A 56,027-nucleotide genomic window follows, 5' to 3' on the forward strand; every position below is an offset into this window, starting at 1 on the left:
GTCGGGATCGATATAGGCGCAGTTACCGACCACCTGCTCAACGGGCAAATTGGTGTATTTTGCGATGATCTCCAGCAGCGGCTTGGTCTTGTCGTTGATCGGCGCGACGCCGTCCTTCATCGCGGCGAGGATGACGTCGTGATATTCGCGATCCGCTTTGGCGAGCGCGCCGAGCAGTTTTGTCACCAGCGCCTTGTTGGTCAGCGTCTTGGGCGAGGCGAACACCGCGCCCAATTGCCAGGGCGTCTCGTCGCCGACCCAGCCCAGGAACTTCGCGCCGCCCTCATCCATCAGCTTTCGCGCCGTGGAAATGGGAAGCAGCGCCGCATCGACGGTCTCGCCCTTCAGCGCAGCCGCCGCATTCGACAGTGATTGCAGCGGCACGATCTTCACCTCCGCAAGCTTGAAGCCGTATTTGTCGGCGAGCAGGCCGAGCGAATAGTGGAAGCTCGATCCGACCTGCGTCATCGCCACGCGCTTTCCGGCGATATCCTTGGGCGTCTTCAGCCCGGCCGCGTAGGCGTTGTTGCTGGCGAAATAGCCGATCAGGGGATAGCCGGCCTTCTCGCGGCTCATGCCGCCGATCACCTTCAGCGTGCCCTTGCCGGCGAGATTGTAAAGACCGGCGGTGAAGGCGGTGATGCCGAAATCAACGTCGCCCGAGGTGGTGGCGACAGCAATCGGCTGCGCCGCATCGAAGAATTTCAGCTCGACCTCCAGGCCGACTTCGCGGAAATAGCCCTTGTCCTGCGCGATGAAGACGGGCGCGGAGGAGGACAGGCGCAGCACGCCGATCCTGGCCTTGAGCGCATCCTCGGCCCGGGCCGTGCCCATTGCCATGACCGCCAAAAGACTGGCTGCCGCGAGCCGCGCAATCCCGATCATCCCGTGTCCTCCCTCGTCGTTTCTCAGCGGTCCGTTACAGGCCCTCAGGGACGGGTTGATCCCGCCCGATGAAGGCGCCCTGTTGTTTCAACGTTTCCTGCAATTTTTCAACGCGGATGTCACGCGGGATCCTGTTTCCGGACAGCGCCAGCGCGGCGGCGGAACCGGCGGCCTCCCCCATCACGAAACAGGCACCGGAAACCCGTGCCGCTGACTGGCCCTCATGGGTCATCGAGGCGCAGCGCCCGGCGACCAGGAGATTGTCGACGCCTTCGGGCACCAGCATCCGGTACGGCAGCTCGTTATAGCCGCGCGAGTCCGGGATCGGCGGAAAGGTGAAGACGACGTCGCCGGGCACATGGGCCTCGATCGGCCAGCCATTGACGCCGATGGAATCCGTAAACGAGGCGCAGCCGAGCACGTCCTCGCCGCTGAGCTGATAGCCGCCCTTGATGCGGCGGGTCTCGCGGATGCCGAGCTGCGGCGGCAGATCGACGATGTAGGACTTTTCGAAGCCCGGCACGGTGCTGCGCAGGAACTCGAACGCGGCGAGCGCCTGCTTGCGGCCCTCGATCTCGCCGCGGGTGAGATCGTCCGGCTCGACGCCGTTGATGGCGTGGCCGTCCTCGCGCGCCACCTGCGTGAAGTTCACCCGCCATTCGATGCCGGATTTTTGCGGTCGCACGATCGCGCTTTTCCGCGGAAATTTGTGAGTGCCGGCCGCGATGGCCTTCTCCATCAGTTGGGGAATGGTCCGCCAGGCATCGCCGGCTTTCTCGGGATCGATGCCGTTGAGGCGGAGCATCATCGAGGGATACAGCGGATGGCCGTGTTCGTCGCCGATCTCGAACGGCGCACCGGCCCAGACCGCGAGGTCACCGTCGCCGGAGCAGTCGATGAAGATCTCCGATCGCACCGCCTGCCGTCCGGCCTTGGTCTCGACCATCAGCGCGTCGATGCGGCTGTCATCGCTCATCACGACACCGGCACCGAGCGCGTGGAAGAGAATGTGCACCTTATGGCTGGCGAGAAGCTCGTCGGCCGCGATCTTGTAGGCGGCGGTGTCATAGGCCTGGGCGAAGACCTTGCCGAGGATCAGATGCGGCGTGTTGAGGCCGTTCAGCCGATCGATCCGCGCCAGGAGCTCCGACGCCATGCCCTGCACCAGCCGACGATGCTCGCCGTAGACATTGCCATGCAGGCCGCAGAAATTGGTGACGCCGGCCGCGGTGCCCATGCCGCCGAGAAAGCCGTAGCGCTCGATCAAGAGCGTCTTCCGCCCGGCGCGCGCGCTTGAAGCCGCCGCAACGATGCCGGCCGGACCGCCGCCGAGCACGACGACTTCGTATTCGCCATAGAGCGGCACCTGTCGTGCCGGTTCTTCGATCATTGTGGCCCGCATGGCGCGTCCGCTCCCGAAAATCTCTTGCTTGGGGCCGACTATGAATTAACGCGCACCAAGCTACAATCCACCAAAATACGCGATCAGCTTTCGCGAATCGAGAAAGGTCGACATGGACATCCTGGTGAACCTGCAGGCCTTCCTCGCCACCGCGGATGCGGCTGGTTTCTCCGCCGCTGCGCGAAAACTCGATGTCTCGACGTCGGTCGTGGCCAAGCGCGTCACCCAATTGGAGGCGCGGATTGGCACGCCGCTGTTTCATCGCTCGACCCGGCAATTGCGCCTGACCGAAGCCGGACAGCGTTACGTGCACCGCGCCCGCAGCGTCGTCACCGATGCCACCGACCTGCTCTCGCGCATGGGCGAGAAAGGTCACGATCTCGTCGATCACCTTCGCATCAAGGCGCCGACCTCGCTGACGGTGGCACGCCTCGCCGATGCCTTCAGCGCGTTCCAGACCGAGAACCCCAGGCTCAAGCTCGATATCGTGCTGATCGATCGCCCGGTCGATCCTGTGACCGAAGGCTTCGACATCGCCATCGGCGCTTTCCCGCATTCGTTCGGCGGCGTCGTCGACGAGCCGCTCTGCGCGCTGAAGCGGCTGCTCTGCGCCTCGCCGGCATACTTGAAAAAACATGGCACGCCAAAACATCCGCGCGATCTGGTCGAGCATCGCTGCCTCAGCTTCCTGCCGACCGGCCCGGAATGGGTCTTCGACGGACCGCGCGGGCGCATCAGCATTCAGGTCACCCCACTGCTCTCCTCCAACGAGGGACACGTGCTGGCGCGCAGCGCCATCGCCGGCAACGGCATCGCGCTGCTCTCGCACTATCTCGTGGCGGATGCGCTGCGAGACGGCACGCTCAAACCGGTGCTGCGCGACTTTCCGATTCCGGAATTGTGGGTGAAGGCCGCAATCCCCGAACGGCGACGCAATGCCGCCGCGGTGCAGGCGCTGCTGACACTGCTGAAAACGTCACTGGCACCGTCGTTGTAGGCCGCGCGCCCGTAGCCCGCATGAGCGAAGCGATATGCGGGAACGCTCGCGGAATCCCGGATATCACTTCGCTCATCCGGGCTACAGGCTATCACAGGATGGCAGTTGCTCTCGGACGATGGACCTGAGAGAAGGACCGCCAAGCTCCGCTGTCGTCGCCCGGCTTGACCGGGCGACGACAAGCAACTTCGTTCAACGAATGGATACGACACTCTTGAAGTTCTCTCTCCCCGCCCTGCTCGCCCTCGCGATCTCCACCGCTCCCGCCGCAGCCGTGGAGCAAAACTGCCGCTTCATCCAGGCCAAGCCCGAGCGCGAATCCTGCTACAGGCACCAGGAGGACGAGCTTGCGGCAAAGCGCAAGCCTGCGCCGCCACGCGAGAGCACGACGCTCGAATCGCTCAAGCAGATGCGGCAGGACGACGACGCGGTCTATCGCAGCATCAACAACATCTGCCGCGGCTGCTGACGCTCAGCCTTTCCCGCCGCCCCACTTCGCCGCCCGCTTCTCCGCGAACGAGGCCAACCCTTCCGCGGCCTCCGCGCTCTGGCGCTTGAGCGAATGCAGGTGCACCAGCCGCGTGTAGGCGGCATCGTCCACCGCCATGCCGCCGAACGAGCTCTCCAGCGCGAGGCGCTTGGTCTCGGCCATCGCATCGGGTCCGTTGGCGAGCAATTGCTCGACCAACTTGCTGCCTGCGGCCTCGAGTTCGGCGAGCGGCACCACCTCGTGGACGAGACCGATGCGGCGGGCGTCCTCGGCGCCGAAGCGTTCGCCGGTCAGCGCGTAGCGGCGGACCTGCCGCACGCCGATGGCGTCGCAAAGCTGCGGGATGATGATCGCCGCCGTCAGGCCCCAACGCACCTCGGTGATGGAGAACAGCGCATTGTCCGCGGCAATCACGACATCGCAGGCCGCGATCACGCCGGTGCCGCCGCCAAAGCAGCCGCCCTGCACCAAGGCGACCGTCGGGATCGGCAGCGTGTTGAGCCGCTGCACGGCCTCGAAGGTCGCGCGCGAGGCGGCTTCGTTCGCCTCAGCCGATTGCGGGCGCACGCCGTTGATCCATTTCAGGTCTGCGCCGGCCTGAAAGTGCTTGCCGTTGCCCCGGAGCACGACGACGCGAAGATTCGGCTTTTTGCCGAGATCGTCCATGGCCGCGAGCACGCCCGCGATCAGCGCGCCGTCATAGGCATTGTTGACCTCCGGCCGGTTCAACGTGACGGTCGCAACCCCACGCTCATCGAGGGTCCACAGGACGGGGCTGGCAGTCATCGGCGATCCTCCGGTCAGTTGCTTGGCACGCACTATGGCCGAGGCAACGCATCCCGATCCATATCTTTCCAGCGTGGGGCGGTCGCGCCCATCGCATGGCGGCTTGTGTCATGCTGCCGCCCGACGGCACCCAGGGACAGGACGGAATCATCATGCGCATCTGCATTTTCGGCGCGGGCGCCGTCGGCAGCCACATCGCGGTCCGGCTGGCGCGTGCCGGCCATGAAGTCTCGTGCGTCATGCGCGGGGCGCATCTCGAGGCAGTGCGCGCCAATGGCCTGAAGCTCCGCGTCGGCGATTCCGAGGTCAGTGCCAAGGTGAACGCCTCAGGCGATCCAGCCCAGCTCGGTCCGCAGGACGTGGTCATCAGCACGCTGAAGGCCACGGCACTCACCGGGCTTGTTTCCAGCATCAAACCGCTGCTTCAGGACGACACCGCGATCATATTCGCGCAGAACGGCATCCCCTGGTGGTACGGGATCGGCCTGCCGCCGCGGCACCCGACGCCGCCGGACATTTCCTTCCTCGACCCCGGCGGACGCCTGCGCGCCTGCATTCCGAAGGAGCGGATCATCGGCGGCGTCGTCTTCTCCTCCAACGAGGTGACCGGGCCCGGCGTGGTGCACAACCTCACCCCGGACCGCAACCGTCTGCTGATCGGCGAATGCGACGACCGCAATTGCGAGCGGATCACCAAGCTGCGCGGCGTCTTCAACGATGCCCGGCTGGAATCGCCGCCGGTGGCCGAGATCCGCGAGGCGATCTGGTCAAAGCTGCTGACCAACATGTCGCTCTCGGTGCTGTGCCTGCTTACCGGCCAGACCGCGCGCGGCGTGCGCGACGACCCCGCCTTCGCTGAGGTCATTCCGCGCATGCTGAACGAGGCCAACGATATCGCCCAGCACTTCATTCCCGAGGTCAAGCGCGTCACGCGCAGCGGCCCCGCCCCCAACCACAAGCCCTCATTGCTGCAGGACTACGAGCTTGGCCGCGCCATGGAGATCGACGTGCTGGTCAGGGCGCCCGCCGCCTTCGCGCGCACCGCCGGCCTGTCGACGCCGACGCTCGACCTGATCGCCGCGCTGGCGATCCAGAAGGCGCGCGACAAGGGGCTGTATTCCGCGTGAAGCGCGATGCGCTTCACGTTATTTTTTGAGCATGATCTTCTCGTAAAACCGCTGCACACTTTTCCGGATCATGCTCCCGCCTCAGGCGAGCCCGTCGATCCAGGCCGCGAGCGTGTCGAGGACTTCGGTCAGTGCTTCTTCATTCGTCCGGCCGGACTTCTTCAGCACCGCGAAGGAGTGATCGCCGCCTTCGACCTTGTGCAGCGTCGCCTTCGGCCCGAGCGCTGCGATGACGGGTTTGAGATAGCTGAGGTCAGCAAGCCCATCGCGCGTTCCCTGCAGGAACAGCATGGGGATGGTGATGCCGGAGAGATGCTCGGCGCGCTCGGACGAGGGCTTCTTGTCAACATGCAGGGGAAAGCCGAGGAAGGCGAGCCCCTTCACGCCGGGCAACGGCGCCTTCGACTGCGCCTGCGAGGTCATGCGGCCGCCGAACGATTTTCCACCGGCGATGAGCTTCACACCGGGGCAAAGCCGCGCCGCCTCCTCGACTGCCGCGCCGATGGCGGCGTGCGCTACGGCCGGCTGGTCGGGACGCCCCTGCTTGTTCTCCATGTAAGGGAAATTGAAGCGAAACGTCGCAATGCCGCGGTCGGCGAGGCCGGCTGCGACCTTGTCCATGAACGCATGCCGCATGTCGGCGCCGGCGCCGTGCGCCAGCACATAGCAGGCGCGCGCGTTGTCGGGCTGCGTCAGGATCGCGGAGACCGCGCCGATACGCGCGATGTCGAGCTTGAGCTCTGTTGTTTTGCCAGCCACAATCAACCATCCCGACAGAAGCTGTTACGGCCGCCTTGGTAGCGTCCCCGGCGCAGCCTGAAAACACAATAATTGCCGCGGCTAGCTGGCCTACCAAGCCGGAACGCCGCATCAACCGAGGTGACCATGTCCTACCGCTCCTCCTGGATGACCGAAGAGCTCGATGTCTTCCGCGACCAGTTCCGGAAATATCTTGCCAAGGATCTGGCGCCGCATGCCGAAAAATGGCGCGAGCAGAAGATGGTCGACCGCTTCGCCTGGCGTGGGCTCGGCGAGATGGGCGCGCTGCTGGCGAGCGTGCCGGAGGAGTATGGCGGCCTGGGCGCCACCTTCGCCTATGACGCCGCCGTGCTGGACGACCTCGAAAGCACGGTGCCGGAGCTGACGACCGGCGTCTCCGTGCACAGCGCCATCGTCGCGCATTACATCCTCAATTACGGCTCGGAGGAGCAGAAGAAGCGCTGGCTGCCGAAAATGGCCTCGGGCGAGATGGTCGGCGCCATCGCCATGACCGAGCCCGGCACCGGCTCGGATCTGCAAGCCGTGAAGACCACGGCGAAGAAGCAGGGCAATTCCTACGTCATCAACGGCCAGAAGACGTTCATCACCAACGGCCAGGCCGCCGATCTCGTCATCGTGGTCGCGCGCACCGGCGATGCCGGCGCAAAAGGCATCTCGCTGATCGTGGTCGAGACTTCAGGCGCGGACGGCTACAAGCGCGGGCGCAACCTCGACAAGATCGGCCTGCACGCCTCCGACACGTCAGAGCTGTTCTTCGATAACGTGACCGTGCCGCCGGAAAACCTGCTCGGCAAGGAGGAAGGCCAGGGCTTTGTCCAGCTGATGCAGCAACTGCCACAAGAACGCCTCGCGCTCGCGGTCGGTGCCGTCGCCGCGATGGAGCGCGCGATCAAGCTCACCACCGACTACACCAAGGAACGCAAGGCGTTCGGCAAGCCGCTGATGGATTTCCAGAACACCGCCTTCAAGCTCGCCGAGCGCAAGACCGAAGCGATGATCGCGCGCGTCTTCGTGGACTGGTGCATCGAGCAGCTGGTCGCCGGGGATCTCGACACCGTCACGGCGTCGATGGCGAAATATTGGTGCTCGGAGAAACAGGTCGAGACCGCCGACGAATGCCTCCAGCTGTTCGGCGGCTACGGCTACATGCAGGAATATCCGATCTCGCGCATCTTCATCGATTCCCGCATCCAGAAGATCTATGGCGGCACCAACGAGATCATGAAGCTGTTGATCGCGAGGTCGCTGTAATCAGGTCGCTGTAACAAGGATTACTTCATCCGCCTGTCGGCGGCGATGAAGTCGATGAAGGTCCTCACCTTCGCGGAGAGATATTTGCGGCTCGGATAGACCGCGAACAGCTTGCCCTCGAAGATGACATGCCCGGACATGACGTGCTCGAGGCGACCGGCGGCGATATCTTCGGCGACCAGCCATTTCGGCAGGAAGGCGAGGCCCATGCCTTCCAGTGCAGCCATGTGCAGCAGCGTCTCGTTGGCGCTGCGCAGCACCGGGTTGAGCTTGATGGTCTCGGGGCCGTGCTCGCCCTCGAACGAGAAGCTCTCGCCGGGATAAAGCGCGTAATGCAACAGCGCGTGACCGGCGATATCGGCGAGTCCTGCCGGGCGTCCTGCGCGTTCGAGGTAGGCCGGCGCGGCGACCATGTAGAACGGAACGTTGGTGATCGGACGCGCGATCAGCGCTTCGTCGGGCGCTGCGGTGGCGCGCAGGCCGAGATCGAATCCCTCTTCCACGAGGTTGACCAGCCGTCCGCTGAGATCGACGTCGAGGCGCACCTCCGGATAGCGGGCCTGATAGTCCGCCAGCACGCCGGCAAAAATCGTGTTGGCCATCCACACCGGCGCTGTCAGCCGCAGCGTGCCGCGCGGAACGACCGTTGCGTTGCTGACGGCGGCTTCGACCTCGTCCAGTGAATCCAGCATCTGGCGCGCCTGCTCGAAATAGAGCGCGCCGCTTTCGCTCAGGCTGACGCGCCGGCTGGTCCGGTTGAGCAGCCGCGTGCCGAGCCGTTTTTCGAGCTGCATCACGTGCTTGCTCACCATGGCGGGCGAAATGCGCAGGCGCTGTGCCGCGGTCGCAAAGCTCTTCAGCTCGGCGACCAGGCAAAACACCCTCATGCTGACCAAAGAATCCATGAGATCATCAACATCCAGGAAATGAACTAATCCCAAAGCGGATAATGATCAAAAACGGAGAAACTATCAAATGGTGGCAACCCTCACATTCCGGAGAACCACCATGTCCACCACCACCTTCGAGACCGCCGCCCCGGGCCGGGCCCTCCGCATCGGCCTTTGGACCGCGCAGGTCCTGCTCGCCTTCGTCTTCATCTCGGCAGGACTGGTCAAGCTGACCACGCCCATTCCCGAGCTTGCGGCGATGATGCCCTGGGCCGGCCAGTATTCCGAAACCTTCGTTCGCTCGATTGCCTTGGTCGACCTCGCCGGCGGGATCGGCATCCTGCTGCCGGCCCTGACGCGGATCCTGCCGCGGCTGACCGTGCTCGCTGCACTTGGCTGCGCGGTGTTGCAGGTCATTGCGCTCTTCTTTCATCTCTCGCGCGGCGAAGCCGCGGTGACGCCGCTCAACGTCGTCCTGCTGGCGCTCAGCCTGTTCGTGCTGTGGGGACGCAACGGCAAGGCGCCGATCGCGCCGCGTCAATTCTGACCGACGGGAACGCCGCACCATGATCTCTATCAACGGATGGTCCCGCAGAGGCCTGCTGGCGGGCGCGTCGATCCTCACGGCCGCCGGCACCGCCGCGGCCAAGGAGGATCGTCTTGCCGACGGCGTCGTGATCCTGGTCGACAGCAACGAGCCCTATGTCATGGGGCACGCGATCAGCTATTCGGCCAACCTCGCCAAGCATTTTGCCGACAGGGGTGCGAAATTGCTGATCGAAGTCGTCGCCAACGGCAAGGGCATCGACGTCTTCCGCGCCGACAAGACTCCGCTGGCCGAGCCGCTGGCGACGCTGCGGCAGTCGCTGCCCAACCTCAGCTACAGCATGTGCGCCTCGTCCAAGGCGATCGCGGAAGCCAAGGAGCAGGTCTCAATTCCGCTGATATCAGGCGCGAGCCTCGTCCCGTTCGGCATCGGGCGCGTCGTCGATCTGCAACTGAAGGGCTGGGCCTATATTCATGCCTGACGAGCGGCGCAAAGACGTCGTGACCTTGTCGCGGCGATCGATCCTGATGGCCGCGCCCGCATTTCTTGCTTCCTTGCGCGCAGGCCACGCGCAGGAAAGCTGGCCGCCGGTGTTCGAGGCCGGCCGCAGCCAATTCACAATGGTGCGGCCGCACGCGCCGATGCCGCAGCTCAGACTCCAGGACCTGCATGGCCGCGATGCCGTCATCACGGCGAAGCCGGGCCGCATCACATTGGTGAACTTCTGGGCGACCTGGTGCGCAGCCTGCCGGCTCGATCTGCCCATGCTGGCAAGCCTTGCGGGATCGCGGCCCGACCGGCTCGACATTGTCGCGATCTGCACCGACACCAAAGACCTGCGCAAGGCCCGCGCGTTTCTCGGCAGCCTCACCGTGCAGAACCTCGCTTGTTATGTCGATGCCTACGGCGCAGCGGCCGAAGCATCCAAAGCGATGTTTTCCATCCTCGGCATGCCCATCACCTATCTCGTCGGCACCAGCGGTCGCGTCGAAGGCTACATCACCGGTGCGCCCGACTGGCTCTCACCGGCCGGCGCGCGCCTGCTGCAATTCTATCGCGAGCAGGGCTAGCGCTGCTCAATTCGGATGCCACCAGCGGCCGCCGATGACGACGCCCTCCGAGACGATCTTGCGGTCGCCGATGAGATGCTCGCCGACTGGGTCGCTATGGTCGATGCGGACCTTTGCAAACGTCCGGGAGCCGCCCCCCGCTTGCACCCAAAGGTTACTTTGTGTACACAACTCGCGCATCCATAACATTTTTGATGCCAAACAGAATTTTTGACGACACGATCATCGACACAAAGGATTTCATCGATGGCGAATGCAAGTGACTTGGAGATTTCCACCCTCAAGCAATGCGGCCCGTTGATAAAATTTGCCGCCCAAACCATAACGGATAACGAAAAGAAGAAGGCTTTGGCCGACGTTATAACTACTGCTCAGGAAAGTCTGGATGCGCACGCGGCTAACGGTTGGACGCCAGCAATAGCTGCAAAGTTCTGGATCAGCTTCAATTCGCTTTGCTCGCTTATAAGTCCGGTCAACACCGACACGCTCATTACCAGCACCGACCAAATTCCGTCGAGATTTTGGCTGGCCCCTGCTGGGACGATGACGACGGCACCGCAGCGCGCGGCATTTTGGTATATGTCGCTTCTCTTCGTGCTGTTGATCGTTTCGGCAACGCTAATGTTTCTCACGTCAAACACCACAACCATAAACGACGACGTGAAAAACCTGGTGAAGATTACCGATCCGATAGCAGACGACGTCGGGAAGCAGCTTTCCATTTTGAGGAGTAAAGGCCTTACCAAAGACGATGACTTTGTTGCTCCAGCGAAGGCAGAAATGCAGAAGGATGCCGAGTATCGAGCCGCTGCTGATAAACTGGCGAGCGCATTGCCGACATTGTATTCCAACGCGGACACACTTTATTCCAAAACGGACTCAGTCGCGTACTTGAACTGGAAGCGTTATCCCGTTTGCGAAAGAGACAAGGAATTCTCCAAAAATTCGTTCTGCTACGAAAAAGGTGACGGCGGCATTCCGACAAAACTGGGTGTCGTGCAAGACACGGTTGACAATTATCGCTTGTTGTCGCGCCGAGCCCAACCCATAACGCAGCGCGCGCAAGACGTTGGAAGCATGATCAGGGCAACCATCTTGCCCATACTATTGGGGCTGACCGGCTCCTGTGCCTATGTCGTCCGGATGCTATCAGAACAGATTAGAACCAGCTCATATTCCAGCACATCTGGAATTCGCAATTTGGTTCGCGTGACGCTGGGAGCCCTGGCAGGCGTTGCCATCGGCTTCGGCGGCGTCTTGTCCCAGAGTTCGGTGTCTGCTTTTGCCCTGTCATTTCTCGCCGGGTACGCTATCGAGCCTGTATTCGCAACGTTCGACAGCATTGCGAACAAGCTCAAATAGCGCTCCGAGGACGAAAAGGCATACCTCGATCGCCATGATATCCTGGCTAGTTCGTTGCATTGCACGGTGCGCTGACCGAAGAGGCAAGCATTCGATTTAGGCGCGCGCGCCGCTTAATTCGGATGCCACCAGCGGCCGCCGATGACGACGCCTTCCGAGACGATCTTGCGGTCGCCAATGAGATGCTCGCCGACCACGTCCTCGTAGTCGAACTGGCCCCGGCTCACCGAGATCAGCGTGGCGTCGCCGACGCTGCCGGGCTTGAGGCTGCCGAGTTCGGGGCGCCGCAGCGCCATCGCCGCATTCACCGTCGAGGCCGCAATCACATCGGACAGCTCCATGCCCATGCACAGGAATTTCGACATGGTCGTGACCTGGTCGAAGGCGGGGCCGTCGATGCAGAGCTGGTGGATGTCCGAGGAAATCGTGTCGGGATAGAAGCCGTTCGCGAGCATCGCACGCGCGGTCTTGAACGCGAACGAGCCCTTGCCGTGGCCGATGTCGAACAGCACGCCGCGCTCGCGCGCATCCAGCACCGCCTTCTTCACCGTGCCTTGCGCGGTCGCCGGCGTGTTGGGGAACGGGCGAAACGCGTGGGTCAGCACGTCGCCGGGACGCAGACGTGCCAGCACCTCCTCATAGCTCGGCGGCGGATGGTCGATATGCGCCATCAGGGGCATGCCGACCTCGTCGGCAACCTGCAGCGCGATGTCGAGCGGCACCGTTCCCGACGTCCCTGAAGAGTGCAAGCCGACGCGCACCTTGATGCCGACGATGAGATCGCGGTTGGCATCGGCCACCTTGGCCGCCTCGATCGGATTCATCAGCCGCAGCTCCTCGCTCTCGCCGACCATGATCCGGTGCGAGAAGCCGAAGATGCCGGCATGCGAGACGTGCAGATAGGCGAGGATGCGGACCTGGCTCGGCTCGATCACATGCTTGCGGAAGCCGGCGAAATTGCCTGGCCCGGCGCTGCCAGTGTCGACCGCCGTGGTAACGCCGGAGAGACGGCAGAACTCCTCGGCGTCGATGCCGAGCGAGGTGCCGCCCCAATAGACATGGGTGTGCAGATCGATCAGCCCCGGCGTCACGATGTATTTCGAAACATCGCGCACATCCGTGCCGAGATCGGCCTTGAGCCCGGTGCCGATGGCGGCGACCTTGCCGCCGGCGAAGGCAACGTCGGTCACGGCATCGAGCTTCTGCGAGGGGTCAACCACGCGGCCCCCGCGCAGGATCAGGTCGAAAGGCATTGTCGTCTCCGGGTGGGAACAGTGAGATGTGGCGGGCACGCCGGCCTGGCCAGCAAGGAAGGATCCGTTCACCTGTAGCAATTTTTGCGCCGATCGGCGTGGCGAACCGTAACGGCGGCCCACGAAAAATGGCGATCCCGGGAAGACTCGAACTTCCGACCTACGGTTTAGGAAACCGTCGCTCTATCCGGCTGAGCTACGGGACCGCGGAACCCGGCGCGGCAGGTTCGGCCCCCTCATAGCAGAGCAGAATGCCGTTCGCCAGCCGCAAGGCGGGTCGTCGTGAACCCGAGCGAGGAGGCTGTACAATGGCTTCCGGATTTCCCTCGCGGAGCAGCTCACATGATCGACAGCATCAGCGCCATCACGCTCGGCACCCATGACATGGCGCGCGCCGTGCGCTTCTACAACTCGCTCGGGTTCGAGCTGCTGTATGGCGGCGAAGCCGCAGCGTTCACGAGCTTTCGCGCCGGCAGCGGCTTTCTCAACCTGACGGCGCAGCCAGATGACAAGCGCTGGTCCTGGTGGGGCCGCGTCATCTTCCATGTCGTCGACGTGGACGCGACCTTTGCGCAGGCGCGCGCAGCCGGCTGGCGGCCATCGACCATCCCGCGCGATGCGGAATGGGGCGAACGGTATTTCCATCTCACCGATCCCGACGGCCATGAGCTCAGCTTTGCGCGGCCGCTGCGGACATCATGAAACGGCGGCCGGCTACGCCCTGATATTATTGTCCTTCACCACCTTGCCCCAATAGGCGACCTGTTTGTCGAAGAAGGACTTGAAGGCGGCGCCGTCCTGGAGCAGCAGCGTCATGTGCTGCGTTTCCTTTAGCTGGGTGGCGGTCGCGGGCTCGCTCAGGATCTCTTTGGACGCCGTCGCGAAGGCCGCGACGATGTCCGGCGGCGTGCCTGCGGGGGCGAAGATACCCCACCAGGCCAGCGTCTCGAAATCGGGAAAGCCCGCCTCGATCGCGGTCTGAGTATCAGGCAGGGCCGGCAGCCGCTCGCGGCCGAGCTGCAGGATCGGACGCAGCATGTTGGTGCCGAGCTGGGCGGCGACCAACGCCGCCGAGCCCGCGATGAGATCGACATGACCGCCGAGCACGTCATTCATCGCCGGCCCGCCGCCGCGATAGGGCACGTGCATGATCTCGACGCCGGCCTTGCTGCCGAGCACGGTCATGGCGAGATGGCCGAGCGTGCCGATGCCGACCGAGGCATATTTCACCGCGCCGGGCGTCGCCTTGCAGGCCGCCACGACGTCGGCAAAGCTCTTATAGGGACGGTCGGCACCCGCCGCGATCACGTAAGGCGCGGTGCCGATCAGCAACACCGGCATCAGCTCGCGCTCGACGTCCACCGGCGGCTTGTCGAGGATCGACGGAATCACCGCGTGCGAATCGAAGGTGACCAGGAAGGTCGAGCCGTCCGCCGGGCTCTTGGCGACCTGCGCCGCACCGAGAGCGCCGGCGGCGCCCGATTTGTTCTCGACCACGACGATGCGGCCGAGCTTCGTTTGCAGATTGCTCTGCAGCAACCGCGCCATCGCATCGGTCGAGCCGCCGGGCGGAAACGGCACCACCAGCGTGATCTTGCCGGCCTGCGCCGCCGCCGGCGTCATTGCGAGAATGGCCGGTGCGGCCAAGAGCGTGCGTCGTGTGATCGTCATGGTCCCCTCCCTTTTTGTTCTCAGCGCCTGGCTTTTTGCTCTTTGGCGCCAAAGCATGATCTGGAAAAGTGTGCAGCGGTTTTCCGAAAAGATCGTGCTCAAAAACACAGCCTAAGCGCGAAGCGCTTAGGTCGTCCCGAAACCCGACCCGGCTTTTTTGTATTCTGGCCGAGGCGGGCTGAAGATGTCCAGCACCCGGGCGCCGTCAGGGCCGGCGCGCATGGTGTGCGGCACGTTGCCGGGGGTGCGCCAGAAATCGCCCTTCTTCACCGGGATTTCCTCGTCGCCCTGGACGCGAATGGCGGAGCCGTCGAGCAGCACGCCCCATTGCTCCTCGGGATGATGATGCAGCGTGCCTTGCGCATGCGGCGCCAGCGTCACCACCGACAGCATCGCCTGCTCGCCGGAAAAGATGCGCGTGGTCACCCCGGCCGCGAGCTCGCGGAACAGCCCGTCGTCGGGATTGTCGATATTGTGGAATTCTTCTTTTTGGCTCACGCCATCCTCCCCTTCGCTCTCGCCCGATCAGGATTTGCCGTAGGAGCCCTGATAGCGGCCCTCGCGGATCGCCTTCAATGTCTCCTCCTCGCGCGCGACCTGGGCGCGGACGGCGTCCAGCAGCGCGGCGGCACCCGCGGCAGGAAACGACACCACACCGTCCTCGTCGCCGACGACGATGTCGCCGGGCGAGATGACGCTCCCGCCGATCGTCACCGGCACGTTGATCTCGCCGGGACCGTTCTTGTAGGGGCCGCGATGGATCACCGCGCGGGCATAGCAGGGAAAGTCGTCGGCCGCGAAGGCCGCGACATCGCGGATCGCGCCGTCGATGACGTAACCTTCCGCTTTGCGCCATTGCGCGATGTTCTTCATGATCTCGCCGACCAGCGCGCGCGTCTCGTCGCCGCCGCCATCGACCACGATGACGTCGCCGGGACCGACCAGCTCGAGCGCGCGGTGGATCGCGAGATTGTCGCCGGGACGGGTGCGCACGGTGAAGGCCGTGCCAACCAGCTTGCCACCGCGATGGTAGGGTTTCAGGCCCACCGCGCCCGGCAGCCGGGCAAGATTGTCTGAAATGACCGAGGTCGGCGCATTCCGAAAGCCCTGGATGATCTCGGCCGGCGGCTTCGGCACGCTGTTCGCTGCGATGGTAATCGTCATGTCAGTCCTTCCGGGTTTACTCGGCGTGCGCCCGCGCCTTCGCCGGCCAAATCCGGAAGGCGCGCCCTTCCTTCAACCACGCTGCGCGCTCATCGCGCAACAGCGTGCGGCGGACTTTGCCGGACTCATCGCGCGGCGGGGCGCTGACGATCTCGAAGCATCGCAACCAACTCGCCGGGCTTGGCGCCCTTGGCCGCAGGCGTTTCCACTTCGTTGTCTCAGGCTCGCCTCGGATGAGGCGCTCGCGCGGCGAAGTGCAGCAGCCGGCGAGCGCGACGCTGTGACTCCTGCGCAACGTCAAGCAAAAAATGTCAGCATTGCAGCCATGAATTTCCCGGGTTCCATGGGTGACAAGCCGGCGATAAAGAGGCAAAAATCTGGCTCGACTCAGTTCGGGTTGAGTTTTGCAAGGAATGCTCTCGTAGAATGTCGTCCGTGATTGCATGGCGTCGTGCGGCGCTGCTTCTCGTTGCCGCAGCAGGATGTCTTCTGCTGACGCTGCCGCATGCCCGGGCGCAATGGTGGAAACGCGCGCCGGTCGACTTCGAGCAATGCGCCGACGCCGCCGAGAAGGCCGCGACCAAGGCCGAGAAGACATCGGCGCTTGCCGATTGCAACGCCAAGTTTGCCGGCCGCCGCAAGGCAGGCGGCGGTTATTCCTATTACGACTTCCTGCAGGATCGCAGCTTCGACATCGCCGGGCCCAACCCGACACCGGAGGAGCAGAAGAAGATCGACGAAGCCTATACCGCCTATCTCGCCAAAGAGCGACGCAGCAACGAAGCCGCCCAAGCAACCGCGCGCCAACAGCGCGAGCAGCAGGAGCAACAGGCGCGGCAACTCCAGCAGGTCGCATTGCGAACCGACGTCGAGCGCGTGCCTATCCCCGCCGAGCGGCCGAAGGTGCAGCAGACCGCCGGCCAGCGGCCGAAGGGCGCACCGTGCACCAAGGGCTCGTTCTCCTGCGAATGGCCACGGCTATCGGAAAGCTTGAACGATCTGAAGAAGCTATTCAACCCGGCGCCGAGCAAGCCGGCGAAGAAGAGCTGAAGTAGCGGCTGTCGTTGCGAGATGACCGTAGGGTGGGCAAAGGCGCAAAGCGCCGTGCCCACCATTCATTTATGATTGAGAGAGATGGTGGGCACGCTTCGCTTTGCCCACCCTACGAGAGCGTCGCACCTCACTTCGTGCGCTTCTTCTTACCGTGCTTCGGTTTGGCCACCGGCACATCCGCCGGCGACGTTACCGTCGGCGAACTCCCCAACTGCGACCGGCTCTCCTGCAATCGCCTGTCATAGCCCGGCGAGTTCACGACCGTCGGCGGCCTGGCGTCGGCGAGCGTCGAGGCGCCGCAGAACGCGGCCAGCGCGAGCCCGATCACAAAACCACGCTTCATCGCGTTCCTCCTTCGCACTCAAGCACTACCGGCGGATCTGCGGCGGCGTCAGACGCGGCGGTCCGTTGCCGGCCGCCTCGGCTTGCTTGATCAGCGCAACAATGCGGCGCATCAGCGGCACGTCGAGATGGTTTTGCTCGGCGAGCGCGATGACTGCGCCCTGAAGATAGTCGATCTCGGTCTTGCGGCCCTGTTTCAGGTCCTGCCACATCGAAGAGCGCGCCTCGGGATCGATCTTCATGGTTCGTCCCAGGATCGCGTTGAAGATCACGTCGGGCAGCCGCAGCAAGGCCGGCGTCCAGTTCATCGGGATCGGCGTCGCCGAGACCGGCGCGATGCCGGCGGCCTTCAGCGCGGCGAGCCCCTCGGCCATCTGGTCCGCGAACAGCCTGCGCCAGTCGCGGTTGGCCAATTGTGCCGCAAGCGGCATGTCGGACAGCGCGCTCAGCGCATTGTTCAGATTGATGATCAGCTTGCCCCATTGCACGCCGGTGATGTCACCGCTTGCGCGCATGGCAAGGCCAGGCACCGAGAGCGCCGCCGCCGTATTCTCGGCGTCCTCGCCGATATGGATGTCGCCGGAGGTCGAGCGATGGAAGCGCCCCTCGCCCATCGCAATCACGTTGAACGGCACCATGCCGGCGAGCACGCGGCGGCCACCGAGCCGCTCGCGCAGCACCGCGACATTGCCGATGCCGTTCTGAAGCGAGACGATGACGGCATCCTCAGGGGCGTGCTGCGCGATCTGATCCGCGACATCGGCGGTGTCGGCGCTTTTCACCGTGACCAGCACGATGCCGGCACTGTGGAAGATCGAAGGATCCTCCGACAGCGCAAGCTGGCCCGCGCCTAGCTTTTTCTCGGAGCCGTCGAAATCGGTCAGCCGTAGGCCGAACCGCTCGATCTCGGTCTTCACCCGCGGCCGCACCAGCAGCGCGACGCGGCGGCCCGCCGCCGCCAGCATGCCGCCGACGAAGCAGCCGATGGCACCCGCGCCGGCCAACACGATCGGTCGATCCGTCATCACCTCGCCTTGCTCCCTGAACGGCCCGCCCTCGATAGCAGAGGCGAGGCCGGCGACCAATCGCGGTGCATCCGACTTGTAACCGTCATGAGGGCCCCATATGTTTTCGCCCGGGGGTTGTCAGCGGCGAGCGCTCGCCGAACGAGACGCCAAAGGAGAGCACCATGGGTCTACTCGACGTCCTCAACGGCATGCAGAACGGCCCCCGCGGTCCCTCTACGCCAAGCTCCGAGAAATCCTCCGGCGGCATGTCGCCGATGACCATGGCGCTGCTCGGCCTGCTCGCCTGGAAGGCGTTCAAGCACATGACCGCAAACCAATCCGGCACCGCACCGCAACCGTCGCCGACGCCCGCCCCTTCGCCGGTGAACGTGAACACCGCGGACAGCGGCGGTCTTGGCGGTCTCGGAGGCCTGCTCAAGGGCGGGCTCGGCGGCTTGCTCGCCGGCGGTGCGGCCGGAACCGTGCTCAGCGGCGGCCTCGGCGATCTCCTCAACCAGCTCCAGCAGGGCGGCCACAGCGATGCTGCGAATTCCTGGGTCGGCAAGGGCGAGAACAAGCCGATCGCGCCCGGCGATCTCGCGAGCGCACTCGGCGCCGATCAGATCGAGAGCCTGTCAGCCCAGAGCGGCCTGTCGCGCGACGAATTGCTCAACGGCCTCAGCCAGTATCTGCCGCAGGTGATCGACCATTTGACGCCGGACGGACGGCTGCCGACCGAGAACGAGATCTCGGGCAGACTTTGATCGACGCGCATTCGGGAAGGGGAGCACACTCATGAGCATGGGCGGCCTGTTGTGGATCATCGTCGTCGGCTTCGTCGCCGGCCTCATCGCGCGCTGGCTGGCGCCGGGACCGAACAACCCGAGCGGCTTCATCCTCACCACCATCCTCGGCATCGCCGGCGCATTCCTCGCGACCTTCATCGGCCAGGCGATCGGTCACTACAGTCCCGACCAGGGCGCCGGCTTCATCATGGCCACAATTGGCGCAGTGGTGGTGCTGTTCATCTGGCACCGGCTGGTGGCGAGCGGCGTGATCAAGGGGTAGCCACTGTCATTCCGGGGCGCGCAAAGCGCGAACCCGGAATGACGTCGTGTAACATCACGTAATCAAATGCATCCCCGCATCCATGCGCACGACCTCGCCGGTCATGTTGCTGGAGGCCGGCATCGCCAGGAAGCAGACGAGCTGCGCGATGTCCTCCGCTGTCGATGCGACCTTCAGCGGCACCTTCGCCACCACGCTATCGCGCACCTGCTTGGCGCCGGCTTCGCCGCGGCCCTTGGTGAACCAGGGCGTGTCGATATAGCCGGGGCATACCGTATTGACGCGGATCAGCGGCGCCAGCGCGCGCGACAGCGACAACGTCATGGTGTTGAGCGCGCCCTTGCTCGCAGCGTAGGCGATCGACGAGCCGACGCCGCTGATGCCGGCGACCGAGGACACGTTGACCACGGCGGAGGGGCGACCCGAAGCCTTCGCGCCGGCCTCCAGCAAGTTGCGCGCCGCGCGCACCATCTGGAACGGGCCGATGGTGTTGACGCCATAGACGCGCTGGAAATCTTCAGCCGACAAGCCGTCGAGATCGGCGTGAGCGACATGCTTGGTGGTGCCGGCATTGTTGACGAGGATATCGAGCCGGCCCCAGCCGCTGGCGACCGCGACGATCTTGCGGCAATCCTCGTCCTTGGAAACGTCGCCCTGCGCGACGAGGACTTCCGCAGCGCCGGCCTTGCGGCAGAGCTCTGCCGTGGCCTCGGCCTCCTTCTGGCTCGACGAATAGTTGATGACGAGCCGCGCCCCGCTGCGCGCAAGAATTTCCGCGGTCGCAGCGCCAAGGCCGGAGGCAGACCCCGTCACGATTGCACACAAGCTGTCTTTGGCCATCCGGATTTCCTTCCCCTGGTTCTGATGCAAGCCTTGAAATAGCCGGCCTTGTTTAGCGAGTTTGCCGCGCCCTGCAAATCGAGCAAACTCCGCTAAGCGGAATTAGCCCCTGTCGGCTCTTCGCCCATGCCTGCGCCGCAGGTTGACCTGCGATCAACGCTTGTCAGGGCCATGGCTTTTTCGGATCATCGGGCGCAAGAAGACCTGCGCGCCCGCTCAACGAGGCGGGAGGCGCCAACGGCAAAACACGGGGAACGCTGTGGCGGAGAGTGACAACATCGTCGTCGAGACCGCGGAGAAGATCTTCGCCGATCTTGCCGATCCGCAAGAGGTCAACAACGACAAGAAGAACTCCTGGCAGGGGCCGCTGTGGCAGGCGCTGAGCGAAGCCGGCCTGCCGTTGTCCTGGGTGCCCGATGATCTCGGCGGCTCCGGCGCGAGCCTTGCCGACGGCTTTGCGCTGCTGAACGCCGCCGGCCGTTTCGCCGTCGCGGTTCCGCTGGCTGAGACCATGCTGGCGGGCTGGCTGCTGGCGCAGGCGAAGATCGCCTCGCCCGAAGGCGAGATGACGGTGCTGCCGGCGAGCCCGAAAGATCGCATCACCCTCGATGCCGACGGTTCACTCTCAGGCCGCGCCCGCGGCGTGCCCTTTGCGAAGGCGGCCAAGCATTTTGCGGTGCTCGCACATGGCAAGGATGGCGTCTCGATCGCGCTGGTCGATGCGGCCAAGGCGCGCATCGAATCCGGGCTCAATGTCGGCTACGACCACAGCGACACCGTGACGCTCGACAAGGTCCAGCCCGTCACACTCAAGGCCGCGTCGAAGGGCTTTGACCAGACCACGATGATGCTGATGGGCGGCGTTGCGCGCAGCCTGCAGATCGCGGGCGCGCTGGAATCGATGCTCGACATCTCCGTGCGCTATTCCAACGAACGCGTCGCCTTCGAGAAGAAGATCTCGAAATTTCAGGCGGTGCAGCACAATCTGGCGCGCCTCGCCGGTGAATCCGCCGCGGCCCTTGCGGCTGCGACGTCCGCGGCCGACGCCATCGCGAATGCGACGCGTTTTGACGACGAGGTCTATCTCGAAGCCGCCTCGGCAAAGATCCGCTGCGCGGAAGCCGCGGAAAAGGGCGGCGCCATCGCGCATCAGGTCCACGGCGCGATCGGCTTCACCCTTGAGCACATCCTGCACCGCTATTCGCTGCGGGCGCTGGCCTGGCGCGACGATTTCGGTTCGGAGAGCCATTGGGCCGTCGAGCTCGGCAAGCTGGTCGCAAATCGCGGCGCCGACGAATTGTGGCCGCTCGTGGCGTCGCGCTGATCAGGGAGAGAAACACATGACCGCTGCGCTCCGTTTCGATCCGATCCGCCTGCCCGAAAAGTGCGAGCAATTGCGCAAGGAAGTGCGCGCCTTTCTCGCCGAGGAAATCGCCGCCGGCACTTTCGATCCGCACAAGCCCAACCGCGAAGACACCGACGCGCCGGAATTCTCACGCCGGGTCGGCGCCAAGGGCTGGCTGGGGATGACCTGGCCGAAGAAATATGGCGGCCAGGAACGCTCCTTCCTCGAACGCTACGTGGTGACCGAGGAGATGCGCGTCGCCAACGCGCCGACGCGGCGCTTCTTCGTCGCCGACCGCCAGAGCGGGCCGGTGCTGATCAAATACGCGCCTGAAAACATCAAGATGGAGATCCTGCCCCGGATCTGCCGCGGCGAGATCTGCTTTGCGATCGGCATGAGCGAGCCGAATTCCGGCTCGGACCTGTTCGCCGCGAAGACGCGCGCAACCAAGACCGACGGCGGCTATCTCATCAACGGCACCAAGATCTGGACCTCGTCGGCGCACATTGCCGACTACATGATCGCGATCTTCCGGACGTCGGCGCCGACCAAGGAAAACCGCCGTCACGGCCTGACGCAGTTTCTGGTCAAGATGAAGCAGCCGGGCATCCAGGTGAACCCGATCGGCCAGATCACCGGCCAGTACGAGTTCAACGAGGTCGTCTTCACCGACTTCTTCGTCCCTGACGATCACGTGCTCGGCGAGGTCGACGGTGCCTGGAAGCAGGCGACGAGCGAGCTCGCCTATGAGCGTTCGGGTCCCGAGCGTTTCCTCGAGACCTATTATGTGCTGACCGAGCTGGTCCGTGCGGTCGGACCCAATCCGGATACGCGCAGCGCCGAAGGCATCGGACGACTGGTCGCGCAGCTCCACACCATGCGGCGCATGTCGGTCTCGGTCGCCGGCATGCTGGAAGCCGGCAAGGAGCCGGTGGTCGAGGCGTCCATCGTCAAGGACATCGGCACAGTCTGGGAGCAGCAGCTTCCGCACCGCGTCCGCGATCTCGCCGCCTTCGTCGAGGAGACTGCGACCAACCGCGAGACGCTGGAGCGGCAACTCGACTTCGCCATCAAGACCGCGCCGAAACTCACCATCCAGGGCGGCACCACCGAGGTGCTGCGCGGCATCATCGCCCGCGGACTTGGGCTCCGCTAAACCTTCGAGGACATCATGAGCACCTATAAAGATATCGGCGTCGAGAAGGTCGGGCACGTCGGCACCATCGAGATCCGCCGCCCGCCGCTGAACTTCTTCGACATTTCGCTGATCAACCAGATCGCGGATGCGCTCGACGAATTCGATCGCGACATCGAGATCCGCGCCTCCGTTCTCTCGGCACAGGGCAAGGCGTTCTGCGCCGGCGCCAATTTCCAGGATCCGGCGCGGCAGGCGCAGGAGGCACGCGAGGCCGACAAGAAGGGCGACCCCGCCGACAGCCTCGGGGCGATCAACCATCTCTACATCCAGGCCGTGCGCATCTTCCGCGCCAAGAAGCCGATCGTCGCCGCGGTGCAAGGCGCCGCCATCGGCGGCGGATTGGGCCTCGCAGTGTCCGCCGATTTCCGCGTCACCTGCCCCGAGGCGCGCTTCTCCGCGAATTTTACAAAACTCGGCTTTCATCCCGGCTTCGGCCTGACAACGACGCTGCCCGAGCTGATCGGCAAGAACAACGCCGAGCTGATGTTCTACACCAGCCGCCGCGTCACCGGCGAGGAAGCGGTGAAGTGGGGCCTCGCCAACGAGCTGGTGCCGCAGGATCAGGTCAAGGCGGCCGCGATGAAGCTCGCCGGCGAGATCGCCGAATGCTCCCCGCTCGGCCTGCTCTCCACCCGCGCCACGATGCGCGCCGGCCTCGCCGATCGCGTCATGGCCGCGACCAATCACGAGCTCGCCGAGCAGACAAGGTTGCGGGCGACGGAAGATTTTAGGGAAGGCGTGAAGGCCACGGAAGAGCGGCGCGCGGCGAACTTTAAGGGAAGGTAGCTTCTTCCTTCCTTCTCCCCTTGTGGGAGAGGCGCGAAGCGCCGGATGAAACTCTGCTGGACTGTTCGTGAGGATAGAGACCCCTCACCCGTCTCGCCGCTACGCGGCGAGCCACCCTCTCCCACAAGGGGAGATGGGTTAACCGCGCCCCACCACCAGCGAATCCACGATCGTCACGCCCTGCCCCTCCGGGTGCACCAGCACCGGATTGAGCTCGATCTCCGCGATCTCATTTGCATGCCGCGCGGCGAGCATGGAGATATCGGCGATCAACTCTGATAAAGCCGAAACATCCGCCTTCGCCGCTCCGCGAAAACCGTTCAACAGCGGCGCAGCCTTGAGGCCCGCGAGCATCGCGCCCGCCTCCTCCGCGCTCACCGGCGCCGGGCGATAGACGACGTCGCGGAACAGTTCTGTGGTGATGCCGCCGAGACCCACCATCACCATGGGACCGAACGTCTCGTCGGTCATCGTGCCGACGATGATCTCGACACCCCGCGTCGCCATCGGGCCGACGAGCACGCCTTGAATGGTCGCCTCAGGCCGGTGCTTGCGCGCATTGTCCAGCAGCGCCTCAAATGCCAGAAACACCTCGCCCTTGGTGGTGATGTTGACGCGCACGCCGCCGACTTCGCTCTTGTGAGCGATCTCGGGCGACTGGATCTTCATCACCAGCGGGAAGCCGACGCGAGCGACCGCCTCGTCGAGCTCGCTCTTGTCCCTCACCAGCACCTCACCCGGCAGCGCAACGCCGGCGGCGCGGAGCAACAACTTGCTGTCGGCCTCGGACAGGATCGGCGACTTCAGATGCGCAGACAGATCGCGCGCCGGCAGCCGCGCCGCGTCGGCGGGCGGCGTCAGCTCGAAGCTGGCGAAGTCGACGAGCTGCCGCATCGCGACGCCGACATGGGTAAGGCCCGTGAGCACCACGGCGCCGGATTTGGCGAGCTCACGGCGCGCAAAGTCGGATGGCACCGTGTAGGAATAGAACACCACCGGCTTGTGCCGCGCCGAGAGCACCGGCGTCAATTCCTCTTCCTTGAATGGCTTGCGCACTTCGCTCGAAAGCGACAGCACGACCAGGATCGCATCGACCTCGTCGGAGGCGGTGAGCACGTCGACGCTCTTCTGCAGGCCGCCGGAGGTGACGCCCTGCGCGGTGACGTCGATCGGGTTGCGCGCCGTGCCATAGGACGGCATCAACTGCTTGATCCCCGCCTGGATCGGTTCGGAAAGCTCCGGTACCTGCAAGCCTCGCAGCGCCACGGCATCGGCACCCCAGATGCCGGCACCGCCGGAAACGGTGACGACGGCAACGCGATCGCCCTTCGGCAGCGGATTGCTGACAAGCAGCGCGGCGATCGTCAGCGCCTCGTCGAGATCGTTAGAGACAATGAAGCCGTATCTTGCGAACACCGCATCATAGGCCGCCGACCAGCCGGCCATGCTCGCGGTATGTGAGGCCGCCGCGCGCCGGCCTGCGCCTGAGCGACCGACTTTTGTCACGATGACCGGCTTCTTCACCTCCGCAGCGCGCCGGGCGGCGGCCAGAAACTTTTCGACGTCGCGGATGCCTTCGATGAACAGCAGAATCACGTCGGTCGAGGAATCCTGCACCAAATAATCCAGGAACTCGCCGGCGCCAAGATCGGATTCATTGCCGGTGCTGACGACATAACTGACGGCGAGGCCGAGTGCCCGCGCGCGATGATAATAGGCAAAGCCGATACCGCCGCTCTGCGCGACGATGCCGATCCGCCTCGTCGTCGCAACGAGCGGCACCACGCCGGGCTTGACATCGACGGCGGGGCTGAACGTCGCCGCCACGCGCTGCACCTGGCTGAAGAAGCCTTCGGCGTTCGGACCCGAAATCCGCATGCCGGTACGCCTTGCGAGCGCCGCGATCGCATCCTGCATCGCCGCGCTGTCGCCGCCCTCCTCGGCAAAACCGGAGGAGATGATGACGGCGTTCTTGACGCCGGCGGCAGCGCATTGCTCGAGCGCGGCCAGCACGGCGCGGGCCGGGATGATGATGACGGCGAGGTCGATGGGCGCGCCGATGTCGGCGATCGATTTGTAGCAGGCGAGCCCGTCGATATCCGCGTAGTTCGGGTTCACCGGGTAGATCTCGCCCGGATACTCGTTCTTGCGCAGCATCGACAAGAGCCGGCCCGGGATCTTCTCGTGATCGCGCGAGGCCCCGATCAGCGCGATGCTGGCGGGAGCGAAGAAGCTGTCGAGCGGATGCGGCATGTTGTGATCCTTCTTATTGTTGGCCGCGCCGCAGCCTCTATCCCCGTCATCCTGAGGCGCCGGAGCGTAGCGGAGGCCTCGAAGGATGCACGGCCACCAGCCGATCCGCTCATCCTTCGAGGCTCCCGATGAGGCGCTTCGCGCCCCATCACTCGCGCCTCAGGATGACGGATTGAGAGCTACGAAGGCAAGACCTCAGGCAGCAAGCCGGAACGTTACCCCGCCCAGCAGGAACTCATTCCCCGCCACCGCATGCCCTTTCGCCCGCGCCGCGTGCAGCACCTGCGCGACATCAGTCACCCGAAACTCCAGCGCACTCATGATCTCGCTGGCGCCCTTCACGAAGCGGAAGGTCGCATTGGGCAGTTTTAGCTCGGCGCCGCTCGGCGCAACGCCGATGATCTTGCCCCAATGCTCCGCCAGCCCCTGCGGATCCGGGCTCTGCATCTCCACGCCAGCGAGCGCCTGCGTCACATCCTTGCGGATGAATGTTTGCCAGTCCGGTCCGGCCGGCGGGTACGCTCCCAAAATATCGTCGCTGCCTTCGGTATGGTTGAACTCAATGAAGGCGGCGCGGCAGTCGCGGGGGTGGAGCTGAACGCCGTGATAGGGCGCGTGGTCGATGACGTTGGCGGTGCGGACGCCGAGCGCATTGGCGGTGCGCCCACGCTCGTCGGGATCGTTACAGCAGAAGATCGCCATATAGCCGCCGCGGCCGCCGGTCTTCTCGATGAAGCGGCCGGCCGTGGTGCCGCCCTTGAAGGGTGCAACCACCTCCAGCAAGATCGTGTCGACCGGGAGCAGCGCATTCTCCAGGCCGTACTTCGCGACATTGCCGTCGCGGTAGCACACAGCAAGCCCCATGATCTCCGCGATGTCGGAGACGACAGGCGCGAGCTGCGGCGCGACCAGGCAGATCTGTCGCAGCCGCATATAGGACGCCATGGTCATGCCCCCCTGAAGGTCGGCTTGCGCTTCTCCACGAAGGCCTTGGCGGCCTCCTTGTGGTCTTCGGTATCACCGCAGCGGGTGTGATGGATCGCCTCGCCGTCGAAGCAGTCCTCTAGCGCCAGATGCTCGGCATTGTTGATGTTGCGCTTGATGAAGCCGAGCGCGATCGAGGGCCCCTGCGCCAGCGACAGCGCAAGCTCGTGGGCGGCGGCGTCGATCTCGGCGTCGGGAACGACCTTGGTCACCATACCGATCGCATGCGCTTCCCTGGCGGTGAGCACCGGCGACATCAGATAGAGCTCGCGTGCCCGCGCGCTGCCGAGCAACTGCGTGAGGAAATAGGTGCCGCCGTAATCGCCGGAGAAGCCGACTTTCGCGAAGGCGGTGGTGATCTTGCAGGATTCGGAGGCGATGCGCAGATCACAAGACAACGCCATCGACAGGCCCGCGCCGGCCGCAGCACCGTCAAGCTGCGCCACCACGGGTTTCGGCATCTGGTGCAGGATGCGCGAGACCTCCATGCCACGGCGCAAATTCGCAAGCTTTTGCTCGAACGGCAGCGGCGCACGGCCTGCGGCCATCGACTTGACGTCGCCGCCGACGCAGAAGCTGCCGCCGGCGCCCTTGAACAGCACCGCGCGCACCTCGGGATCGTCAGCCGCGCGGCGCGCCGCCTCGACCAATCCTGCGACCATCTCGGGGTTGAGCGCATTCTTCCGCTCGGGACGGTTCATCGTGATGGTGAGCAGCCCGCCTTCGAGCTTTTGCAGGACCATGTCGTTCATGGGGCGTCTCCTTGTTGTTGCTTGACCGGGCTATCGCCACACCGTCATTGCGAGGAGCTCTTGCGACGAAGCAATCCAGGCTCTCGCTGCGGAAACTTCTCTGGATTGCTTCGCTTCGCTCGCAATGGCGATCCTACTTCTTCACGAGCGGGCAGCGCGACTGCTCCAGTGACTGGAACGCCTCGCTGCCGGGCACGGTGGCGAGCAGCTTGTAATCGTCCCAGCGGCCCTTCGATTCCGACGGCTTCTTCACCTCGAACAGATACATGTCGTGGATCATGCGGCCGTCCTCGCGGATCTTGCCACCCTTGGCGAAGAAATCGTTGATCGGCGTTTCCTTCATCACCTTCATCACGGTGGCTGCGTCGGTCGTCCCGGCCGCTTTCACGGCCTTCAGGTAATGCGTCACGGAGGAATAGACGCCGGCCTGCGCCGAGGTCGGCGGCCGCTTCACACGCTCCCGGAAGCGCTTGGAGAAGGCGCGCGTCTCGTCGTTCATGTCCCAGTAGAACGCTTCGGCCAGCAGCAGGCCCTGCGCGGTCTCGAGCCCGATCGAGTCGATGTCGGTGACGAAGGCGAGCAGCGGCGAAACCTTCTGGCCGCCCTTGGTGATGCCGAACTCGGCGGCCTGCTTGATGGCGTTGACGGTGTCGCCGCCGGCGTTGGCCAGGCCAATCACCTTGGCCTTGGAAGCCTGCGCCTGCAGCAGGAATGAGGAAAAGTCCGACGTGTTGAGCGGATGACGCACGCTGCCGAGCACCTTGCCGCCGGTCTTGGTCACGACGGCGCTGGTGTCCTTCTCCAGATCCTGGCCGAAGGCATAATCGGCGGTGAGGAAGTACCAGGTGTCGAGGCCCGACTTCACGGCGGCAAGGCCGGTCACGTTGGCCTGGCCGAACGTGTCGAACACATAGTGCACGGTATAGGGGCCGCAGGCCTCGTTGGTGAGACGGATCGAACCCGGGCCGTTGAAGATGACGATCTTGTTGCGCGCTTTGGCGATCTCGCCGGCGGCAAGCGCAGTCGCGGAGGCCGCGACATCGTAGATCATCTCAACGCCCTGGTTGTCGAGCATGTCGCGGGCGATGTTGGCGGAGAGATCGGCCTTGTTTTGATGGTCGGCCGCGAGCACCTGGATCTTGCGTCCGAGCACCTCGCCGCCAAAATCCTCGACAGCCATCTTGGCCGCGGTCTCGCTGCCGGGGCCGGTGATGTCGGCATAGAGGCTCGACATGTCCAAGATGCCGCCGATCTTCAGCGGGGGCTTGTCCTCGGCCTGCACGGCGCTCGCGCTGAGAGCAAACGCGGCGGCAAAAATGCCCGACAAAACATGCTTCATGGAAAACGATCTCCCTTATCGCGCCGTACTCTGATGGCGGCTTGGTTATTGCTGTTGCCGCAATCATGCCGCATGCGCAAGAGCGCAGCAAGCGCGAGGTAGGTCGCGAGCGCGCGATTGCCATTCATGTTTTCCGCAAAGCGGAATGGAGCGGAGAATGGAAGGTGTTTCCACGTCATTGCGAGCACAGCGACTTGTCCGCCGAAGCTTTTAGCGAAGGCGGAAGCAATCCAGAATCCTTTCCACGGACGCAGTCTGGATTGCTTCACCGCTTCGCTCCTCGCAATGACGGAGTGTGTGGAAGCCTCTTCGCGACCCGCCACGCTTGAGTTATGGTTCACGCGTAACGCAACCTGTCCGGGTCACGTGGCGCAACGGCTTCACCTCATCGTCGCAATCCTTCTCGTCGCGAGCCACGCCGCCCTCGCGAGCCCGTGCCAGTTCGAGTCCCAAGGCGAGGGCCGCGTCGCGGCCATCGTCGATGCGCGCAGCGTCCGCCTCGATGACGGCCACGAAATCCGTCTCGCCGGAATCGAACCGACGACGACCACGAAGCAGGCGCTGACATCGCTGCTCGCCGGCCGCGATGTGACGCTCCGCGGCACCGACGACACGCCCGACCGCTACGGCCGTCAGGGCGCGCTGGTCTTCATCGGCGAAAGCGACACCTCGGTGCAGGCCGTGCTACTCTCCCAGGGCGACGCCATGGTCTCCGCCGAGATCACGGACAAGGACTGCGCGGCCGCCCTGATGGCGTCGGAGACCGCAGCACGGCGCCAAAAAAAGGGCAGCTGGGCTGACCCGTCGGCCATAAAAAACGCGGAAAGTCCGGACGATATTTTGGCGGGGATCGGGCGCTTTGTGGTCGTCGAGGGCAAAGTCCTGTCAGTCCGGCAAGCTGGGGCAATGACCTACCTCAACTTCGGACGAAACTGGACACGTGGCTTTACCGCGACTATTTCAAAGCGCACGCTACCGGCGTTCGAAAGCGCTGGCATCACCCTCAAGTCCTTGGAAAGTAAACGTATTCGTGTCCGGGGCTGGGTCGAGGGGAATACTGGGCCGCGGATCGATGTGCGGCTCATAGGGCAGGTCGAGTTGCTGGGCGCAAGCGAGCCGACAGGGGAAAGGCCCTAACGAAGGGCCAGGCACGGGTTAAGCGACGTGAATGGGGTGCTAGAACGGCACGTACGGAACGAACGCCGCCGCCTGCGGGCGGCGCCGGCCGCGCTATGCCTTGTGCTGGGTGCGACGCTTGCGGGCTGCGGCGATATGGGCCGGTTCCAGACCGCGGCTACCCCAGCGACGGTCGCGATGCCGAAGCCGAAGCCGGCCGTCGCCCAGACCCCCGCCACCGAGAAGGAGCACGAGCGCATCCTGGCGAGCTATGGCGGCACTTACGACGATCCCAGGCTCGAATCACTCGTCAGCAAGACCGTCGACCGGCTCGTCGCGGCCTCCGATCGCCCCGACCAGGGCTACAAGGTCACCATCCTCAATTCCGGCGCGGTGAACGCCTTCGCGCTGCCGAACGGCCAGCTCTATGTCACGCGCGGACTTCTTGCGCTCGCGAGCGATACGTCGGAATTGTCCTCCGTGCTCAGCCACGAGATGGCGCATGTGCTGTCCAAGCACGCCGCGATGCGCGAGGACCAGGCCCGCCAGGCCGCGATCGTCACCCGCGTCGTCACCGACATGAGCAACGATCCCGATCTCACCGCGCTCGCACTGGCCAAGACCAAGCTCACCATGGCGAGCTTTTCGCGCAAACAGGAGTTCGAGGCCGACGGCATCGGCGTCGGCATCTCCGCCAAGGCGCATTTCGACCCTTACGGTGCGGCACGGTTCCTGTCGGCGATGGAGCGCAATGCCGAGCTGAAGGCAGGCAAGAGCTCGCTCGATCCGCGCGCGCAGGATTTCACCTCGTCGCACCCGGCGACCCCGGAGCGCGTGCAGAACGCGCAGACCATTGCGCGGCAATATACTGCACCGGAGGGCGCCGAGCGCGACCGCGAGACCTATCTTGCTGCGATCGACAACCTCGTCTACGGCGAAGACCCCAGCGAAGGTTTCGTGCGCGGCCGCAGGTTCCTGCATCCGAAGCTCGGCTTCACCTTCCAGGCGCCGGACAATTTCACGCTCGACAACACCGCCCAGGCCGTGATCGGCGTGCGCGAGGGCGGAGCACAGGCGATGCGTTTTGACGTGGTGCGCGTGCCGGCCGAGCAGTCGCTCGGCGACTACCTCAATTCCGGCTGGATGGAGGGCGTCGAGAAGGCGTCGACCGAGGACATCACCATCAACGGCTTCCCGGCCGCGTCCGCCACCGCCAAGGGCGAACAGTGGCAGTTCAAGGTCTATGCGCTGCGTTTTGGCAGCGACGTCTATCGCTTCATCTTCGCGACACGGCAGAAGTCGACCGAGAGCGAGCGCAACGCGCGCGAGACCGTCAATTCATTCCGCCGCCTGACGCTCGACGAGATCCAGGCCGCCCGTCCGCTGCGCATCAAGGTCATCACCGTGCAGCCCGGCGACACCGTGGAATCGCTGTCCCACCGCATGGCCGGCGTCGATCATCCCGCAGAGCGCTTTCGCGTGCTGAACGGGCTCGATCGCAACGCGCAGGTGAAGGTGCGTGACCGCGTGAAGATCGTGGCGGATTGACACACGCCAGACTGCCGTAGGGTGGGCAAAGCGTAGCGTGCCCACCATTCCCAATCGCAACCGTTGAAGATGGTGGGCACGGCGCTGACGCGCCTTTGCCCACCCTACAAGTCCGCGCTGATCAGCGCCCCGCGTCCATGTCGCCCTTCTCGCGCTGGCCGCTGAGCCAGAGGGCGAGCAGGGTCCAGAACGCCCCGGACAACAGATACGCCCCCGAGGCGATGACGCCGAGGTTGGTGGCGAGCAGCAGCGCCACCAGCGGCGCGAAGCCGGCGCCGAACAGCCAGGCCATGTCCGAGGTCAGAGCCGAGGCGGTGTAGCGGTACGCCTGCTTGAAGTTCGAGGCGATCGCACCGGAGGACTGGCCGAAGGAGAGGCCGAGCAGGATGAAGCCGATCACCATGTAGATGGTCTCGCCGAACGCGCCGGCGTCGAGCAGCTGCGGGGCAAAGCCGCTATAGATCGCGATCGCGATCGCCGATCCCATCAGCAGCGATTTGCGTCCCACGCGGTCGGCGATGATGCCGGAGATCACGATGGCGGCGACACCGAACACGGCGGCGACGATCTCGATGATCAGGAAGCGCACCGGGCTTTCGCGGGTGAACAGAAACACCCAGGACAGCGGAAACACCGTGACCATATGAAACAGCGCGAAGCTCGCGAGCGGCGCAAATGCGCCCAGCATGATGTTCTGGCCTTCGCGCGCGACGGTGTCGGAGATGCGCGCGGGCTGCAATTCGCGGGTCTCGAACAGCGAGGCGTATTCCTCCGTCGTCACCATGCGCAGGCGCGCGAACAGCGCCACGACGTTGATGGCAAACGCGACGAAAAACGGATAGCGCCAGCCCCAATCGAAGAAATCCTCGGCCGAGAGGTTACCCGCGAAATAGGCGAACAGCGCGCTCGCCACGATCAGCCCGAGCGGCGCGCCGAGCTGCGGCACCATCGCGTACCAGCCGCGCTTGGAGGGCGGCGCGTTCAGCGCCAGCAGCGAAGCCATGCCGTCCCAGGCGCCGCCCCAGGCCAAACCCTGCGCGATGCGCGCGAGCGCCAGCAGCCAGATCGCGGCAACGCCGATGTCGTGATAGCCGGGCAGGAACGCCAGCGCGACGGTGGCGGTGCCCAGCAAAAACAGCGCCGAGATCAGCTTGGCCGTCTTGCCGTAGGCACGGTCGACCGTCATGAAAATGACGGTGCCGATCGGCCGGGCCATGAAGGCCAGCGCGAAGATCATGAAGGAATAGAGCGTGCCGGTCAGTTCGCTCGCGAACGGGAACACCAGGCGCGGGAACACGATCACCGAGGCGATCGCGAACACGAAGAAGTCGAAGAATTCCGAGGTGCGGCCGATGATGACGCCGATGGCGATCTCGCCGGGACTGGCCTGGTCGTGGCCGTGCTCGCCCGTGTGGAGATCTGCCATTGCGGGGGTCTGTGCCGTCGCCATTCGTGCGCCCTTAACGTCCTGAAAACCAAAGCCGACCGCCCGGCGGGGCGCCAGGCAATCTCCTCCTGTCTGACCCAACATCCCGCACTGCAACATTGGACAAATTGTCCAATGTCCGGATTGCTGCGCCGCAGCTACCCGTTGGCCCCGCAAAAGAAACTCATTCTCAAAGGCTCGGCCCGTGTCTCGTCTCAAGATCCTGGCGCTACTACCTCTGGCTGCCGCGCTCAGCGGCTGCGACTACGTCGTGCTGGCGCCAGCCGGCGATATCGCTGCCCAGCAGCGCGACCTCGTCATCATCTCCACCGTCCTGATGCTCTTGATCGTCGTCCCCGTGATGGCGCTGACGGTGCTGTTCGCCTGGCGCTATCGCCAGTCCAACACGGACGCCCGCTACGAGCCGGATTGGGACCATTCGACCAAGCTCGAGCTGGTGATCTGGTCGGCACCGCTTCTGATCATCGTTTGCCTGGGCGCTCTGACCTGGATGGGCACGCATCTGCTCGACCCCTATCGCACGCTCGGCCGCATCCATGCAGACCGCGCCGTGGACCAGTCCAAGGCCCCGCTCGAGGTCGACGTCGTCGCGCTCGACTGGAAGTGGCTCTTTATCTATCCGGACTACGGCATCGCCACCGTCAACGAGCTCGCAGCTCCGGTCGATCGTCCGATCAAATTCCGCATCACGGCGTCTTCGGTGATGAACTCGTTCTACATCCCCGCGCTCGCCGGCCAGATCTACGCGATGCCGGGCATGGAGACCAAGCTCCACGCCGTCGTCAACCACGCAGGCACGTACAAGGGCTTTTCGGCCAACTACAGCGGCGCCGGCTTCTCCGGGATGCACTTCAACTTCCAGGGCCTCGACGACAAGGGCTTTGACGCCTGGATCGCCAACGCCAAGTCCGCCGGCGGCTCGCTCGGCCGCGCCGAATATCTCCAGCTCGAAAAGCCGAGCCAGAACGAACCGGTGCGCCGCTGGGGCACCGTCGATGCCGATCTCTACCGTCTGATCCTCAACATGTGTGTCGAGACCGGCAAGATGTGCCAGAGCGAGATGATGGCGATCGACGCCAAGGGCGGTGCCGGCCACCAGGGCCTGAACAACACGCTGCCGCTGGCCTACGACAAATACGCCCGCCGCGGCACCGCATTTGGGCCGGAGCCGAGCTTCGTCGCCGGCACCTGCACGCCGGATGCGCCGCAGGGCAAAACCACCGCCGCCATCACGGCACCCACCGACACCGCGCCCCTAATCGGCGCCGGCCTGAAGCGGCCGTCGTTCACGCCGCTGAAGTCCTCGTCCTTCTTCCTCGGACAACGTCCCAAGTCAGACTCCTGAAGTCAGGCTCCTAAAGAGAGTTCGCATGTCTCCTGATTTTCTCAAGCTCATCTTCGGCCGGCTCGGCTTCGAATCGCTGCCGCTGCACGAGCCGATCGTCGTCGGCACCTTCGCGGTGGTCGCGCTCGGCGGCGCCGCGCTGCTCGGCGGTCTCACCTATTTCCGTCTCTGGGGTTATCTCTGGCGCGAGTGGTTCACCACCGTCGATCACAAGCGCATCGGCATCATGTACATGATCCTCGGCATCGTGATGCTGCTGCGCGGCTTTGCCGACGCGCTGATGATGCGCGGCCAGCAGATGCTGGCGTTTGGCGGCTCCGAAGGCTATCTCAACGCCCATCACTACGACCAGGTCTTCACCGCCCACGGCGTGATCATGATCTTCTTCGTGGCGATGCCGCTGGTCACCGGCCTGATGAACTATGTCGTGCCGCTGCAGATCGGCGCGCGCGACGTGTCGTTTCCGTTCCTGAACAATTTCAGCTTCTGGATGACGGTCGGCGGCGCGGTGCTGGTGATGGCTTCGCTCTTCATCGGCGAGTTCGCCCGCACCGGCTGGCTGGCTTATCCACCACTGTCGAACATCGGCTACAGTCCTGATGTCGGCGTCGATTATTACATCTGGGCGCTGCAAGTCGCCGGCGTCGGCACGACGTTGTCCGGCATCAACCTGATCTGCACCATCGTCAAGCTGCGTTGCCCGGGCATGACCATGATGAAGATGCCGGTCTTCACCTGGACCTCGCTCTGCACCAACGTCCTGATCGTCGCCTCCTTCCCCGTCCTGACCGTCGTGCTCGCGCTGCTCTCGCTCGACCGCTACGTCGGCACCAACTTCTTCACGAACGATTTCGGCGGCAGCCCGATGATGTACGTGAACCTGATCTGGATCTGGGGCCATCCCGAGGTCTACATCCTGGTTCTCCCGGCCTTCGGCATCTTCTCCGAGGTGACCTCGACCTTCTCCGGCAAGCGGCTGTTCGGCTACACCTCGATGGTCTACGCCACGGTCGTCATCACCATCCTGTCGTACCTGGTCTGGCTGCACCACTTCTTCACGATGGGCTCGGGCGCCAGCGTCAACTCGTTCTTCGGCATCACCACGATGATCATCTCGATCCCGACGGGCGCGAAGATGTTCAACTGGCTGTTCACGATGTATCGCGGCCGCATCCGCTACGAGCTGCCGATGATGTGGACCATCGCCTTCATGCTGACCTTCGTGATCGGCGGCATGACCGGCGTGCTGCTGGCGGTGCCGCCGGCCGACTTCGTGCTCCACAACAGCCTGTTCCTGATCGCGCACTTCCACAACGTGATCATCGGCGGCGTGGTGTTCGGCGCTTTTGCCGGCATCACCTACTGGTTCCCGAAGGCCTTCGGCTTCAAGCTCGATCCGTTCTGGGGCAAGCTGTCGTTCTGGTTCTGGGTCACCGGCTTCTATCTCGCCTTCATGCCGCTCTACGTGCTCGGCCTGATGGGCGTGACCCGCCGCCTGCGCGTGTTCGACGATCCGTCGTTGCAGATCTGGTTCGTCATCGCCGCGATCGGCGCCTTCCTCGTCCTTCTCGGCATCATGTGCATGCTGATGCAGTTCGCGGTCAGCTTCCTCAGGCGCGAGCAGCTCAAGGACGTCACCGGCGACCCCTGGGATGCGCGCACGCTGGAATGGGCAACCTCCTCGCCGCCGCCGGACTACAACTTTGCCTTCACCCCCGTCGTTCACGACAATGACGCGTGGTGGGACATGAAGCGCCGGGGCTACCAACGTCCGCTCACCGGGTTCAGGCCGATCCACATGCCCAGCAGCACCGGCACCGGCATCATCCTTGCCGGCCTCGCCACCGCGATGGGTTTTGGCCTGATCTGGTACATCTGGTGGCTGGCCGCCGTGAGCTTCATCGCGATGCTCGTCGTCGGGATCGGCCACACCTTCAACTATCACCGCGACTTCGACATTCCGGCTGAAGACGTCATCCGGACCGAGGACGCGCGCACCAAACTGCTCGCCGGAGCCAAGTAAATGACGATCGCTGTCAATCCCTCGCAAACCGGCGAGCCGGTCTTCTACGTCGCCGACGAACACCCGCATCCGGAAGGCTGGAGCACCTCGCTCGGCTTCTGGATCTACCTGATGAGCGACTGTCTCATCTTCGCGATCCTGTTCGCCACCTTCGGCGTGCTCGGCGGCAACTACGCCGCCGGCCCCGCGCCGAAGGACCTGTTCGACCTCAACCTGGTCGCGGTGAACACCTCGATGCTGCTGCTGTCGTCGATCACCTATGGCTTCGCCATGCTGACGATGCAGCAGAACAAGGTCGCGCAGACGCAAGTGTGGCTGGCGATCACCGGCCTGTTCGGCCTTGCCTTCATCGGCATCGAGCTCACCGAGTTCGCCCACATGATCCATGAGGGCGCGACGCCCCAGCGCAGCGCCTTCCTCTCCGCATTCTTTACACTGGTCGGCACCCATGGCCTGCACGTCTCCTGCGGCCTGATCTGGCTGGTGACGCTGATGGTGCAGGTCCAAAAGTTCGGCCTGATCGAGGCCAACCGCCGCCGGCTGATGTGCCTGTCGATGTTCTGGCATTTCCTCGACGTGGTCTGGATCGGCGTTTTCACCTTCGTCTATCTCCTGGGAGTTCTGCGATGAACACCGATACTCATGCAGCTGGCGCCGACGATCATCACCACGGCGACAGCCACGCCCACGGCACGTTTTCGACCTATATGCTCGGCTTCGTGCTCTCGGTCGTGCTCACCGCAATTCCCTTCTGGCTGGTGATGAGCGGTGCGCTGCCGAGCAAGCAGATCACCGCCCTCGTCATCATGGCCTTCGCGGTGGTGCAGATCGTCGTGCACATGATCTACTTCCTGCACATGAACACGACGTCCGAGAACGGCTGGAGCATGATGGCGCTGATCTTCACCATCGTCATGGTGGTGATCGCGCTGTCGGGTTCGCTGTGGGTGATGAGCCACCTCAACAGCAACATGATGCCGATGCACCAGATGAGCGGAATGAAGTGAGCGAGGTCGGGACCGTGACGAGCAAGGCAAAAGGGACACGTGGCCATGCTGCGCGCCCCTCCCTGTGGCTCACGGTCCTCTCGCTCACGGCCTTCGTGACCCTGATCGTGCTCGGTATCTGGCAGATCGAGCGCCGCGCCTGGAAGCTGGCGCTGATCGACCGCGTCGAGCAACGCGTTCATGCCGCGGTGGCGCCGATCCCCTCGCCCGTTTCGTGGCCCGCGGTTTCCGCCGCGAACGACGAATACAGGAATGTCAGCGTCGCCGGCCGCTTCCTGCATGACCGCGAGACGCTGGTTCAGGCCGTCACCGAGGAAGGCCCGGGCTATTGGGTGCTGACGCCGCTCAAGCGCAGCGACGGCACGCAGGTCCTGGTCAACCGCGGCTTCGTGCCGTCGGAGCGGCGCGACGCATCGACCCGCCAGAGCGGCAATCCGGATGGCCAGGTCGAGATCACCGGCCTGCTCCGCATGACGGAGCCCAAAGGCGGGTTCCTGCGAAACAACGTGCCGCAGCACAACCGCTGGTATTCGCGGGATGTCGCCGCGATTGCGGCGGCACGCGGTCTCCACGATGTCGCGCCGTTCTTCGTGGATGCCGACGCCGGATCACAAATTGCCGGCGGTCCGATCGGCGGATTGACCGTGATCCGCTTTCCCAATAACCACCTGATCTACGCGCTGACGTGGTTTGCCCTGGCCTTCATGCTGGCCGGTAAACTTCTCGTCACATTCGGCGGCGGGCCGTTCCGCCGCAGGCGCTTCGTCCACGAACCGGCCGGTGGCCTGGATGCCGCCGCGCGCAGGACGGGATCAAATGCTGGAACGATCGTCGAACAGGCCTGACAACGGGAAGACGCTTTCCCAAACACTTGCTCATGGCGGGCTGGCCGTCACGCTGCAATCGCAGGCGGATGCGCGCAGCGAGCTGATCGGTGCTGCGCCGACCGACGACGGGACCAATCGCAAGAACATGGCGCTGCTGATCCAGCTGCGCTGGACCGCAGTGGTCGGCCAGATCGTGACCATCGGCGGCGTGCATTTTGGGCTCGGCATTCCCCTGCCCTTGGAGCGGATGGGCGCGGTGATCGGCGCGCTGGTGCTGCTCAACGTCTCCAGCCTCATCTGGGTGCGCCATCGCGCCGCGATCACCAACAACGAGCTGCTGGTCGCCTTGATGCTTGATGTCGCCGCGCTGACCGCGCAGCTTTACCTCTCTGGCGGCGCCACCAATCCCTTCACCTCGCTGTTCCTGCTCCAGGTGACGCTCGGCGCGGTGCTGCTCGATGCCCGCTCGACCTGGTCGCTGGTCGCGCTGACCTGCGCGAGCTTCGTGTGGTTGACGCTGGCCTACCGCCCGCTGGAGCTGCCGCCCAATCCATTGAGCGAGACCTACACGCTCACAGTCGCCGGCATGCTGCTGGGGTTCGTGCTCAATGCCGTACTGCTGGTCGTGTTCGTCACCCGCATCAATCGAAACCTGCGCGAGCGCGATGCGCATCTGGCGGCATTCCGCCAGCATGCCGCCGAGCAGGACCACATCGTGCGCATGGGCCTGCTCGCCTCCGGCGCGGCGCATGAGCTCGGCACGCCGCTGGCCTCGCTGTCGGTGATCCTCAGCGATTGGCGCCGCATGCCGGATCTTGCCGCCGATCAGGAGCTCGCCGAGGACCTCGCGGAGATGGAAACCTCGCTGCAGCGCTGCAAGTCGATCGTGACGGGCATCCTGGTCTCGGCGGGCGAAGCGCGCGGCGAAGGCTCCTCGCCGACAACGGTGACGGCGTTCGTGACCGCGCTGGTCGACGAGTGGCGTGACGCGCGCTCGGCACGGACGCTCTACTTCCTCAATACGTTTGGCGAAGACGTCGCGATCGTCTCCGACATCGCGTTGAAGCAGGTCATCTTCAACGTGCTCGACAACGCCTATGAGATCTCGCGCGAATGGGTCGAGCTCGTGGCCGAGCGCGAGGGCGACAACCTCGTGCTGTCGATCAGCGATCGCGGCCCGGGCTTTGCGCCGGAGATGCTGGCGCAGCTCGGAAAGCCCTATCAATCGAGCAAGGGCCGCGCCGGTGGCGGGCTCGGGCTGTTCCTGGTGGTGAACGTGGTGCGCAAGTTAGGGGGCACCGTGACCGCCGAGAACCACAGGAAGCGGGGCGCCACCGTGCGCCTGACGCTGCCGCTCGCAACGCTCGCGATCGGAGGGAATTTTGACGCCTGACCGTTCGCTCATCGTCGTCGAGGACGACGCAGGCTTTGCGCGCACGTTGAAGCGCTCGTTCGAACGCCGCGGCTATGATGTCGTGCTGGCCGCCTCGATCGAAGAGGTGCGCCAGGTGCTGGAAGAACGCTCCTTCGGCCATGCCGTGGTCGACCTCAAGCTCGGCGGCGCCTCGGGCCTCGCCTGCGTCGAGCTTTTGCATACGCACGATCCCGACATGCTGATCGTGGTGCTGACCGGCTTTGCCAGCATCTCCACCGCCGTCGAGGCGATCAAGCTGGGCGCCTGCCATTATCTGGCAAAACCGTCGAACACCGACGACATCGAAGCTGCCTTCACCAAGGCCGTGGGGAACACCGAGGTCGCGCTGGATGCGCGGCCGACCTCGATCAAGACGCTGGAATGGGAGCGCATCCACCAGACCCTGATCGAGACGGATTTCAACATCTCGGAGGCGGCACGGCGCCTCGGCATGCACCGGCGCACGCTGGCGCGGAAGCTCGAGAAGCGGCCGGTGAAGTAGCGTCCGTCGTCCCGGCGCCAGGACGCCAGCTCGCGCTTCACGCGCCCCTACACCGCCCCCCAATATTCCCTGGCCGTCTGGACCACCAGTGCCAGCTTGGCGCGCTGGTCGGCTTCGGTGATCAGATTACCTTCGACCACGCTGGCGAATCCGCATTGCGGGCTGATGGCGAGAAGCGATGGATCGATCAAACTGGCGGCCTCGTCGAGGCGCCGCTTGAGCACATCCTTGTCTTCGAGCTGGGCATGCTTGGTCGTGACCAGTCCGAGCACCACCTGCTTGTCATCAGGCATGAAACGGAGCGGCGCGAACGAGCCGCTGCGCTCGTCGTCATATTCGAGCAGGAAGCGGTCGACGTTGAGCAGCGCAAAGCAGGTGTCGGCGAGCCCTTCATAGGTCCCTTCCGCGAGCCAGGTACTGCGCGCATTACCACGGCAGATATGGATACCAATGCTCGTCGCCGGCGACCGCTCCGAAATGCAGGCGTTGATCAGGCGGATGTAGCGCCGCAACCGTGTGTCGGGATCGTCGCCATCGGCAACGACCTCGGCCCGCAAGTTCGGATCGAGGAAATAGCTGAGCAGGGGATCGTCGATCTGGATGTAGCGGCAACCGGCGGCCTCGAGCGCGGCGATCTCGCGACGGTAGACAGCGGCAACATCGGCGAAGAAGGCCTCGATATCGGGATAGACATCCCTGGAGACCGACTTGCGCCCGCCATGGAAGTGCAGCCGCGTCGGCGACGGCACCGCGATCTTGGCGACGGCTTTGGCATGCTTTTGAACGAAGCGGAAGTCGTCGGCCAGGATCGGCCCGGCGGCACCGACCCGCCCCGAGACCCGCACCGATTTCGGCACGTATCGCGGCGCCCCGTTGGCTGCGAACGCCGTGCCGTCGCCGGCAACGATCTCGACACCTTCGAGCTTGCGAACGAAATCGATCCACCAGTTCTCGCGCCGGAACTCCCCGTCGGTCACGACGGGGAGCCCAATCCCTTCCTGATAGGCGATGACATCGGCGATGGCGCGGTCCTCGATCTCGTGCAGCGCAGCCGCATCGATTTCACCCAGTTCGAGACGGCGCCGTGCGGCGTGAAGAGCATCCGGACGCAGCAGACTGCCGACCGTGTCGGCCCGGATTGGCGTTTGTACAGGAACGTTGGTCATGGAGCCTCGGTGACTTTCACTTGTCCGGCGCTCAGTGCGCCGGATCTTTCACGTTCGGAAAAGTCTCGAACTCCATGTTGTAGAGTTCGCCGTCGTGACGCTCGACTTTCCGCATGTAGATGTTCTGGATGATGTCCCGCGTCGCGGGATCAATCGAGATTGGTCCGCGCGGGCTGTTCCAGCTCTGGCCTTTCATCGCCGAGATGAGAGCGTCGCCGTTGGTCTCGCCCTTGGTCTCTTCCACGGCGCGATAGATGAGCTCGAGAGCATCCCACGCACTGACGGCGACGACGTTGGGGCGCATGCCGGGATTGACCGCCTTGAACTGCGCGACGAAGGCCTTGTTCTCCGGGGAATCGTGGCTCGCCGAATATGGACCGCCGGTGACGGCGCCGAGCGCTGCATCCCCCATGTTGTTGAGGAGATCGTCGTCGGTCAGGTCCGACATCGCGACCAGCTTCATCCCGGCCTTGTCCAGGCCACGCTCGATGAACTGCTTCATGAAATTGCCGCCCGCACCGGTCGGAACGAACACAAACAAGGCATCGGGCTTGGCATCAGCGGCGCGCTGGAGAAACGGCGCGAAGTCCGGGTTGGCGAGAGGGACCTTGAGCTTCTCGACGACGCGGCCGCCATGGGCCTCGACGGTCTTGGCGAACCACTCCTCGGCGTCCAGGCCCGGACCGTATTCGGAGACGATACTCACAAAGGTTTTCGGGCCGGATTTCGGCGCCCATTGGCCGATGACGCTGGCGATCTGTGGAATCGATTGCGACGTCCGCACGATATAGGGCGACTTCTCGACGATCGATGATGTCGCGGCGACCATGATCACCTGCGGCACCTTCGCCTTGGCTGCAAACGCTGCTGCCGAGAGCGCCGCAGGCGTGTTGCCGAACCCGGTCAGGATCGAGACGCGGTCCTGCGCAATCAGTTCCTGCGCGAACCTGTTGGCATTGTCGGGCGCGCCGCGATCGTCGCGGAGGATGAACTCGATCTTGCGGCCGGCGACGGTATCGCCCTTCGCCTTGGTGTACGCCTTGATCGCCGCTTCGATCTGCTTGCCGTTCGACTGGAAAGCTCCCGTCATCGGGATGATCACGCCAATCTTGATGGGATCCGCGGCATGGGCCGCCGCGACCGTTCCCAGAGCCGCCATCGCAGCGATGCTCCAAGTATTCAGCGTTTTCATCAATTGGACCCTCACTCTTCCCTCCCTTGCAAGTTTGTTTTTTGTCATTCGAGCAGTTGGCGCGATTGCGCGGCTTAACGCGCTTCCTTGGCCGAGAGGCGGTAGATGATGCGGCGCGCCATCAGACCAGGCTTATCGGGTGCAAAACTCAGGTCGAACTGTTCTTCACCGTCGGTCCGGACCACTTCATTGATCCATTCGAGCGCTTCGACGTCCTCGTGATAAGCCTGCGAATGCGCCTCGAACATGAACTTGTCGATCTCGGGATCAGCCGGCCGGTAGTCGCGCGAGTTGAACCACCAATAGTGAATGGAATTGTTGGTCTCCGGCGTGAACACATGTGTGATGTTGTAGCGATAGAGCGACGGCTGCCCCGGATCGGGCGCGGGATCTCGCACGCTGGCGAATGCGGTGTGCAGCGCTGGCGAGACGAAGCGCGCTTCAGAAGCGCGGTCCACCCGCTTGTGCATGATGTTGGCCGGCTTGCCGTAGACGCCCGGCGGGACCGCGTCCTTCAGTTCGCGACGGATCACGACCTGCTTGTTCTCGGTGGAGACGCTGAGTCTTGAGCGCGCGTATTCCGGCGTCCCAACCGTACCCGGATGCAGGAACGGAAAATGGGTCTGATCGATGAGGTTTTCGTGCATCGCCACATAGTCGGATTTGATGTGGAAGCTGCCGGTCACCGTTCCCCATGCGGGATCGCTGAGCCATGACGTGTCCGGGATCAGCCCCTCGTCGGCGAGATCGGGCGCGCCCATCCAGATCCACGAAAGCGGACTGCGATCAACCACCGGGAACGTCTGTACGGTTGCGGTCGCGGGCGCTCGACTGAGCGCCGGCATGTGCGCGCAGACGCCGTCCGACCCAAATTCCATGCCATGATAGCCGCAGACCAATCGGTCGCCGATCAGCCTGCCACGCGCGAGTGGGAAGGATCGGTGCGGGCAACGATTGCGCATTGCGACGGGCGCGCCGGCCTCGGTCCGAAACAGCACGACGTCGATGCCGAGCAGCTTGCGGGCCAGCGGCGTACGACCGATCTCGCTTGTACGCGCGCAGGCATACCAGCAGTTGCGGATCAGCGGCGTGGCATGGTTGGCGAAGCCGCCGGGCTCTCTCGGCTCCATCGCGGCGAAGACGGCCTCGTCGGTCGATCGGGACAGCTCGGTCGTACCCATCGGCTTTCAACCTTCCTTGGGGCTATATGTTGAGAACAAGCGCGCGGCCGCTGATCCGCGAGCAGCAGATGGCGATCTGCCGGCCGGCACGGCGCTCCTCGGTGCTGAAATAGCGATCGCGCTGATCGAGTTCGCCGTCGCAGTTCGCGACGTCGGTGATGCAGAGACCGCATTCCCCACGGCGGCAGCTCGACAAGGTATCGACGCCCGCAAGCTCCAGCGCCTCCAGGATCGTCGTTCCCGCCCCCACTCTGATGCGGCGGCCGGTCGGTAGCCTCACCTCGAAATCACTGTCATCGGGCCGGTGGGCTGCGTTGAACACTTCGAAGCGGACGCGCTCCTTGCGCCAGCCGAGACTGGCAGCGGCGTCGCGCAGCGCCTCGATCAGCGCGCTCGGGCCGCAAACATGGGCCACAGTTTCAGCGGGTTGGTCGGACAGCAGCCTGACGAGGCCGGGAATGCCGTCGCGCTTGGTCTCATGGAGGGTCAGACGATCGCCGCAGAGGCTCTCCAGCTCGTCGACATAAGCCATTGCGGAACGATCCTGTCCTGCGTACAGCATCGAGAACTCCATGTTCCGCCGTCGCAACGAACGCGCCATCGCGACCATCGGCGTGACACCGATGCCGCCGGCGATCAGCAGCGTGTTTGCCCGATGTCGCGACAGGCGGAAGGCGTTGATTTGGGGCGAGACCCTCAGCGCCGTACCGGGACGAAAGCTGGCGTGAATGAATGCCGAGCCGCGTCCGCGGTCCTCGCGCTGCACGGCGATGCGCCAGAACGGCTCGGGATCGCCGGCAAGCGTGAGGGGGCCGACGATGGAATAGTGTCGAACGAGATGGCGTTCACCGCCGCCGAAGTGCAACTCGACATGGCTGCCGGATTCGGCCATCGGCAACGGGCGGCCGTCGGCACGTCCGATGCAGAACTCGGCGATGCGCCCGGTCAGGGCGCGGCGCGCGAGCACGACGGCATCGAGCCAATTGCCGGACATGAGACCTCCCGGGCAACGCCGACGGTCCGGCGTCACGGTGATTATCGTCTCTAGCTAGCAAGATCTTGCAGGTAGTGATTATGCAGGTTTTGAAATAGATCTTGCAGAAAGTGAATATTATACCAGACGCACCAACGTTCCGTCCTCTCGCAGACCGTCATGAAGAACAGCCATTTCATGAAGAGAACGCCCGTCCTCTCGATCAAGCAGGTGCGCGTCATCAGCGCCGTCGCGAGCTGCGCCAGCCTTGCGCGCGCGAGTGAGCAGTTGAACACCAGCCAGAGCAGCCTGTCGCGTTCGATCGCGGAAGTCGAAGGCCGGCTGCGGCAGCAGCTGTTCGCGCGCGGCTGGACCGGAATGGAGCCGACCTCGCTGGGCGAGATCGTCATCGCACGCTGCCGCCACATGATGTCCAGCATCCAGGCCGCACAGGAGGCCCTCAGGGCGTCCGGCGCACGCATTGCCGATCTCGGTCATCACCTCGCCTGGGAGCTGCTCAGCGCCGTCAGCGCGATCAGAACGACCGGCAGCGTGTCGGCGGCCGCCGAATATCTCGAACGGTCGCAGCCTGACGTCAGCCGCGCGCTCGCCAAGATCGCCGCCGCAACGGGCCGGCCGCCATTCGAGCGCACGCGCTCCGGCATGAAGGCGACCGGCGACGCCCTTATCCTGGCCGAATTGCACACCAAATTGCTGATGGACGTGATGACGCTGCCGGAGCAGATCGAGGCGCTGTCAGGCAAGGTGACGGGCCGCGTCGCCGTCGGCCTGCTGCCGTTCTCGGAGCAGGACATCGTCGTCAAAGTGTTCGGCGAGATGCTGAGCCGGCACCGACATGTCCGCCTTCAGGCCGTCACCGGCAGCTATGCCGCCTTGATCGACGGCCTGCGGCAGGGCGAGCTCGATTTCGTCATCGGTCCTCTGCGTGAGCCCCCGCCTTACGACGTTCTCGAAGAGCGGCATCTCTACGATGAATTCTTTGCAGTGATTGCGCGCGCGGAGCATCGGCTGGCCAAGGGACGGCGCAAGCTGAAAGAGCTCGTCGACGAGAACTGGGTGGTCGCACCGCACGGCACGCCGACCCGTCGCTATTTCGAGGAACTTCTGATTGGTCATGGCCTCGTCCCGCCATCGCAGACCTGCGAGATCGTGACCTTTGCGCTTGCCGAGCAGATGGTCATGAACAGCGACGTCATCGCTCTGCTGACCTATTCCCGCGGAAAGATGAAGACCATTGCGAAGGGACTGAAAGCGCTCGCGGTCGAGCTTCCCGCCAACGCGCGCGCCATCGGACTGACCTATCGCAGGGACCAGCCGCTGACGGCGGCGCAACGGACTTTCATGGAGATCCTCGGCCAGAGGGCGGCGAAGCTCGCACGCGCCGGCTGACTTCGCCCCGGACGATCCTCACCGCCGCACGCATCAAACAAAAAGCCCGGCCGAACGGCCGGGCTTTTGATCTGTTGCGATCCGTGCAGCGAGACGCTTACGCGGCCTCGTCGGCGACGGTGGTGTCGTCGCCATCGGTATCGTCGCTATCGCCTTCGGCATCCGTGTCGGCTTCGCCCTCGGCGGCTTCCGCCTTGGCGTTGCGGCGCGGGCTCTTGGCGAGCTGGGCTTCGATCTCCTTGACCGCTTCGGTCTCGGTCGAGTGCTGCACCACCGCGATCTCGCGCGACAGACGGTCGAGCGCAGCTTCGTAGAGCTGGCGTTCGCTGTAGGACTGCTCCGGCTGCGACTCCGAGCGATAGAGGTCGCGCACGACTTCCGCGATCGCGACGATATCGCCCGAATTGATCTTCGCTTCGTATTCCTGGGCGCGGCGCGACCACATGGTGCGCTTGACGCGGGCGCGGCCCTTGAGCGTCTCGAGCGCCTTCTTCACCAGCGCCGGATCGGACAGCTTGCGCATGCCGACATTGGCGACCTTGGCGGTCGGCACGCGCAGCGTCATCTTGTCCTTGATGAAGTTGATGACGAACAGCTCGAGCTTCGCGCCCGCGATCTCCTGCTCCTCGATGGCCAGGATCTGGCCGACGCCGTGAGCGGGATAGACGACGAATTCGTTGGCCTTGAAGCCTTGGCGCTGGGTCACGACCTTCTTTTCCTCGACCTTCGGCGCAGCAGCGGGCTTCGCGGCCGGCTTGGCAGCAGCGACAGGAGCCTTGACAGGAGCAGCAGCAACGAGAGCCTTCGGCGCGGCGGGCTTGGCAGCGGGAGCCTTGGCCACCGGAGCCTTGGCAGTCACAGGCTTGGCAGCAGGCTTAGCGGCGGTCGCTTTCGCGGCCGGTTTGGCAGTCTTGTTAGGCATTGCGCTTCTTTTGTTCTTCGAGGACTTTGCAGCCGGTGCCTTCGTCGCGGTCCGACCCTTGGATGCGCTACGGCTGGCCGCGGCGACTTTTTTGGCCTCCTTATGGGAAGCCCTCGCTGAAGTACTCTTTTTACGCGTTTTCTGTGACACAGCCTGCGCGCGGAAACTGCCACGCCCCTGTTCGACATTTGGTTTCACGGGAACCCAGAGGGGCCAACGGGGCTGACGGGGTTCGGCTTAATGTGCCCAATATAGCACATTTCCCGCAAAAATCAATGATTTAGGGGTCTTCAGGGCTGGTTTTCGGCTGAAGCGCCGCTATTAGGGTTAAGTTTGGGTCCGATTTAGTCGCCAGAGCCGGGGTTCGGAGAAAAATATTTCTCGAACTTGCCTTCCATGCCGTCGAATTCCTTGGCGTCGGCGGGTGATTCTTTCTTCTGCGTGATGTTCGGCCAGCTCTTGGCGTAGTCGGCGTTGACCTGGAGCCACTTTTCCAGGCCCGGTTCCGTGTCCGGCTTGATGGCGTCGGCGGGGCATTCCGGCTCGCACACGCCGCAGTCGATGCATTCGTCAGGATGGATGACGAGCATGTTCTCGCCCTCGTAGAAACAGTCGACCGGGCAGACCTCGACGCAGTCGGTGTACTTGCACTTGATGCAGTCTTCAGTGACGACGTAAGTCATCCAACGCTCCGAAAAGCTCTTTTAAAAGTCGCGGCTTGCGTAGCGCGGATGGCCCGGCGCCGCAAGGTCGTGAACGCCCGATCATGACACTTGTGTGCGCTTGATCGACCAAGAAATGAATAGCATGCGCAATTAATTGCGCACGCCGAGCTCCTCGTAGAGCACCCGCGCCGAGGCGGCATCGCCGCGGCGTTCGTTGAAGCCCGTTACCTTCAAGACGCGCACCGTGCGGTCGAGCGCGATGGTGAGCACATCGCCGATCTTGACCGCGTGCCCCGGCGAGGTCTCGCGCGCGCCGTTGATGCGAACGTGGCCTGTGACGACGAGCTCGGCCGCCGATGTGCGCGCCTTCACCACGCGCGCGTGCCACAGCCATTTGTCGAGGCGCTGCCGCTCGGTCGTAGCCCTATTCCTTTTGACGCGTTTTCTTCACGCGAACCGCTCCGCACTTCGCTTGAAAACGCTATGTCACTCCTTGCGGCCGGAGAGCTGCTCTTTCAGCGCGGCGAGCTTGGCGAACGGCGAGTTCGGATCGGCTGGACGATCGCGCTCGCGCGGGTTCGCGCTCGAGGCGTAGGGGCGCAGCGACGGTCCGCCCTGGCGGTCGCGGCCCTTGTCACGGTCTCGGCCACGGTTGTCCCGGCCCTTGTCGCGATCTCCGCCGAATTTGCCCTTGTCGCGATCGCGTCCCTTGTTGTCGCGGTCCTTGCCCTCGAAGCGGCGGTTCTTGTCGTCGCGCCCCTCGGGACGCGGCGCGCCTTCGCCACCTTCGCGCGGCTTGCGGAAGTCTCGGCCACCATCCCTGCGATGGCCGCCATGACGATGGCCCGACTTCGCGCCTTCGGCGGCTTCGCCGGGCACGGCGCTCGCCGCACCGGGTGCAGCAGCACCTTCGGCGCCCGCCTGCGGACGCGGCTGGTGGTGACGCTGGTGGCGATGGCGCTCGTGGCGCGGCTTGCGATCCTCGTGACGGCCGCCGGGACGCCAGACCTCGATCAGCTCGGGCTCGGCGGGGGCTGCCGCAGCTTCAGGCGCGGCGGCATCGGCCGATGCGGCGGCTTCCGCTGCCACGGTCTCGGCGGCACCGGCCTCAAGGCCGTCGGATTCGGCTTGCGCAGCGGGCTCTTCCGCCGGCGGCGCAATGCCGGGGGCATCTTCGGGGGTGACGGGCGCCTCAGGGGACGCTTCCAGCGCCGGCTCCGCCTGCGCGGCCTCGTCCTGCGGCTCCATGCCGGGGGCGTCTTCGACGGTGACTGCTTCAACAGCGGCCTCCGTGGATGCCTCCTCCGGCAGGCCCGCGACGGCCTCCGCAGCGGTCTCGGTCGAGGTCTCGGCGCTGCCCTCGGTTGGCGGCGTCTCTGCCGCGACCGTTTCCGTCACGACCTGCTCGGCCACGACAGGCTTTTGCGGCCGCGGCGGTCGCTTCTCCATGCGATAGCCGAGCGCGCGCAGCACCGAGGCGAAGTCTTCACCGGCGGAGCCCGTCAGCGAGGTCATCGCTTGCGTCACCACGAAGCTGCGGCCATCGAAGGCGCCGGCCGGCTTTTCGCCGGACGAATTCTCGCGCCAGGCCAGCGCCGGGCGGATCAGATCGGCAAGGCGCTCCAGGATGTCGACGCGCACGGCGCGCTCGCCGGCCTGCTTGTAGCCGAGCACGCGATAGGCATCGCGCGGCAGAGCCTTGTCGACCGGGAACGAGGTGCGGCCGGACGATGCCAGATGCTGCGCGCCCGAGAGCGAGGACAGATCGACATTGTCCTGCTTCAGCGCCCAGAGCAGCGCGGCGAGCGCGCGCGCGGCGGGCTTGAGCAGGCCGGGGAAATAGATGTGATAGGCGCCGAAACGGACGCCGTATTTGCGCAAGACCGCGCGCGAGGGCTGGTCGAGATCCTTCAGCTCGTTGGCGATCTTGGGACGCTCGAGCACACCGAGCGCCTCGACCAGCTGATAGGCGATGCCGCGGGCGATGCCTGTGACATCCTCGGCCTTGGACAGCTCGAACATCGGCCCGAGCAGCTTCTCGATATGCGTCTTGAGCCAGAGCTCGAGCCGGGCCTGCACCTTCTCGCGGGGGGCGCCGGTCAGGCGCTCGTCGGAGATGATGCGGATGCGCGGATGCAGCGCGTCCTCTGCGGCAGACAGCCGCGCCACGGCATCGCCGGTCCAACGGATGATGCCTTCCGAGGTCAGCACGAACTGATCGTCCGGCGCGCCGCCCAGTTTCTCGGCGCGCGTGTTGATCTCGCCGGCGAGCACTGCTTGCGCTGCAGCCTGCAAGGCTTTCGCATCCGAGCCGGCTTCCGCCGCGTCCGGTGCAAAGGTGAAGCCATCGAGACGGCCGATGACATGGCCTTCGACGATGACTTCGCCGGTCTTGCCGATTTCAGTATTCAAGCTCGTGTTCTCCCGCAGGCGGCGCATCAATACACTGGTCCGGCGATCAACGAAACGCTCAGTCAAGCGTTCATGGAGCGCATCCGATAATTTATTTTCGACCTCCCGCGCGATCCCCTGCCAGCGTTCGGGGTCTTTCAGCCAGTCCGGGCGGTTGGCGACGAAGGTCCAGGTGCGGATCTGCGCGATCCGGGCCGACAGCGTGTCGATGTCGCCGTCGATGCGGTCGGCCTGGGTGATCTGGGCGGCAAACCAGGCGTCCGGAATGCATCCCTTCCGCATCAGGAAGCCATAAAGCGTGGTCACCAGCTCGGCATGGGCGGCTGGCGACAGTTTTCGGTAATCGGGGACCTGGCAGGCCTCCCACAGCCGCTCCACCGCCTCTTTGCCATGCGCGACATCGCGCACCTCGACGTCGCGGGCGGCGTGGTCGAGCACGCGCATGTCCTCGGCGATCGGCGCGCGCGTCAGCGCCTCGTGGCCGGGGGCGAGGTTCAGGGAGACCTGCAGCGCGCCGAGCGAGGAGAAATCCAGCTTGGCGTTGCGCCATTGCAGCATCTTCACGGGATCGAAGGTGTGGTTCTGCAGCGCGTTGACGAGCTCGGGCTCGAACGGCGCGCAGCGGCCGGTGGTGCCGAAGGTGCCGTTGCGCGTGGCGCGGCCGGCGCGGCCGGCGATCTGCGCGAATTCGGACGGGGTGAGACGGCGGAACTGGTAGCCGTCGAACTTGCGGTCGGAGGCGAAGGCGACGTGGTCGACGTCGAGATTGAGGCCCATGCCGACGGCGTCGGTGGCGACGAGATAATCGACGTCGCCGTTCTGGAACATCGCCACCTGCGCGTTGCGCGTGCGAGGGCTGAGCGAGCCCAGCACCACGGCGGCGCCGCCATGCTGGCGGCGGATCAGCTCGGCGATGGCGTAGACTTCATCCGCCGAGAACGCGACGATGGCGGTGCGGCGCGGCTGGCGCGTGATCTTGCGGTCGCCGGCAAATTCGAGCTGCGACAGGCGCGGCCGCGTGATCATGGAGACGCCCGGCAACAGCCGCTCGATGATCGGGCGCATGGTGGCAGCGCCCAGCAGCAGCGTCTCGTCGCGGCCGCGGCGATTGAGGATGCGGTCGGTGAAGACGTGGCCGCGTTCGAGATCGGACGCGATCTGGACCTCGTCGACGGCGAGGAAGGAGAGATCGAGGTCGCGCGGCATCGCCTCGACGGTCGAGACCCAATAACGCGGGTTCTTCGGCTTGATCTTCTCCTCGCCGGTGACGAGCGCGACCGCCTCGCTGCCGACCCTGGCTGCGATCTTGTTGTAGACCTCGCGCGCAAGCAGTCGCAGCGGCAGGCCGATCATCCCCGAGGGATGCGCGAGCATCCGCTCGATGGCGAGATGGGTCTTGCCGGTGTTGGTCGGCCCGAGCACCGCAGTTACGCCCGCGCCAGGCACTCGATCGTGAAGGGCGCGCTCGGAAGCGAAGGGGGAGGAAGAAAAGGCCATGTCTGGGGGATTAGGTAATGGCGATTTGGGCGAATGTCAGTGCTATCTGGGGCGGGCGGGGGGCTGGGCAGTATCCGCCCCCGTCATCCTGAGGTGCGAACCGCGCGGCGCACCGCGCCGCGTGGAGAGCCTCGAAGGATGAACGGCCCGGGTGCCAGCGCCACGCTCGCCCCGCAGCGACGCCGGGGCCCGTCGCCCTTCGAGGCCTCCGCTTCGCTCGGGCGCCTCCAGGGACAACGGCTTCGCCGTTGCGCGGGGGTGACGGGAAAAGTGGTAGCAACTGTCTCACTTTACGACGCTTTTCCCGTTGGTCTTAAACTTCGGAACGACTCTAGAACGAATCGCGGCCGAATCGCTGACTCCAGATTGAGTCCCGTTCCGTTCACGCAACATGTCGCGGGAGTCTTATCGGCTGCAACTAGATGGAGTTTTGGGCTGCCGTACAAGTGACGTTTCGATGGCGCAAAGCGTTAAGTTGGGGACGGCGCGGAGTCGAATCAGAATCGGGGTGGAGTCAAATGGATTCCCGGCCATGACGCGAGTGGGAGCACCGACCTCCGATTTCGCGAAAACAACCCCATGCACAGTAGGTATGTGGTTGAAAGCATTACGCTTCCTCTCCGTCATCCTGAGGTGCGAGTGGCGCGGTGCATGGCACCGCGCCGGGAGCCTCGAAGGATGAACGGCCCCGATGCGGCGACTGGCGCTGATGGCGAGAGCCGGGCTGTCGTCCTTCGAGGGCCGCCGAAGAGGCGGCCGCCCCGAGCGACAACGGCTTCGCCGTTGCGCAGGGGATGACGGTTTAAGAGAGGGCTCGCGGAAACAGGCCCTACTGCGTCTTCGCCACCCTTGGCGGCTGGGCTGTGGTGATGAAGCTGGTGGCTTCCAGCATTGCCGGCCCCAAGGGCGTCGGCACTTTCAGCCAGAACGGGACCAGGATGCGGGTGCCGGCGACGGGGGCGAAGGCGATCTCGATGTTGCGCTGGGCGGCGAGGTATTTGATCACGGGGCGGTCGGGGATGTAGCCGGCGACAGGGACGAAATAGAGCGAGCAGACCACGACCGGGCCCTTGTAGCCCTTCTCCGCCTTCACGGTCTCCATGCGCTTGAAATCGAGCTTGAGGTCGTAGCGCATGCGGCCGTCGAACACGGGCGCCGCGCTGTGGCAGGCCTCCGGCGTAACAGGATCGCCAGTGCCGGGCACGCGCAGCAGCGAGGCCGTCATCGGGTCCCAGACGCCGCGGCGATGCGCGTCGGTGACGACGATGCGGTCAGGATCGACCGGCGGCTCCGGCAGGATCGCAAAATCCTTCACATTGCCCTTGTCGAGCGTGATGCGGATCTCTTCGGTCTTCTTCTGGGTGGTGGTGGAGGCCTGGTAGCCGGTCGCGACCAGCGCGCCGCCAACGACGCGGCCCTGCGAGGCGCCGGTGCCGGACCCGCCCGTGAACGACTTCAAAAGCCCGCTGGTGCCGCCCGCGGCCGCCGCCGAGAACACGTCGTCCTGGATGTCGATATTCCAGCCGCCCTTGCCGACGGGAATGCCTGACAGCGAGGCCTCATATTGCGCCTCGAGCTTGCCCTGCGCCGCCGCCGGCACCGCGCCCCACGCCAACGCCAGGCCGCAAAACGCCGCCAGCCAGCCGGCAAAGCCCGGACGGATCGAGCGCGTTTCTGGCGCAAGAGGCGGCGTTATGAGCACGAAACAATCCAATCGGGGCGCGATGGCTGTTACTTAAGCCAAAAACCACGGCAAACAATGTGTCCGGGCGCCCTAAACCGGGAACTCCACCGGACTCTTCGGCGGCGAATACGCCCTTTATGTGATGGTAAGGCGCGACAATCATTGCCGTTTTGGTGATCGGGAGGTAACCCCGGGCTCCGAAACCTCTCCCGCTTGCGGGAGAGGTCGCGCGAAGCGCGGGTGAGGGCTTTCTCCTCTAGGGGGCGCTCATGTCTGCCCCGTCGCGGCGACACCCTCTCCCCAACCCTCCCCCGCGCGCGGGGGAGGGAGCGCACCGTCCGGGCGGCCTCAAAAGACGCCCCAAAACCTTGACGGCCCGCCCCTTCCCCCCTATACGTCCGCCGCTCCCTGCAAGGACGAAGAATTAGCCCCCGTGGCGCCCCGAATGGCGGCCGCACTCGTTAGGGGTTCGAAACCTGAGGATTTCTACCATGTCTCGCCGCTGCGAACTGACGGCCAAGGGCCCCCTCGTCGGCCACAAGGTCAGCCACTCCAACATCAAGACCAAGCGCCGCTTCCTGCCGAACCTCGTCAACGTGACGTTCATCTCGGAAGCCCTCGAGCGCAACGTGCGCCTGCGCGTCTCCACCAATGCGGTGAAGAGCGTCGACCACAATGGCGGTCTCGATGCTTTCCTGCTCAAGGCCAAGGCCGACGTCCTGTCGCCGCGCGCCCTCGAATTGAAGCGCGCCATCCAGAAGAAGGTCGGCCCGTCGGCCGCGCCGGCGAAGAAGGCCAGCTAAGACAATTTACCGCTAGGGCGGGGGCTAGGTTGCGTGGCGTAGGCTTAGCCAGTTGAGTTTTGCGTGACGGCCGGATCGAAAGATCCGGCCGTTTTTGTTTTTGTGCACCACCCAAAGACGAATTGATCGACTCGAAATTTCTATCTTTAGTAGAAGAACGTACCCCTTGTTCTTTATTTGCAGGCTAACACTCGTGGTCCAAAAACATATCGCCGCGTTTCCGAAGCCATTGCGCGACGACCTAGTGAATGGCCGTTGGCTACCTGTGGTTGGCGCCGGGATGTCAATGAACGCCATCCTATCGCCAACGTCAAAAATGCCGATGTGGGGAGATCTCGGCCGACTCCTTGCCGAAGAACTTTCAGAATATTCACCGTCAGGTGCGCTTGATGCGATATCGGCATATGAGCATGAATTTGGGAGAGCTCGCCTTATTGAGCGACTCGCAGAACTCCTTCACCAGAAGGATGCCCAACCGGGGCGGGCGCACCGAGAGTTTTGCAGCCTCTCGTTCGACATCGTATGCACGACTAACTTCGATTTCCTTCTCGAACGGCAGTACGATCAAATTCCCAAATCAATTCATCCCGTTGTCGATGAAGAGCAACTGTCGATCAATCTTGGAAATGCGGGCACACTCCTACTGAAACTACACGGAGACTTACGTCATCCGAAGAGACTCGTAGTGACAGAGACTGACTACGATGGCTTTCTCTCGAACTATCCGCTACTTGCCACTTATTTGGCCAACCAACTTATTACGAAAACAGCTGTGCTTATAGGATACAGCCTTGATGACCCAGATTTCAGGCAGATTTGGCACGTCGTCTCAAGCCGGCTGGGTAAATCTCGCCGTATGGCTTACGCGGTCGTAGTCAACGCACATCCGAGCGAGATAGCGCGCTTCGAACGACGTGGCGTCAAGGTCGTTAACCTATCCGGTTCACGAGAACGATACGGGGAAATACTCGCAGAAGCCTTTGCGGAACTTCGCGAATACGTACGAGACAATATCGTCTCTGCTAGCAAGGTCACTGAAGAACGCCCCCTCCAAGAATTGCTGCTCCCGCGCGATTCAGTGTCCCGCCTCTGCTTCTTTTCCGTTCCCTTGGACGCGCTTCCATTCTATCGCGAACGAGTATTCCCTCTTGCTGAAGAGGCCGGACTCGTGCCGGTCACCGCGACCGACTTCATCACTCCGGGCGACAGCATAAATATCAAACTTGATACGCTGATCGATCGTGCTGCCGTTATGGTGGTTGAGTTGAACTCCCGATGGACGAGAGCGGAATTGGCCATGGCGATCGCGAGGGCCAGGGAAGACGTTAACGGATTTCATCGCCAGCCACTGCGTTTGATACTCATCGCGCCATCCGACGAGCAGATCCCTTCTTGGGCCAAGAACGAATTCATCGTGGCCATTCGTCCGGACCTGCTGTCCGAAGACATCGAGTGGTTCCTCCATACCCTCCGAGATATCTTCGGCTCCGAGGCCACCAATCGCGCAGAAAGCCAACACACTGAACCTCGCCGCCTCCTCAACGCGAAGGAATTCCGAGCAGCCGTGATCGCTGCAATCTCTCTTTTGGAAACCACGCTCAGGCGCCGGCTAGAAAAGCGACAGTGGGATGAAGTCCAACGACCGATGCCGCTCCGTCAATTGGTTGATCGAGCAATTCGCGAACAGCATCTTTCGGGCGAATGGCGAGCGGAGATTGATCGATGGACGAAGATTCGCAATGAATCGGTTCACACCACAAAACCCGTCACAAGATCTGAGGCAAGATTGGTCGTTGAAGGAGTCGAGCGCCTTCTCAATCAACCGAACGACTATCACGGTCCAACTCCAGATTGAGCCTCATCTAGTGGGGCGAAGCTGAGCGACCGCAAACCATGCAGATGAGGGAGTGCGGTGGCTTCACTCCGATCTAAAGCAGGCATCGCTTGGCGGCTTAGGAGAAAGTGGAAAGGCGATCAGCGATGCATCTTCTCTATTGTGACGAGACAAATATTGAAGAACGAAAAAGCGACTTCTTCCTCTACGGGGGGATTTGCATACCCCCGGAAAGTTGCGCATCGCTATCGCGTCGCATTGATAAAATCCGCGAAACCGCCAAAGTACCCACCACTTTCAAACTGAAATTCCTGCCAGCACCTGAGGGCATGAATCACGAGACCTTCATCGAACTCAAAAAATCGGTCATCGCCGCAACGATCGATTCTGGTGCAAAGCTGCTTGTCTCTGTCATAC

54 protein-coding genes, 1 tRNA gene and 1 pseudogene (2 of these 56 running past the window's edge) are annotated in these 56,027 nt (G+C 64.1%); 28 read left to right on the forward strand and 28 right to left on the reverse strand.

The genetic code is table 11. From position 1 onward, the window contains the following. Both IVA81_RS01045 and IVA81_RS01050 read right to left on the reverse strand, forming a co-directional pair. Window positions 1-885: the 5' portion of an ABC transporter substrate-binding protein gene (locus IVA81_RS01045; RefSeq protein ID WP_247310936.1), read on the reverse strand. 120 nt of this gene lie to the left of the window's left edge; the window shows 885 of its 1,005 coding nt (coding positions 1-885); the start codon lies at window positions 883-885; its stop codon lies beyond the left edge, outside the window. Window positions 886-919: 34 nt separating this feature from the next. Continuing rightward, window positions 920-2,287 (reverse strand): FAD-dependent oxidoreductase, encoded by a 1,368-nt coding sequence (locus IVA81_RS01050; RefSeq protein ID WP_247310939.1) that lies wholly within the window; start codon window positions 2,285-2,287, stop codon window positions 920-922. 112 nt (window positions 2,288-2,399) lie between these two features. Here IVA81_RS01050 and IVA81_RS01055 point away from each other — a divergent pair, with 112 nt between their 5' ends. Next, on the forward strand, window positions 2,400-3,284 hold the full coding sequence (locus IVA81_RS01055) for a LysR family transcriptional regulator (RefSeq protein WP_247310942.1): 885 nt from the start codon (window positions 2,400-2,402) through the stop codon (window positions 3,282-3,284). A 214-nt stretch (window positions 3,285-3,498) separates the two neighbouring features. Continuing rightward, the gene (locus IVA81_RS01060) at window positions 3,499-3,753 is read left to right on the forward strand and encodes a hypothetical protein (RefSeq protein WP_247310944.1); all 255 of its coding nucleotides are present in this window, start codon (window positions 3,499-3,501) and stop codon (window positions 3,751-3,753) included. Window positions 3,754-3,756: 3 nt separating this feature from the next. On the opposite strand, the gene IVA81_RS01065 is transcribed toward IVA81_RS01060, so the two are convergent. Continuing rightward, a complete protein-coding gene (locus IVA81_RS01065; RefSeq protein WP_247310947.1) occupies window positions 3,757-4,560 on the reverse strand; it encodes an enoyl-CoA hydratase-related protein in 804 nt (267 codons plus the stop codon). 152 nt (window positions 4,561-4,712) lie between these two features. On the opposite strand from IVA81_RS01065, the gene IVA81_RS01070 reads away from it, so the two are divergent. Further along, the gene (locus IVA81_RS01070) at window positions 4,713-5,687 is read left to right on the forward strand and encodes a ketopantoate reductase family protein (protein WP_346659359.1); all 975 of its coding nucleotides are present in this window, start codon (window positions 4,713-4,715) and stop codon (window positions 5,685-5,687) included. Window positions 5,688-5,768: 81 nt separating this feature from the next. Here IVA81_RS01070 and IVA81_RS01075 read toward each other — a convergent pair whose 3' ends face one another. Further along, the gene (locus IVA81_RS01075) at window positions 5,769-6,446 is read right to left on the reverse strand and encodes an alpha/beta family hydrolase (protein ID WP_247310952.1); all 678 of its coding nucleotides are present in this window, start codon (window positions 6,444-6,446) and stop codon (window positions 5,769-5,771) included. Window positions 6,447-6,572: 126 nt separating this feature from the next. Between IVA81_RS01075 and IVA81_RS01080 the strand changes: the two genes are divergently transcribed. Beyond that, a complete protein-coding gene (locus IVA81_RS01080) occupies window positions 6,573-7,718 on the forward strand; it encodes an acyl-CoA dehydrogenase family protein (protein ID WP_247310955.1) in 1,146 nt (381 codons plus the stop codon). Between the two features lie 20 nt (window positions 7,719-7,738). Here IVA81_RS01080 and IVA81_RS01085 read toward each other — a convergent pair whose 3' ends face one another. Next, entirely contained in the window at window positions 7,739-8,623 is an 885-nt protein-coding gene (locus tag IVA81_RS01085; RefSeq protein ID WP_247310958.1) for a LysR family transcriptional regulator, read from the reverse strand. A 103-nt stretch (window positions 8,624-8,726) separates the two neighbouring features. Here IVA81_RS01085 and IVA81_RS01090 point away from each other — a divergent pair, with 103 nt between their 5' ends. From IVA81_RS01090 to IVA81_RS01105, 4 genes are all read left to right on the forward strand, one after another. After that, window positions 8,727-9,155 (forward strand): DoxX family protein, encoded by a 429-nt coding sequence (locus tag IVA81_RS01090; RefSeq protein ID WP_247310960.1) that lies wholly within the window; start codon window positions 8,727-8,729, stop codon window positions 9,153-9,155. Window positions 9,156-9,174: 19 nt separating this feature from the next. Next, window positions 9,175-9,636: a DsrE family protein gene (locus tag IVA81_RS01095; protein WP_247310963.1), complete on the forward strand. Its 462-nt coding sequence runs from the start codon at window positions 9,175-9,177 to the stop codon at window positions 9,634-9,636. Continuing rightward, the gene (locus IVA81_RS01100; protein WP_247310966.1) at window positions 9,629-10,225 is read left to right on the forward strand and encodes a TlpA disulfide reductase family protein; all 597 of its coding nucleotides are present in this window, start codon (window positions 9,629-9,631) and stop codon (window positions 10,223-10,225) included. The genes IVA81_RS01095 and IVA81_RS01100 overlap by 8 nt, the downstream gene beginning before the upstream one ends. A 246-nt stretch (window positions 10,226-10,471) precedes the next feature. Continuing rightward, window positions 10,472-11,587, forward strand: a complete 1,116-nt coding sequence (locus IVA81_RS01105; protein WP_247310968.1) for a hypothetical protein — start codon at window positions 10,472-10,474, stop codon at window positions 11,585-11,587. 113 nt (window positions 11,588-11,700) lie between these two features. On the opposite strand, the gene IVA81_RS01110 is transcribed toward IVA81_RS01105, so the two are convergent. Both IVA81_RS01110 and IVA81_RS01115 read right to left on the reverse strand, forming a co-directional pair. After that, the gene (locus IVA81_RS01110; protein WP_247310971.1) at window positions 11,701-12,840 is read right to left on the reverse strand and encodes an amidohydrolase/deacetylase family metallohydrolase; all 1,140 of its coding nucleotides are present in this window, start codon (window positions 12,838-12,840) and stop codon (window positions 11,701-11,703) included. Between the two features lie 129 nt (window positions 12,841-12,969). Continuing rightward, window positions 12,970-13,046 (reverse strand) — tRNA-Arg (locus tag IVA81_RS01115). Between the two features lie 136 nt (window positions 13,047-13,182). Here IVA81_RS01115 and IVA81_RS01120 point away from each other — a divergent pair. Further along, entirely contained in the window at window positions 13,183-13,542 is a 360-nt protein-coding gene (locus IVA81_RS01120; protein WP_247310974.1) for a VOC family protein, read from the forward strand. A 12-nt stretch (window positions 13,543-13,554) separates the two neighbouring features. Here IVA81_RS01120 and IVA81_RS01125 read toward each other — a convergent pair whose 3' ends face one another. From IVA81_RS01125 to IVA81_RS01135, 3 genes are all read right to left on the reverse strand, one after another. Continuing rightward, on the reverse strand, window positions 13,555-14,511 hold the full coding sequence (locus IVA81_RS01125; protein ID WP_247310977.1) for a tripartite tricarboxylate transporter substrate-binding protein: 957 nt from the start codon (window positions 14,509-14,511) through the stop codon (window positions 13,555-13,557). A gap of 126 nt (window positions 14,512-14,637) precedes the next feature. After that, a complete protein-coding gene (locus IVA81_RS01130; protein ID WP_166819109.1) occupies window positions 14,638-15,009 on the reverse strand; it encodes a cupin domain-containing protein in 372 nt (123 codons plus the stop codon). A gap of 27 nt (window positions 15,010-15,036) precedes the next feature. Then, window positions 15,037-15,675: an RraA family protein gene (locus IVA81_RS01135; protein WP_247310980.1), complete on the reverse strand. Its 639-nt coding sequence runs from the start codon at window positions 15,673-15,675 to the stop codon at window positions 15,037-15,039. 426 nt (window positions 15,676-16,101) lie between these two features. Between IVA81_RS01135 and IVA81_RS01140 the strand changes: the two genes are divergently transcribed. Beyond that, window positions 16,102-16,725, forward strand: a complete 624-nt coding sequence (locus IVA81_RS01140; protein ID WP_247310983.1) for a hypothetical protein — start codon at window positions 16,102-16,104, stop codon at window positions 16,723-16,725. Window positions 16,726-16,855: 130 nt separating this feature from the next. On the opposite strand, the gene IVA81_RS01145 is transcribed toward IVA81_RS01140, so the two are convergent. After that, entirely contained in the window at window positions 16,856-17,071 is a 216-nt protein-coding gene (locus IVA81_RS01145; RefSeq protein WP_247310987.1) for a hypothetical protein, read from the reverse strand. A 25-nt stretch (window positions 17,072-17,096) separates the two neighbouring features. Then, window positions 17,097-18,098, reverse strand: a complete 1,002-nt coding sequence (locus IVA81_RS01150; RefSeq protein ID WP_247310990.1) for a 2-dehydropantoate 2-reductase — start codon at window positions 18,096-18,098, stop codon at window positions 17,097-17,099. Between the two features lie 161 nt (window positions 18,099-18,259). Between IVA81_RS01150 and IVA81_RS01155 the strand changes: the two genes are divergently transcribed. Then, a complete protein-coding gene (locus IVA81_RS01155; protein WP_247310993.1) occupies window positions 18,260-18,841 on the forward strand; it encodes a YidB family protein in 582 nt (193 codons plus the stop codon). Between the two features lie 31 nt (window positions 18,842-18,872). Continuing rightward, window positions 18,873-19,145: a GlsB/YeaQ/YmgE family stress response membrane protein gene (locus tag IVA81_RS01160; RefSeq protein WP_196236584.1), complete on the forward strand. Its 273-nt coding sequence runs from the start codon at window positions 18,873-18,875 to the stop codon at window positions 19,143-19,145. Window positions 19,146-19,199: 54 nt separating this feature from the next. Here the strand turns inward: IVA81_RS01160 and IVA81_RS01165 are convergent, their stop codons facing one another. After that, entirely contained in the window at window positions 19,200-19,985 is a 786-nt protein-coding gene (locus tag IVA81_RS01165) for an SDR family oxidoreductase (RefSeq protein WP_247310996.1), read from the reverse strand. Window positions 19,986-20,244: 259 nt separating this feature from the next. On the opposite strand from IVA81_RS01165, the gene IVA81_RS01170 reads away from it, so the two are divergent. The 3 genes from IVA81_RS01170 to IVA81_RS01180 are packed head-to-tail and all read left to right on the forward strand — an operon-like array spanning window position 20,245 to window position 23,314. Next, complete coding sequence (locus tag IVA81_RS01170) at window positions 20,245-21,309, forward strand: acyl-CoA dehydrogenase family protein (protein ID WP_247310999.1); 1,065 nt, start codon at window positions 20,245-20,247, stop codon at window positions 21,307-21,309. A gap of 16 nt (window positions 21,310-21,325) precedes the next feature. Then, window positions 21,326-22,486 (forward strand): acyl-CoA dehydrogenase family protein, encoded by a 1,161-nt coding sequence (locus IVA81_RS01175; RefSeq protein WP_247311002.1) that lies wholly within the window; start codon window positions 21,326-21,328, stop codon window positions 22,484-22,486. A gap of 15 nt (window positions 22,487-22,501) precedes the next feature. After that, window positions 22,502-23,314: an enoyl-CoA hydratase/isomerase family protein gene (locus IVA81_RS01180; protein WP_247311004.1), complete on the forward strand. Its 813-nt coding sequence runs from the start codon at window positions 22,502-22,504 to the stop codon at window positions 23,312-23,314. Window positions 23,315-23,452: 138 nt separating this feature from the next. On the opposite strand, the gene IVA81_RS01185 is transcribed toward IVA81_RS01180, so the two are convergent. The 5 genes from IVA81_RS01185 to IVA81_RS01205 form a co-directional block, all read right to left on the reverse strand. Further along, window positions 23,453-25,567 (reverse strand): acetate--CoA ligase family protein, encoded by a 2,115-nt coding sequence (locus tag IVA81_RS01185; protein ID WP_247311007.1) that lies wholly within the window; start codon window positions 25,565-25,567, stop codon window positions 23,453-23,455. Window positions 25,568-25,762: 195 nt separating this feature from the next. Continuing rightward, a complete protein-coding gene (locus IVA81_RS01190) occupies window positions 25,763-26,512 on the reverse strand; it encodes a hypothetical protein (protein WP_247311172.1) in 750 nt (249 codons plus the stop codon). A 2-nt stretch (window positions 26,513-26,514) separates the two neighbouring features. Then, window positions 26,515-27,303, reverse strand: coding sequence for an enoyl-CoA hydratase (locus IVA81_RS01195; RefSeq protein ID WP_194405655.1), 789 nt, complete (start codon window positions 27,301-27,303; stop codon window positions 26,515-26,517). A gap of 133 nt (window positions 27,304-27,436) precedes the next feature. Next, window positions 27,437-28,642, reverse strand: a complete 1,206-nt coding sequence (locus IVA81_RS01200; RefSeq protein ID WP_247311010.1) for an ABC transporter substrate-binding protein — start codon at window positions 28,640-28,642, stop codon at window positions 27,437-27,439. Next, on the reverse strand, window positions 28,639-28,911 hold the full coding sequence (locus IVA81_RS01205) for a hypothetical protein (protein ID WP_247311013.1): 273 nt from the start codon (window positions 28,909-28,911) through the stop codon (window positions 28,639-28,641). The genes IVA81_RS01200 and IVA81_RS01205 overlap by 4 nt, the downstream gene beginning before the upstream one ends. Window positions 28,912-28,927: 16 nt before the next feature. Here IVA81_RS01205 and IVA81_RS01210 point away from each other — a divergent pair, with 16 nt between their 5' ends. Beyond that, entirely contained in the window at window positions 28,928-29,779 is an 852-nt protein-coding gene (locus tag IVA81_RS01210) for a thermonuclease family protein (protein WP_247311016.1), read from the forward strand. 135 nt (window positions 29,780-29,914) lie between these two features. After that, window positions 29,915-31,306, forward strand: coding sequence for a M48 family metalloprotease (locus IVA81_RS01215; protein WP_247311175.1), 1,392 nt, complete (start codon window positions 29,915-29,917; stop codon window positions 31,304-31,306). 121 nt (window positions 31,307-31,427) lie between these two features. Here the strand turns inward: IVA81_RS01215 and IVA81_RS01220 are convergent, their stop codons facing one another. Beyond that, on the reverse strand, window positions 31,428-32,756 hold the full coding sequence (locus tag IVA81_RS01220) for an MFS transporter (protein ID WP_247311019.1): 1,329 nt from the start codon (window positions 32,754-32,756) through the stop codon (window positions 31,428-31,430). 181 nt (window positions 32,757-32,937) lie between these two features. Here IVA81_RS01220 and cyoA point away from each other — a divergent pair, with 181 nt between their 5' ends. Genes cyoA through IVA81_RS01255 form a run of 7 tightly spaced genes read left to right on the forward strand, consistent with a single transcriptional unit; the run spans window position 32,938 to window position 39,871 of the window. Continuing rightward, the gene (gene cyoA / locus IVA81_RS01225; protein WP_247311023.1) at window positions 32,938-34,098 is read left to right on the forward strand and encodes a ubiquinol oxidase subunit II; all 1,161 of its coding nucleotides are present in this window, start codon (window positions 32,938-32,940) and stop codon (window positions 34,096-34,098) included. Between the two features lie 25 nt (window positions 34,099-34,123). After that, a complete protein-coding gene (cyoB, locus tag IVA81_RS01230) occupies window positions 34,124-36,121 on the forward strand; it encodes a cytochrome o ubiquinol oxidase subunit I (RefSeq protein WP_247311026.1) in 1,998 nt (665 codons plus the stop codon). Continuing rightward, a complete protein-coding gene (cyoC, locus tag IVA81_RS01235) occupies window positions 36,122-36,751 on the forward strand; it encodes a cytochrome o ubiquinol oxidase subunit III (protein WP_247311029.1) in 630 nt (209 codons plus the stop codon). Further along, a complete protein-coding gene (cyoD, locus tag IVA81_RS01240; RefSeq protein WP_247311032.1) occupies window positions 36,748-37,128 on the forward strand; it encodes a cytochrome o ubiquinol oxidase subunit IV in 381 nt (126 codons plus the stop codon). Before cyoC ends, cyoD begins: the two co-directional genes overlap by 4 nt. Further along, a complete protein-coding gene (locus IVA81_RS01245) occupies window positions 37,125-37,973 on the forward strand; it encodes an SURF1 family protein (protein WP_247311035.1) in 849 nt (282 codons plus the stop codon). Before cyoD ends, IVA81_RS01245 begins: the two co-directional genes overlap by 4 nt. Next, window positions 37,945-39,348 carry an ATP-binding protein gene (locus IVA81_RS01250; protein WP_247311038.1) on the forward strand — a complete coding sequence of 468 codons (1,404 nt, stop codon included), beginning with the start codon at window positions 37,945-37,947 and terminating at the stop codon, window positions 39,346-39,348. Before IVA81_RS01245 ends, IVA81_RS01250 begins: the two co-directional genes overlap by 29 nt. Continuing rightward, the gene (locus IVA81_RS01255) at window positions 39,338-39,871 is read left to right on the forward strand and encodes a response regulator transcription factor (protein ID WP_247311041.1); all 534 of its coding nucleotides are present in this window, start codon (window positions 39,338-39,340) and stop codon (window positions 39,869-39,871) included. The genes IVA81_RS01250 and IVA81_RS01255 overlap by 11 nt, the downstream gene beginning before the upstream one ends. A gap of 47 nt (window positions 39,872-39,918) precedes the next feature. Here IVA81_RS01255 and IVA81_RS01260 read toward each other — a convergent pair whose 3' ends face one another. From IVA81_RS01260 to IVA81_RS01275, 4 genes are all read right to left on the reverse strand, one after another. Next, a complete protein-coding gene (locus IVA81_RS01260; protein ID WP_247311044.1) occupies window positions 39,919-41,037 on the reverse strand; it encodes a 5-methyltetrahydropteroyltriglutamate--homocysteine S-methyltransferase in 1,119 nt (372 codons plus the stop codon). Window positions 41,038-41,068: 31 nt separating this feature from the next. Then, window positions 41,069-42,229 (reverse strand): ABC transporter substrate-binding protein, encoded by a 1,161-nt coding sequence (locus IVA81_RS01265; RefSeq protein ID WP_247311047.1) that lies wholly within the window; start codon window positions 42,227-42,229, stop codon window positions 41,069-41,071. Between the two features lie 74 nt (window positions 42,230-42,303). Continuing rightward, complete coding sequence (locus tag IVA81_RS01270; protein ID WP_247311050.1) at window positions 42,304-43,410, reverse strand: aromatic ring-hydroxylating dioxygenase subunit alpha; 1,107 nt, start codon at window positions 43,408-43,410, stop codon at window positions 42,304-42,306. A gap of 22 nt (window positions 43,411-43,432) precedes the next feature. Then, window positions 43,433-44,404 carry a PDR/VanB family oxidoreductase gene (locus IVA81_RS01275; protein WP_247311053.1) on the reverse strand — a complete coding sequence of 324 codons (972 nt, stop codon included), beginning with the start codon at window positions 44,402-44,404 and terminating at the stop codon, window positions 43,433-43,435. A gap of 159 nt (window positions 44,405-44,563) precedes the next feature. Between IVA81_RS01275 and IVA81_RS01280 the strand changes: the two genes are divergently transcribed. Next, window positions 44,564-45,793 carry a LysR family transcriptional regulator gene (locus IVA81_RS01280; RefSeq protein ID WP_247311056.1) on the forward strand — a complete coding sequence of 410 codons (1,230 nt, stop codon included), beginning with the start codon at window positions 44,564-44,566 and terminating at the stop codon, window positions 45,791-45,793. A gap of 97 nt (window positions 45,794-45,890) precedes the next feature. Here the strand turns inward: IVA81_RS01280 and IVA81_RS01285 are convergent, their stop codons facing one another. From IVA81_RS01285 to IVA81_RS01305, 5 genes and pseudogenes are all read right to left on the reverse strand, one after another. Beyond that, the gene (locus IVA81_RS01285) at window positions 45,891-46,715 is read right to left on the reverse strand and encodes a CarD family transcriptional regulator (RefSeq protein WP_247311059.1); all 825 of its coding nucleotides are present in this window, start codon (window positions 46,713-46,715) and stop codon (window positions 45,891-45,893) included. Window positions 46,716-47,059: 344 nt separating this feature from the next. Next, window positions 47,060-47,398 carry a ferredoxin FdxA gene (gene fdxA / locus IVA81_RS01290; RefSeq protein ID WP_247311061.1) on the reverse strand — a complete coding sequence of 113 codons (339 nt, stop codon included), beginning with the start codon at window positions 47,396-47,398 and terminating at the stop codon, window positions 47,060-47,062. A gap of 132 nt (window positions 47,399-47,530) precedes the next feature. Further along, window positions 47,531-47,794, reverse strand: a pseudogene (locus IVA81_RS01295) (RNA-binding S4 domain-containing protein); the annotation flags it as partial. 72 nt (window positions 47,795-47,866) lie between these two features. Further along, a complete protein-coding gene (locus tag IVA81_RS01300; RefSeq protein WP_247311068.1) occupies window positions 47,867-51,289 on the reverse strand; it encodes a helicase-related protein in 3,423 nt (1,140 codons plus the stop codon). Window positions 51,290-52,118: 829 nt separating this feature from the next. After that, complete coding sequence (locus IVA81_RS01305; protein ID WP_247311177.1) at window positions 52,119-52,928, reverse strand: DUF3108 domain-containing protein; 810 nt, start codon at window positions 52,926-52,928, stop codon at window positions 52,119-52,121. Window positions 52,929-53,464: 536 nt separating this feature from the next. On the opposite strand from IVA81_RS01305, the gene rpmB reads away from it, so the two are divergent. The 3 genes from rpmB to IVA81_RS01320 form a co-directional block, all read left to right on the forward strand. Further along, a complete protein-coding gene (gene rpmB / locus IVA81_RS01310) occupies window positions 53,465-53,776 on the forward strand; it encodes a 50S ribosomal protein L28 (RefSeq protein ID WP_247311071.1) in 312 nt (103 codons plus the stop codon). Window positions 53,777-54,062: 286 nt separating this feature from the next. Further along, on the forward strand, window positions 54,063-55,631 hold the full coding sequence (locus IVA81_RS01315) for an SIR2 family protein (protein ID WP_247311074.1): 1,569 nt from the start codon (window positions 54,063-54,065) through the stop codon (window positions 55,629-55,631). A 125-nt stretch (window positions 55,632-55,756) separates the two neighbouring features. Next, window positions 55,757-56,027, forward strand: the start of a protein-coding gene (locus tag IVA81_RS01320) for a hypothetical protein (RefSeq protein ID WP_247311077.1). 530 nt of this gene lie beyond the right edge of the window; 271 of the gene's 801 nt are visible here — the first part of the coding sequence; its start codon is at window positions 55,757-55,759; the stop codon falls past the right edge of the window.

Origin of the sequence: Bradyrhizobium sp. 141 (genome assembly GCF_023074055.1) — a bacterium.
In the GTDB taxonomy this organism is placed as follows: Bacteria; Pseudomonadota; Alphaproteobacteria; order Rhizobiales; family Xanthobacteraceae; genus Bradyrhizobium.

What these genes read in the sequence shown, in the direction of transcription:
- IVA81_RS01050 (WP_247310939.1), bottom strand. Translation starts at nt 2,287, where the DNA reads ATGCGGGCCACAATGATCGAAGAACCGGCACGACAGGTGCCGCTCTAT.
- IVA81_RS01055 (WP_247310942.1), top strand. Translation starts at nt 2,400, where the DNA reads ATGGACATCCTGGTGAACCTGCAGGCCTTCCTCGCCACCGCGGATGCG.
- IVA81_RS01065 (WP_247310947.1), bottom strand. Translation starts at nt 4,560, where the DNA reads ATGACTGCCAGCCCCGTCCTGTGGACCCTCGATGAGCGTGGGGTTGCG.
- IVA81_RS01070 (WP_346659359.1), top strand. Translation starts at nt 4,713, where the DNA reads ATGCGCATCTGCATTTTCGGCGCGGGCGCCGTCGGCAGCCACATCGCG.
- IVA81_RS01080 (WP_247310955.1), top strand. Translation starts at nt 6,573, where the DNA reads ATGTCCTACCGCTCCTCCTGGATGACCGAAGAGCTCGATGTCTTCCGC.
- IVA81_RS01085 (WP_247310958.1), bottom strand. Translation starts at nt 8,623, where the DNA reads ATGGATTCTTTGGTCAGCATGAGGGTGTTTTGCCTGGTCGCCGAGCTG.
- IVA81_RS01090 (WP_247310960.1), top strand. Translation starts at nt 8,727, where the DNA reads ATGTCCACCACCACCTTCGAGACCGCCGCCCCGGGCCGGGCCCTCCGC.
- IVA81_RS01095 (WP_247310963.1), top strand. Translation starts at nt 9,175, where the DNA reads ATGATCTCTATCAACGGATGGTCCCGCAGAGGCCTGCTGGCGGGCGCG.
- IVA81_RS01100 (WP_247310966.1), top strand. Translation starts at nt 9,629, where the DNA reads ATGCCTGACGAGCGGCGCAAAGACGTCGTGACCTTGTCGCGGCGATCG.
- IVA81_RS01105 (WP_247310968.1), top strand. Translation starts at nt 10,472, where the DNA reads ATGGCGAATGCAAGTGACTTGGAGATTTCCACCCTCAAGCAATGCGGC.
- IVA81_RS01110 (WP_247310971.1), bottom strand. Translation starts at nt 12,840, where the DNA reads ATGCCTTTCGACCTGATCCTGCGCGGGGGCCGCGTGGTTGACCCCTCG.
- IVA81_RS01120 (WP_247310974.1), top strand. Translation starts at nt 13,183, where the DNA reads ATGATCGACAGCATCAGCGCCATCACGCTCGGCACCCATGACATGGCG.
- IVA81_RS01125 (WP_247310977.1), bottom strand. Translation starts at nt 14,511, where the DNA reads ATGACGATCACACGACGCACGCTCTTGGCCGCACCGGCCATTCTCGCA.
- IVA81_RS01135 (WP_247310980.1), bottom strand. Translation starts at nt 15,675, where the DNA reads ATGACGATTACCATCGCAGCGAACAGCGTGCCGAAGCCGCCGGCCGAG.
- IVA81_RS01140 (WP_247310983.1), top strand. Translation starts at nt 16,102, where the DNA reads ATGTCGTCCGTGATTGCATGGCGTCGTGCGGCGCTGCTTCTCGTTGCC.
- IVA81_RS01145 (WP_247310987.1), bottom strand. Translation starts at nt 17,071, where the DNA reads ATGAAGCGTGGTTTTGTGATCGGGCTCGCGCTGGCCGCGTTCTGCGGC.
- IVA81_RS01155 (WP_247310993.1), top strand. Translation starts at nt 18,260, where the DNA reads ATGGGTCTACTCGACGTCCTCAACGGCATGCAGAACGGCCCCCGCGGT.
- IVA81_RS01160 (WP_196236584.1), top strand. Translation starts at nt 18,873, where the DNA reads ATGAGCATGGGCGGCCTGTTGTGGATCATCGTCGTCGGCTTCGTCGCC.
- IVA81_RS01165 (WP_247310996.1), bottom strand. Translation starts at nt 19,985, where the DNA reads ATGGCCAAAGACAGCTTGTGTGCAATCGTGACGGGGTCTGCCTCCGGC.
- IVA81_RS01175 (WP_247311002.1), top strand. Translation starts at nt 21,326, where the DNA reads ATGACCGCTGCGCTCCGTTTCGATCCGATCCGCCTGCCCGAAAAGTGC.
- IVA81_RS01180 (WP_247311004.1), top strand. Translation starts at nt 22,502, where the DNA reads ATGAGCACCTATAAAGATATCGGCGTCGAGAAGGTCGGGCACGTCGGC.
- IVA81_RS01185 (WP_247311007.1), bottom strand. Translation starts at nt 25,567, where the DNA reads ATGCCGCATCCGCTCGACAGCTTCTTCGCTCCCGCCAGCATCGCGCTG.
- IVA81_RS01190 (WP_247311172.1), bottom strand. Translation starts at nt 26,512, where the DNA reads ATGGCGTCCTATATGCGGCTGCGACAGATCTGCCTGGTCGCGCCGCAG.
- IVA81_RS01195 (WP_194405655.1), bottom strand. Translation starts at nt 27,303, where the DNA reads ATGAACGACATGGTCCTGCAAAAGCTCGAAGGCGGGCTGCTCACCATC.
- IVA81_RS01200 (WP_247311010.1), bottom strand. Translation starts at nt 28,642, where the DNA reads ATGAAGCATGTTTTGTCGGGCATTTTTGCCGCCGCGTTTGCTCTCAGC.
- IVA81_RS01210 (WP_247311016.1), top strand. Translation starts at nt 28,928, where the DNA reads ATGACGGAGTGTGTGGAAGCCTCTTCGCGACCCGCCACGCTTGAGTTA.
- IVA81_RS01215 (WP_247311175.1), top strand. Translation starts at nt 29,915, where the DNA reads ATGGGCCGGTTCCAGACCGCGGCTACCCCAGCGACGGTCGCGATGCCG.
- IVA81_RS01220 (WP_247311019.1), bottom strand. Translation starts at nt 32,756, where the DNA reads ATGGCGACGGCACAGACCCCCGCAATGGCAGATCTCCACACGGGCGAG.
- cyoB (WP_247311026.1), top strand. Translation starts at nt 34,124, where the DNA reads ATGTCTCCTGATTTTCTCAAGCTCATCTTCGGCCGGCTCGGCTTCGAA.
- cyoC (WP_247311029.1), top strand. Translation starts at nt 36,122, where the DNA reads ATGACGATCGCTGTCAATCCCTCGCAAACCGGCGAGCCGGTCTTCTAC.
- cyoD (WP_247311032.1), top strand. Translation starts at nt 36,748, where the DNA reads ATGAACACCGATACTCATGCAGCTGGCGCCGACGATCATCACCACGGC.
- IVA81_RS01250 (WP_247311038.1), top strand. Translation starts at nt 37,945, where the DNA reads ATGCTGGAACGATCGTCGAACAGGCCTGACAACGGGAAGACGCTTTCC.
- IVA81_RS01260 (WP_247311044.1), bottom strand. Translation starts at nt 41,037, where the DNA reads ATGACCAACGTTCCTGTACAAACGCCAATCCGGGCCGACACGGTCGGC.
- IVA81_RS01265 (WP_247311047.1), bottom strand. Translation starts at nt 42,229, where the DNA reads ATGAAAACGCTGAATACTTGGAGCATCGCTGCGATGGCGGCTCTGGGA.
- IVA81_RS01270 (WP_247311050.1), bottom strand. Translation starts at nt 43,410, where the DNA reads ATGGGTACGACCGAGCTGTCCCGATCGACCGACGAGGCCGTCTTCGCC.
- IVA81_RS01275 (WP_247311053.1), bottom strand. Translation starts at nt 44,404, where the DNA reads ATGTCCGGCAATTGGCTCGATGCCGTCGTGCTCGCGCGCCGCGCCCTG.
- IVA81_RS01280 (WP_247311056.1), top strand. Translation starts at nt 44,564, where the DNA reads ATGAAGAACAGCCATTTCATGAAGAGAACGCCCGTCCTCTCGATCAAG.
- IVA81_RS01285 (WP_247311059.1), bottom strand. Translation starts at nt 46,715, where the DNA reads ATGCCTAACAAGACTGCCAAACCGGCCGCGAAAGCGACCGCCGCTAAG.
- fdxA (WP_247311061.1), bottom strand. Translation starts at nt 47,398, where the DNA reads ATGACTTACGTCGTCACTGAAGACTGCATCAAGTGCAAGTACACCGAC.
- IVA81_RS01300 (WP_247311068.1), bottom strand. Translation starts at nt 51,289, where the DNA reads ATGGCCTTTTCTTCCTCCCCCTTCGCTTCCGAGCGCGCCCTTCACGAT.
- rpmB (WP_247311071.1), top strand. Translation starts at nt 53,465, where the DNA reads ATGTCTCGCCGCTGCGAACTGACGGCCAAGGGCCCCCTCGTCGGCCAC.
- IVA81_RS01315 (WP_247311074.1), top strand. Translation starts at nt 54,063, where the DNA reads ATGAACGCCATCCTATCGCCAACGTCAAAAATGCCGATGTGGGGAGAT.